Below are 55,163 nucleotides of genomic sequence, written 5' to 3' on the forward strand. Positions count from 1 at the left end.
CAGCAGGGCATTGGCTTCTCGCGTCACACGCCGACCGCTGTCCGGGTCGGCGAGGATCCGGGCTATGGCCACCTTCAGGTCGTCGGCGTCCGGCTCGTCCGCGGACGAGGACACCGCGGACCCGGGCACCGCGGCCGGTGCCGTCGTGGCGGCGAAGGACGGGGTGGCGAGCAGGAGGGCCGGGGCGAGGACGGCCGCGGCGATGGCGGGCGTTACCCGATGAAGTCGCAAGGGGGAATGCTCCTCTTGGTTCGCTGTGGAGGTCGGTCGAGGACGCCTCGGGGCGTCCACTCCGGTGATGCTGCCACCTGGGTCTGACAGTCGGAGGTGCCCCGCTGCGGTCGCGCGGCCACCTGCCAGGTCAGCGGCGGGCGAGGAGCACAGGACAGGTCCGGGGGCGGGCGTGCTCGGTGCCGCCGCCTGGAAGGATCGACTCTCGCCTCAGGCCGCGGGGGGCGTCTCGCCCACCGGCTCCCCCGCCTCCAGGTACAGCGCGGCGCCCCGTTCGCGGGCCCTCAGGGCCCAGCGCAGGCGGGCGTAGCGGACCGGAGGCAGCAGGGTCGCGGCCTCCTCCTCGGTGGCGAAGCGCCAGGCGCGCAGTTCGGCGCCGGGCAGCAGCAGGTCCTCGACGGCCGCCGGTTCGAGCCGGCCGCCGTCGAACAGGAGGCGCAGACCGCCGTAGCCGGGCGGCTTCGGCGGCTCCCAGTCGACCACCAGCAGCCGGGGCACCTCGGTGAGCCGTATCCCGGTCTCCTCCTCGACCTCGCGCATGCCCGCCCGCGCGGGCGCCTCACCGCGTTCGACGACACCGCCGGGGAACTCCCAGCCGGGCTTGTAGGTCGGGTCGACCAGCAGCACGCGGTCCTGCTCGTCGAAGAGCAGCACGCCCGCGGCCTGGGTCTCGGCGGTGGGCTCGGGGGTCTGCACGATGGCGCGGACGGGCGCCGCGCCGGTGCGGACGGCCTCCGCGACGCGGACGGCGGCCTCGTGCGCGGTGAGGGCACCGGTGTCGACCAGGTGCGCGTCGGCGGCCAGCCAGGAGGCGAGCGCCGCGCGGTACGGCTTGATGTGATCGTACGCCCATCTGCGCAGCCGCAGCTCGCCGTCGGGCAGGTCGTCCGGCACCTCCCGCTCGCCGATCCGCGTGCGCAGGATCGTTTCCGCCGGGGCGAGCAGCACATGCCGTACGGGGATGCGGCGGGCCGCGAGGCCCCCGAAGATCTCGTCGCGGTACTCCTGGCGCAGCAGGGTCATGGGGACGACGAGGGTGCCGCCCAGCTCAGCGAGGAGCGCCGCCGCCGTGTCGATCACCAGGCGCCGCCAGATGGGCAGGTCCTGGTAGTCGCCGACCTCGGCGAGGCGTTTGGCCGGCAGCAGGTGCGGGAGTCCGGCGCCGATGACCTCGGGGTCGAAGAGCGTGCTGTTCGGGATCAGTTCGATCAGCTCCCGTGCGGTGGACGTCTTCCCCGCACCGAACGCGCCGTTGATCCAGACGACGGTCACGTGTCCCCCTCTTCTGTTGGCCCCCTGTGGCTTGCCCGCTCCACCCTGCCACGGAAACCAGGCCCAGTTGAGGGCGCCCCGGACGACGGGACGGCGCCGGCGCCCCCTCGGGGGCACCGGCGCCGTGGTCCGGGGGAAGCGGCCCGTCTCAGTCGGTACGGCCCGCCGCGTCGTCGTCCAGGGCGAAGCTCTCGCTGGCGATGGTGTGGTCGAGGGAGCTGAGGGTGTCGCCCACGTTCAGGTTCCCGAGGGTCTCGGCGTCCTGCCCGTGGGACGGGGTGATGGCCGCGACGACGAACCCGGTGGCCAGGGAGGCGATGGCGAGCATGCTGCGCTTCTTCATGCCGGGATCAACTACCGGACCGGGCGGGAGGTCACGGTCCGGGGTGCCGGCCGGCCTCCGGGCGGCCCATCCACGGCCGGGCGCCACGGCCCACCCCCGGCCGGGTTCGACGGCCCGCCGCGGCCCGGGGGCTCCTCGGGCACGCGGGCGCCCGTGACGTTCCTGCGGGGCGCGCTCACACCCCCGCCGGCGCCGCCCCCGCTCGTCCCGCCAGCGCCGCCGCCGCGGCCCCCACCAGTCCCGCGTCGGTGCCCATCTGGGCCGGGACCACCGTCAGGCGTCGGACGAACGACAGGGTGGCGTACCGCGTGAGGGCCTGGCGCAGGGGGGCGAACAGCACCTCGCCCGCCTTGCCCACGCCGCCGCCGACGACGGCGATGTCGATCTCCACCAGCGTCGCCGTGGCCGCGATGCCCGCGGCGAGGGCCTGCGCGGCCCGCTCGAAGGAGGCGACGGCGACCGGGTCGCCGGCGCGGGCCGCGTCGGCCACCGCGGCCGCGGACGCGTCGCCGTCCGGGCCCGGCCGCCAGCCGTCGGCGAGCGCCCGGCGGGCGATGTTCGGCCCGCTCGCGATCCGCTCGACGCAGCCGCGCGCCCCGCACGGACACGGATCGCCGTCGAGGTCGACACTGATGTGGCCGATGTGGCCGGCGTTGCCCGTCGGCCCCGGGTGCAGGCGGCCGTTGAGGACCAGCCCGCCCCCGACGCCCGTGGAGACCACCATGCACAGCGCGTTGTCGTGGCCGCGCGCCGCTCCCTGCCAGTGCTCGGCCGCCGTGATGGCCACGCCGTCGCCGATCAGCTCGACGGGCAGGTCCCCGGTGACGGCGCGGACCCGGTCGACCAGCGGGTAGTCGCGCCAGCCGGGCACGTTGACCGGGCTGACGGTGCCCGCGGTCGCGTCCACCGGCCCCGCGCTGCCGATGCCGACGGCCCGCGCCCGCCCCCACAGCTCGGACGCGGTCAGCTCCCGCAGCACCTCCTCCACCGCCCGCATGACGGTGTCACCGTCCTCCCGGGCGGGCGTGGGGCGCTGTGCGCGGGCCAGGATCGTGCCGTCGCCGTCCACCAGCGCCCCGGCGATCTTGGTGCCGCCGATGTCGAGCGCGGCCACGAGGTCGGTGTGCATCAGTCTGGGATCTCCCGCTCACCACGAAAAAGGGCTGGCCGGTCCAGCGGTGGGGGACGCGGGCCGGAGATTGCGATGGACAGTCTCTCCCGCATCTGACAACGTTGTCCAGGCTCTATGCTCGACGCCACATCCTCATACACACCACGGGACTTCCGCATCCCCACGGACCCGTTCCGTGCGGACCGGTCCCGCCAGGCCCCCGCGAACCCGTGGACCACAGGACAAAGGACTCCGCATCGTGCCCGAGACGCCCCGCCGCGCCGACCGTCCGAGCGCCCCACGCTACGGCAACCGTCCCACCATGAAGGACGTCGCCGCCCGCGCGGGCGTGGGCCTGAAGACCGTGTCCCGGGTGGTCAACGGCGAGCCGGGCGTCACCCCGGAGACCGAGCGGCGCGTGCAGGAGGCCATCGAGGCGCTGGGCTTCCGCCGCAACGACAGCGCGCGCGTGCTGCGCAAGGGCCGCACCGCGAGCATCGGCCTGGTCCTGGAGGACCTCGCCGACCCGTTCTACGGTCCGCTCAGCCGCGCCGTCGAGGAGGTGGCCCGCGCGCACGGCGCCCTGCTGATCAACGGCTCCAGCGCCGAGGACCCCGACCGCGAGCAGGAGCTGGCGCTGGCGCTGTGCGCACGCCGCGTGGACGGCCTCGTGATCATCCCGGCGGGCGACGACCACCGTTACCTGGAGCCGGAGATCAAGGCGGGCGTGGCCACGGTGTTCGTGGACCGGCCCGCCGGCGGGATCGACGCCGACTGCGTCCTGTCGGACAACTTCGGGGGCGCGCGGCAGGGTGTCGCCCACCTCGTGGCGCACGGGCACCGCCGGATCGGCTTCATCGGCGACATGCCCCGCATCCACACCGCCTCCGAGCGCCTGCGCGGCTATCGGACCGCCATGGAGGACGCGGGGATAGCCGTCGAGGACGCCTGGATGTCCCTCGGCGCCACCGACCCGGCGCGGGTGCGCCGCGCGGCGGAGGAGATGCTGTCCGGACCCTCGCCGGTCACCGCGGTCTTCACCGGCAACAACCGGGTGACGGTCACCGTGATCAGGGTGCTCGCGGAGCAGTCCCGGCCGGTGGCCCTGGTGGCGTTCGACGACCTGGAACTGGCCGACCTGCTGCAGCCGGGCGTCACCGTCGTGGCGCAGGACGCGGCGGCCCTCGGGCGTACGGCGGCCGACCGGCTGTTCCGGCAGCTCGACGGGGCGCTCCTGCTGCCCGAGCGCATCGAGCTGCCCACGCGGCTGATCGCCCGCGGCTCGGGCGAGCTGCCCCCGGCGGACTGAGGCGCCGGTGGAAGCGGGAGCGACGCTGGAGGAGCTGGGGCTGGCCGACGTCCCGCGCGAGGTGCCGCTGGCCTACCCCGGCACCTGGCCCCGGGAGTCGGGGCTGCTGGCCGGCGACCGGATGCTGCCCCTGGACCGCCTGGTCCACCCGGAGCGCACCCCGGTCCTGTGCGTCGGCTCCAACGCCTGCCCCGGCCAACTGCGCCACAAGATGGCCACGTTCGGGATCACCGCGCCGGTCCCCATGGTGCGGTGCCGGGTCACGGGCCTCGGGGTCGGCGTCTCCGCCCACATCAGCCGCATGGGGTACGTCTCGGCGGCGCCGGTCCACTGCCCCTCAGCCGTGCGGGAGTTGGTCGTGATCTGGCTGGACGCCCGGCAACTGGCGGTGATCGACGCCAGCGAGGGCGCCACGCTGCCCGACGGCAACTTCGTCCGCGTACGGCTGCCCGTGCCGGACGTCCGCATCGAGCTGGCGGACGGCACGGTCCTGCCCGAGGCGTTCGCCTACGCCAACCGCCGGGGCGTCCTGCGCGACGGCGACGGGCTGCCGCGCGAGCACCCCGGCCAGCGCGCCCTGATCACCGAACTGCTGCTGGACTCAGCCGAGCTGAGGCGCCTCTTCGGGGACACCCCGGAGGAGTTCTGCGCCCGGGCACGGGCCGACGCGCACCTGTGCGTGCGGGGCACGCGGCTGTTCGCGCAGGAGGACCGGGTGACCCGGTCCGGGCTGGAGCACCTGTTCGCCCACTAGGATCGGAAGCACGGCATCGCGTGTCGGTCACCGGCCGGGTGAGGCATGGAGGTGCCCGTGAGATTGCCCGCGGAGGCATTCCACACATGTCCGTCGAGTTGAACCACACCATCGTCCACGCCGAGGACCACCACGAGTCCGCGCGCTTCCTGGCGCACATCCTGGGGCTCGAAGTCGGCGCCGAGTGGGGGCCGTTCGTCCCGGTCGCCACGAGCAACGGGGTCACCCTGGACTTCGCCTCGATCCCCGCCGAGTCCCTCGTCATGCAGCACTACGCGTTCCTCGTCTCCGACGACGAGTTCGACGCCGCCTTCGAGCGGATCCGGCAGGCCGGGATCACCTATTTCGCCGATCCGCACGGCCGGCAGCCCGGCGAGATCAACCACCACCACGGCGGCCGGGGCCTGTACTTCCACGACCCCGCCGGGCACGGGATGGAGATCATCACGCGCCCGTACGGCAGCCACCCGCGGTAGGGCGGCCGGGCCGGGCCGTCGTGCCGCTGCGCACGGCGGCCCGGCCTCCGCTCTGCGGACCCCGCCTCTACTTCGTCGACGCCGTGAGGTCGCCCCGGCGGGGCGCGGCGAAGCCCTCCAGTGCGGCGCGGGTGAGGCCGGTGGCCTCCGTGACCTCGGCGGTGTCCAGGGCGCCGCAGTCCAGGCCGCGCAGGAGGTAGGCGCTGAGGGCCTTGGCGGTGGCGGGCTCGTCCATGACGTCGCCGGCGGTGCGGTTGGCGTAGCGCGCGAGCCGGGCGGCCGCCTGCGCGAAGCCCTCGCGGTAGAAGGCGAACACGGCGGCGTAGCGGGTGGGCAGGTGGCCCGGGTGCATGTCCCAGCCCTGGTAGTAGGCGCGGGCGAGCGCGCGGCGGGTCAGCCCGTAGTGCAGCCGCCAGGCGTCGTGGACCTGCGCGGTCGGCCCGACGGGCAGCACGTTGGTGGAGCCGTCGGAGACCCGCACGCCGGTGCCGGCGGCGGCGACCTGCATGACCGCCTTGGCGTGGTCGGCGGCCGGGTGGTCGCTGGCCTGGTGGGCGGCGGAGACTCCGAGGCAGGCGCTGTAGTCGAAGGTGCCGTAGTGCAGGCCGGTGGCGCGGCCCTCGGCGGCCTGGATCATGCGGGCGACGGTCGCGGTGCCGTCGGCGGCCAGGATCGCCTGGCTGGTCTCGATCTGGATCTCGAAGCCGATCCGGCCGGGTTCCAGGCCGTGCGCCTTCTCGAAGGCCTCCAGCAGCCGGACCATCGCGGTGACCTGCTCGGGGTAGGTCACCTTCGGCAGGGTCAGGACCAGCCCGTCCGGCAGGCCGCCGTGCTCCGTCAGGCCGGTGAGGAACACGTCGAGCGTGCGGATGCCCCGGTCGCGCACGGGGGCCTCCATGCACTTCATGCGGATGCCCATGTAGGGGGCGGCGGTGCCGTCGGCGTACGCCGAGGCGATCAGGCGGGCGGCGCGGGCGGCCGCCTGGTCCTCCTCGGCGTCGGGGCGGGGGCCGTAGCCGTCCTCGAAGTCCACCCGCAGGTCCTCGACGGGCTCGCGCTCCAGCTTGGCGCGTACGCGCGTGTGCACCGGCCCGGCGAGGTCGTCCGGCAGGCCCAGGACGGCGGCGAGGGACGCGGCGTCGGGGGCGTGTTCGTCGAGGGCGGCGAGGGCCTGGTCGCCCCAGGTGCGCAGGGTGTCGGCGGCGAAGACGTCTCCGGGGACGTAGACCGTGTGGACGGGCTGCCGGGTGCCGGGGTCGCCGGGGTAGCGCCGCTCCAGTTCGGCGTCGACCGGCGCGAGGGAGGCGCTGATCTCCTCGCCGACGGCGCCCGCGAGGCTCGTCGCCACCGTCTCCTGCTGGCCCTGCCCCATGCCACATCCTCTCGTTTTCCGCTGTACGGAATCAACAATCCGTAGAACGAAGCTAACGGCGGATCTTCCCGCGGGTCAACACCCGGTCCACCAACTGGTCGTTCCGGAGCGCAAAGGCCGAGGCCCCCGCGACCGGGAGCGGTCACGGGGGCCTCGGGCAGCCGGGCGGGGATCAGCCCTTGCGGGTCTTGATCTCCTCGGTGAGCTGCGGGACGACGTCGAACAGGTCGCCGACGACGCCGTAGTCGACCAGGTCGAAGATCGGGGCCTCGGCGTCCTTGTTGATGGCCACGATCGTCTTCGAGGTCTGCATGCCGGCGCGGTGCTGGATCGCGCCGGAGATGCCGTTGGCGATGTAGAGCTGCGGCGAGACCGACTTGCCGGTCTGGCCGACCTGGTTGGTGTGCGGGTACCAGCCCGCGTCCACCGCGGCACGCGAGGCACCGACGGCCGCGCCGAGCGAGTCGGCGAGCGCCTCGATGAGCCCGAAGTTCTCCGCGCCGTTGACGCCACGGCCACCGGAGACCACGATCGCGGCCTCGGTCAGCTCCGGGCGGCCGGTCGACTCACGCGCCGTGCGGCCCGTGACCTTGGTGCCGGTGGCCTTCTCGGAGAAGGTCACGGACAGCGCCTCGACGGTGCCGGCGGCCGGGGCGGCCTCCACGGAGGCGCTGTTCGGCTTGACCGTGATGACCGGGGTGCCCTTGACGACACGGGACTTGGTGGTGAACGACGCGGCGAACACCGACTGGGTGGCCACCGGGCCCTCCTCGCCGGCCTCGACGTCGACGGCGTCGGTGATGATGCCGGAGCCGATGCGCAGCGCCAGGCGGGCGGCGACCTCCTTGGCCTCGGCGGAGGAGGGCACCAGCACGGCGGCCGGGGACACCTGCTCGACGGCGGCCTGCAGGGCGTCGACCTTCGGCACGACCAGGTACTCGGCGTACTCGGACGCCTCGTGGGTGAGGACCTTCACGGCGCCGTGCTCGGCGAGGACGGCGGCGGTGTCACCGGCGCCGTTGCCCAGCGCGACGGCGACGGGCTCGCCGATGCGGCGGGCCAGCGTCAGCAGCTCCAGGGTGGGCTTGCGGACGGCACCGTCCACGTGGTCGACGTAGACGAGGACTTCAGCCATGGGAATGCATCTCCTGCGAAACGAAGTTGAGGGGCGGTCAGCGGCTGCGGGGCTCAGATGAACTTCTGGCCCGCGAGGAACTCAGCGAGCTGCTTGCCGCCCTCGCCCTCGTCCTTGACGATGGTGCCGGCCGTGCGGGCCGGGCGCTCGTTCGCGGCGTCGACCTTGGTGTACGCGCCCTCCAGGCCGACCTCGTCCGCCTCGATCTCCAGGTCGGACAGGTCCCAGGACTCCACCGGCTTCTTCTTGGCGGCCATGATGCCCTTGAACGACGGGTAGCGGGCCTCGCCGGACTGGTCGGTGACCGACACGACGGCCGGCAGCGACGCCTCGAGCGTCTCGGAGGCGGCGTCGTTGTCGCGGCGGCCGGTGATGGTGCCGCCCTCGACGGAGACCTCGGACAGCAGCGTGATCTGCGGGACGCCCAGGCGCTCGGCGACCAGGGCGGGCACGATGCCCATGGTGCCGTCGGTGGAGGCCATGCCGGAGATGACCAGGTCGTAGCCGGCCTTCTCGATCGCCTTGGCGAGGACCAGGGAGGTGCCGATGGCGTCGGTGCCGTGCAGGTCGTCGTCCTCGACGTGGATCGCCTTGTCGGCGCCCATGGACAGCGCCTTGCGCAGCGCGTCCTTGGCGTCCTCGGGGCCGACCGTCAGCACGGTGACCTCGACGTCGTCGTCGGAGTTCTCGGAGATCTGCAGCGCCTGCTCGACCGCGTACTCGTCCAGCTCGGAGAGCAGGCCGTCCACGTCGTCCCGGTCGACGGTCAGGTCATCGGCGAAGTGCCGGTCGCCAGTGGCGTCGGGCACGTACTTCACAGTGACAACGATCCTCAAGCTCACGCCGGCTCTCCTACTGCATCGTCAGTTCATCGGCTGCCTACTTCCAGGCAGCATAGGCGCCCGAAGCGGCCGTTCCCGGTCCGGGGCGGCCCGCGCTCCGACCGAAATATTACTCGTCAGTACACCCAGTTCCTGCCCGCTAAGCAAGCGCTTTGAACTGTGACCTGTGCAACGCAGCGTAACCGGAATGCAGCGATCTCGCAGGGCGCGGGGGCGTGATCAATCACGCAGCGCGGTGAAACGGCCCTGGTGGTAGAGCAGCGGCCGGCCGGCGCCGGTGGGGTCGCCGAGCAGGACCTCGGCCAGCACGAGGCGGTGGTCGCCGGCCGGCACGCGCGCGTGGACGCGGCACACCAGCCAGGCCAGCACGTCGTCGAGCACGGGGACGCCGTGCGGTCCCTCGTGCCAGGAGGTCGGCGCGCCGAACCGGTCGGCACCGCTGCGCGCGAAGGTGGCGGCCAGCTCCCGCTGGTGCTCGCCGAGTATGTGGACGCCGATGTGCTCGGCCCGGGACACCGTGGGCCAGCTCGAGGCGCCGGTGCCGATGCCGAAGGAGACCAGCGGGGGCTCGGCGGAGACGGAGCTGAGGGAGGTGGCGGTGAAGCCGACCGGGCCGCCGTCACCGGACGCGGTGATCACGGCGACGCCCGCCGCGTGCCGCCGGAAGACGGAGCGGAACAGGTCGGGAGAGGCGAGCCGGGCGGTGCCGAGGCCCGCGGGGGCCGATGCGGTCGAGGCGGTCGACGCGGCTGACGTGGCGGACGTGGCTGTCATCGAGTGGTGGTCCTTCTGCGAGGAGGGGCGCGGGAATCCGTGGGTGCTCAACGGACCGGACAGCGCGCGCTCGCGTGACGGGCCAGGTCGACGTGGACCCGCCCGTGGAGAAGGAGTTCCTGGGGCATGGGGTCAGGCTGACGACGCAGGGCCCGACCGGTCAAGTTCACAGCGGTCCGCACGGAGCGGCCCGGGGCCGCGGCCGACCTCACACCGCCTCGCCCAGCGCGGCGATGACGTCGGCCTTGCGGGGCTGCCCGGTGGCGCGGCGCACGACCCGTCCGTCGGCGTCGAGCACCAGCACGGTCGGCGTCTTGAGGATGTCGAGCTCCCGGACCAGGTCGAGCCGGTCCTCGGCGTCGATCTCCAGGTGGGCGACGCCGGGGACCATGGCCGCCACCTCGCCGAGCACCCGCCGGGTGGCCCGGCAGGGGGCGCAGAAGGCGGTGGAGAACTGCACGAGCGTGGCACGCGTGCCCAGTTCGCCGCCCAGCCGGTCGGACCGCAGTCGCTTGCCCTCGTCCCGCCCGCGCACCCGGACCCTCCCGCTCCGCCGTCGTTGCACGACCCCGAAGGCGCTCGCCGCCGCGAGCACCGCCAGGCACACCACGATTCCCGTCATCGTCTGCTCAACCGTTCATGAGACTGAAAAGATTCCCGCCTCCCTTCCCGGTTTCCGCTGCGGAATGCTTGATTCATGGACATCGATGCACGAGGGCCGCGCTTCGGCGCGGCCGTGACGACCGTGGTCCTCGCGGTCGTGCTGATCACCGGCAGCGCCTGGCTGCTGGCCTGGCAGACGCTGGCGTTCGCGCTCGGCGCGGCGGGCGGGGTGGCGCGCTCACCCTACGGCCGGCTGTTCCGCGCGGTGGTACGGCCCCGGCTCGGGCCGCCGACCGCCTTCGAGTCGCCCGAACCGCCGCGGTTCGCGCAGGCCGTGGGGCTGGTGTTCGCCGGGGTGGGGCTCGTCGGCTTCTGGGCCGGACCCGCGTGGCTGGGACTCGCGGCCACGGGGGCGGCACTCGCGGCGGCGTTTCTCAACGCGGCCTTCGGGTACTGCCTCGGCTGCGAGGGGTACCTGCTCCTGCGCCGGGTGACGGTGCCCGCCGAGTGAGTCCGGCGGGCGGGGCGGGTCGCGCCACGCGGACGTGACGAGGATCTCGCGGTGGCCGGGCACCAGGACTGGAGGTCCGGCCGTTCTTCGGGCACGATCTGCGAGATGCCGCAAACCTACGGCAGCGTAACTTTCCCGCCGGGAGTCCCCTTCCCAGGCCGAGAAGAGAAGGAAGGGTCCGCCCCACCCATGGCAGAGCTTGTCTACCGTCCCGTCATCGGTTTCGCGAAGACGATGTTCAAGGTCTGGGACCTCAAGATCGACTGCAAGGGATCGGAGAACATCCCGCGGTCGGGTGGAGCCGTGCTGGTGAGCAATCACATCAGCTACCTGGACTTCATCTTCGACGGCCTGGCCGCGCTCCCGCAGAAGCGCCTCGTGCGGTTCATGGCCAAGGAGTCGGTCTTCCGGCACCGGATCTCCGGTCCGCTGATGCGCGGGATGAAGCACATCCCGGTCGACCGGGCCCAGGGCGAGTCCGCCTACCAGCACGCGCTGGACTCGCTGCGCTCCGGCGAGATCATCGGTGTCTTCCCCGAGGCCACCATCTCGCCGTCGTTCACGCTGAAGAGCTTCAAGTCGGGTGCCGCCCGCCTCGCCCAGGAGGCGGGCGTCCCGCTGATCCCGATGGCCGTGTGGGGCACGCAGCGGCTGTGGACCAAGGGACACCCGCGCAACTTCCGCCGCAGCCACACGCCGATCACCATCCGGGTGGGCGAGGCGCTCGAGGCCCCGCGCGACCAGTACGCGGGCGCCATCACGCGCCGTCTGCGCGAGCGCGTCCAGGAGTTGCTGGAGGCCGCCCAGCGCGCCTACCCGGTGCGCCCCAAGGGCCCGGACGACACCTGGTGGATGCCGGCCCACCTCGGCGGTACGGCGCCGACGCCGGAACAGGTCCGGGAGGCCGAGGCGCGCTGAGCTCCTCGCTTCTCCTGAGCACCCTCCCCCGGGCGGCGGTTCACGCCCCGAAGTAGTGGCCCTCGTCCAGGTCGGCCAGCAGGCCCGGCTGTTCGGGGTGCCAGTCCAGCAGCTCGCGGGTCAGGGCGCCGGAGGCCGGGCCGTCCACCGAGAGGAACGGCGCGAGCCAGCCGAAGTGCTGCTCCGCCTGGTCCGCCGGCAGCGACCGCACGGGGACGCCCAGGTGACGGCCGACGGTCTCGGCGATGGCGCGGACCGGCACGCCCTCCTCGTCGACGCCGTGCAGCCGGCTGCCCGCCGGGGCCTTCTCCAGGGCCAGCCGGAACAGGCGCGCCGCGTCCAGGCGGTGGACGGCCGACCAGCGCTGGGAGCCGTCGCCCGGGTACGCCGACACGCCCTTGGCGCGGGCCACCTCGATGACCTGCGGGACGAAGCCGTGGTCGCCGCGGCCGTGCACGGTCGGCGACAGCCGCACGACCGAGGCGCGCACGCCCCGCTCCACGAACGACAGGGCGGTCTCCTCGGACTTGCGCGGCAGGGCCCGGCCCTGGCCCGACGGGACGTCCCGTTCGGTGGCGAGCCGCCCCGGGGCGACGAGCAGCGTCCCCGAGGTGGCGACCAACGGCCGGTCGGAGCCCGCCAGTTCCGCGGCCATGGTCTCGATGGCGCGCCGGTCGGCCTCGGCGGCGGCCGGGTAGTTCTGGAAGTCGTGGATGAAGGCCAGGTGGACGACACCGTCCGCCTCCGCGGCGCCCCGGCGCAGGGCGTCGAGGTCGGCGAGATCGCCGCGCAGCGCCTCGGCTCCGGCCTCCTTGAGGGATGCCTCGCTCCGGTCGGAGCGGGCCAGGCCGACCACCCGGTGGCCGGCGTCGAGCAGTTCACGGACCACGGCGGAGCCGATGAAGCCGGTGGCACCGGTGACGAAGACACGCACAGTCGCTGCACTCCTCGAACGGGAATCAGACAGGGTCTGACGAAGGGGACCCGGCGGATGCACTGCCGGGCCGGTGCCTCCAGCCTGCGGGCGGACCGCCCCGCGGGTCCAAGACCCGTTCCGCACCGGGTGATGCACGTCGGGCATCACCGCAGCGCACGGCGGTCGCGGCGGGCCGGCCGGCGTTACCGTGGGGGGTATGCCGCCCACCCCGCCGCCGTCCGTGGACCTCGACCTGCGTCTGGTGCGGTACTTCGCCGCCGTCGCGGAGCACCGCCACTTCGGGCGGGCCGCCGACGCGCTGCGCATCGCCCAGCCGTCGCTGAGCCGGCAGATCCGCCGCCTGGAGCAGCAGGTGGGCGCCCGGCTGCTGGACCGGACCCCGCGCGGCACCCGGCTGACCGAGGCCGGCGAGGCGTTCCTGCCGCGCGCCCGGGCGCTGTTGCGGGCGGCCGCGGAGGCGGCGGCGTACGCGCGGTCCGCCGGGGAGTCGGACGTGCTGACCGTGGGCTACACGCTCGGCATCATCGTGACACCGGCGGTGCGCGAGCTGCGCCGGCGCCGGCCCGGCGCGGACGTGCGCGCGGTGCACCTGAAGTGGAACGAGTCCCGGGACGCGCTGCTCGACCACCGGGTCGACGCGGCGGTGACCCGGCAGCCGCTGCGCACCCACGGCCTGGAGGTCACGCCCCTGTACGACGAGCCGCGCGTGCTGGTCGTACCGCTGGACCACCGGCTGGCGGGCAAGGAGAGCGTGACCCTCGACGACCTCGCGGACGAGCCGATGCCGCTGGTGCAGGACGCGGCGTGGAACGCGTACTGGCGCATCGACCCGCGGCCCGACGGGCGTCCCGCGCCCGGCGGGCCGGTCGTGGAGGAGCTGGAGGACAAGTTCGAGGTGATCGCCGACGGGCGGGCGGTGGCCATCGTCCCGATGCCGCGGACCCGCACGCTGCGCCCCGACCTGACGACGGTGCCGCTGGAGGACGTCGGGCCCACCCCGGTGCTGCTGGTGACCCGGGAGGGAGACCGCCGCCGCTTGCTGACGGAGTTCCGCCGGACGGCGCAGGCCCTGCTCACGGGCCCCGCCTGACCGGCTCAGCGCGCGGTGGGCAGCTCGGTGGGGAGCGACCTCCACAGGTGTTCCCGGTCGGGTGCGGCGCGCAGCGCGGCGAGCACCAGCGGGTGGGGGGTGGCGTACAGCTCCGGGTGGTCGGCCTCGCCGGCTGCCGGGTCGGGGACCCAGGCCAGGCGCTCGCCGTCCAGGGAGAACCGGGCGTCGACGCCGGGTCTGTTGCCGCGGGGGTCCTGGCGGTGCCATGCGCCGTGGAAGCGGACGGCGACCAGTCCGTGGACGACGTGTCCGTCACTGTCGTCGTGGCGCAGGCGCTGGTAGCACAGCGCGGCGGGGATGTCCTCGGCGCGCAGCAGGGCGGCGAGCGCGTGCGCCTTGGCGTGGCAGATGCCGGTGCGCTGCTCCAGGACGTCCGAGGCACGCCAGGTCACGCGGGGGTCCCCGGCGTCCTGGGAGTGCGGGATGGTGTCCCGGACGAACGTGAAGGCGGCCCGTGCATAGTCATACGAGTCGACGGCTTCCCGGGCGAGGCCCGCGGCCGTCCGCCTGACCACCGGGTGGTCGTGGTCGATGACCTCGTCGGCGGCGAGGTACGCGGAGAGGTCGGGCGTCATCTGGATGAGCTGCATGCCCGCAGAGCATAGGAAAGCGATCACCCGAGCGTCAATGACTTTTCAGGTGATCGCATACCTATGCATTCAGTGAGCTGATCCGGCCGCTACCGGGCCATCTCCTCCTTGACCGCCGCGACGAACGCGTCGACGTCGTCCTCGGTCGTGTCGAAGGCGCACATCCAGCGCACGTCCCCGGCGGCCTCGTCCCAGAAGTAGAAGCGGAAGCGCTTCTGCAGGCGCAGGCTCACGTCGTGCGGGAGCCGGGCGAAGACGCCGTTGGCCTGGACCGGGTGCAGGATCTCCACCCCGTGCACCGCGCGCACGCCCTCCGCGAGGCGCTGGGCCATCTCGTTGGCGTGCCGGGCGTTGCGCAGCCACAGGTCCTTGGCGAGCAGGGCCTCCAACTGCACCGAGACGAACCGCATCTTGGAGGCGAGCTGCATCGACAGCTTGCGCAGGTGCTTCATCCGGCGGACCGCGTCCTGGTTGATGACGACGACCGCCTCGCCGAACATCGCGCCGTTCTTGGTCCCGCCCAGGGACAGGATGTCCACGCCGACCGCGTTGGTGAACGTCCGCATCGGGACGTCCAGCGCGGCGGCGGCGTTGGCTATCCGGGAGCCGTCGAGGTGGACCTTCATGCCGTGCGCGTGCGCGTGGTCGCAGATCGCGCGGATCTCCTCGGGCGTGTAGAGGGTGCCCAGCTCCGTGCTCTGGGTGATCGAGACGACCTGCGGCATCGCCCGGTGCTCGTCCTCCCAGCCCCACGCCTGCCGGTCGATCAGCTCGGGGGTGAGCTTGCCGTCCGGTGTCGGCACGGTGAGCAGCTTCAGGCCGCCCATGCGCTCGGGGGCGCCCCCCTCGTCGACGTTGATGTGGGCGCTCTCCGCGCAGATCACCGCGCCCCAGCGGTCGGTGACCGCCTGGAGCGCGACGACGTTGGCCCCGGTGCCGTTGAAGACCGGGAACGCCTCCGCCGTGGGACCGAAGTGGCCGCGGATGATCCGCTGGAGGTTCTCGGTGTACTCGTCCTCGCCGTACGCCACCTGGTGGCCGCCGTTGGCGAGGGCCAGGGCGGCCAGGACCTCGGGGTGGACCCCGGCGTAGTTGTCGCTGGCGAAACCGCGGACCTCCGGGTCGTGATGACGACGCGCGTCGGTCTTCGGGGGGTTCACGGCTTCTCGGTGAGCCACAGGCGCTGTCCGTTCACTTCCTTGGCGGACTTCTCCCACACCCCGACGATCGCCTCGGCGAGGTCCTTCACGTCGGTGAAGCCCGCGAACTTCGCGTTGGGCCGGTCCGCGCGCATCGCGTCGTGCACCAACGCCTTCACCACCAGGATGGCAGCCGCCGACGTCGGGCCCTGCTCGCCCCCGGCCTTGCGGAAGTAGTCCGCCATGGCGAGCGTCCACGCCTCGGCCGCGGCCTTGCCGGCGGCGTACGCGGCGTTGCCCGCGGTCGGCTTGGTCGCGCCCGCGGCGCTGATCAGCACGTACCGGCCGCGGTCGCTGCGCTGGAGCACCTCTGAGAAGGCCAGCGAGGTGTGCTGCACGGTGCGCACGAGCAGCAGCTCCAGGAAGTCCCAGTCGTCGAGGCTGGTCTTGATGAAGGTCTCGCTGCCGCGCCAGCCGCCGACGAGGTGGACCAGGCCGTCGACGCGGCCGAACTCCTTCTCGGTGCGGGCGGCCCAGTCACGGGTGGACTGCAGGTCGAGCAGGTCGACCGTCTCCCCGGTGACCGTGGCCCCGCCGGAGGCGTAGCGGGCCGCGTCCACGGCCTCGGCGAGCCGCTCCGGGTCGTTGTCCGCGCCGATGACCGTGGCGCCGGCCTCGGCCAGCCGCAGCAGTGCCGCCCGGCCGGCGGGTCCGCCCGCACCGGCCACCGCGATGACCGCACCGTCGAGAGCCCCGTTGCCCATGTTCTTCCCCTTCGCGGCAGTGTGCTGGAGTCGGTCGCTCACGCGGCGACCCGCTCGGCGCCGTCGGCCGTGATGCCCTTGGTGGAGGCGATCACGTTCTTCAGCTTCTTGGACAGTGCCTCATAGAACATGCTCAGGGGAAACTCGTCCGGAAGCACGTCGTCCACCAGCTTGCGCGGCGGCTGGGTCAGGTCCAGGGCGTCGGGGCCCTTGGCCCACATGGAGCCGGGGTGCGGGGCGAGGTAGGCGGCGACCAGCTCGTAGCCGGCGAACCAGTGGACGAGCTTCGGGCGGTCGATGCCGTCGCGGTACAGCTTCTCGATCTCGGCGCACAGCTCGTTGGTGACCTGCGGGGCGCGCTGCCAGTCGATGTGCAGCTTGTTGTCGGTCCAGCGGACGACGTCGTGCTTGTGCAGGTAGGCGAAGAGGAGCTGGCCGCCGAGGCCGTCGTAGTTGCGCACCCGCTCGCCCGTGACCGGGAAGCGGAACATGCGGTCGAAGAGGACCGCGTACTGCACGTCACGGGCCTGCGGGACGCCGTCGGCCTCCAGCTTCACGGCCTCCTTGAAGGCGGTCAGGTCGCAGCGCAGCTCCTCCAGGCCGTACATCCAGAACGGCTGGCGCTGCTTGATCATGAACGGGTCGAACGGCAGGTCGCCGTGGCTGTGAGTGCGGTCGTGGACCATGTCCCACAGGACGAAGGCGTCCTGGCAGCGCTTCTGGTCGTCGACCATCGCGGCGATGTCCTCGGGCAGGTCGAGGCCCAGGATGTCGACGGCGGCGGCGGTGACGCGGCGGAAGCGGGCGGCCTCGCGGTCGCAGAAGATGCCACCCCAGGTGAAACGTTCCGGCGCCTGGCGGACGGCGATGGTCTCGGGGAAGAGGACGGCGGAGTTGGTGTCGTAGCCGGCCGTGAAGTCCTCGAAGGTGATGCCGCAGAACAGCGGGTTGTCGTAGCGGGTGCGCTCCAGCTCGGCGAGCCAGTCCGGCCAGACCATGCGCAGCACGACCGCCTCGAGGTTGCGGTCGGGGTTGCCGTTCTGCGTGTACATCGGGAAGACGACCAGGTGCTGCAGGCCGTCGCGGCGGTCTGCGGCGGGCTGGAAGGCCAGCAGCGAGTCCAGGAAGTCCGGCACCGCGAAGCCGCCGTCGGCCCACGCGTGCAGGTCCGCGACCAGGGCCTCGTGGTAGGCGGCGTCGTGCGGGAGCAGCGGGGAGAGCTCGCGGACCGCCTCGGTCACGCGGCGCACCGCGGCCTCGGCGTCGGCCCGGCCCGGGGCGCCCTCGGCGCCGAAGTCGATCGAGCCGTCCTTGGACTGCCACGGCCGTATCTGCTCCACGGCATCCTTGAGCCGCGGCCAGGCCGGGTGCTCCACGACCCTGCCGGCCGGAGGAACCTGCTCCTCGGTCGCCGCCTGCACAAGAATTTCCGTCATGTCCCATCCTCCACTGGAGAACCTCGCGTAAGGACACCGTATGCGGACGAGGTTTCCCCCAGCAAGGGGATCATCGGGAAATCGTCCCGTATGACTTCATGACGACGGAAGTTTTTCCTGTCGCCCCCCGCCGGGACGGCGCCTTCCCCGGCCGTGTGACGGGGACGGAAACTCCGGCGTACGGGCGGGTACATCCCTGGCGAAGAGCACTAGGCTGCGGCTCCGGCTGCCGTCGACGGAAGCGAGGCGACGTTGAACTTCCTCACCATCGGTCACCGCGGGCTCATGGGCGTCGAGCCCGAGAACACCCTCCGTTCCTTCGTCGCCGCCGAGCAGGCCGGCCTCGACGTCATCGAACTGGACCTCCACCTGAGCAAGGACGGCGCGCTCGTCGTCATGCACGATGCGGACGTGGACCGCACGACCGACGGCACCGGCCCGATCGCCGAGCAGACCCTCGCCGAGCTGCGCGCGCTGGACGCGGGGCGCGGGGAGCGCGTCCCGGTGTTCGAGGAGGTCCTGGACGCGGTGCGCAGCCCGCTCCAGGCGGAGATCAAGGACGTGCAGGCGGCGCGGGCGCTCGCCGAGGTGCTGCACGCGCGCGCCCTGGTGGACCGGGTGGAGGTGTCGTCCTTCCACGACGAGGCGATCGCCGAGATCGCCCGGCTGGTGCCCGGCGTGCGCACCGCGCTGATCGGCAGCCGCTACGGCACCGACGTGGTCGAGCGGGCCGTGGCCGTGGGCGCCGCGACGGTCTGCCTGAACATCCGCCGGCTCACCCTGGAGATCGTCGAGCTGGCCCGCGCGAAGGACCTGCGCATCATCGGCTGGGTGGTGAACACCCAGGACCAGCTCCGGCTGGTGCGCGCCCTGGGGCTGGACGGGGCGACCACCGACCTCCCGGAGATCAAGCGCACCGGCCGCTTCACGGCCTGAGCGCCGGGCGGGCGAAACGTCACACCAGCGGCTTGACCAGCAGCTCGAAGGCCAGGTCGGCGCGGCGCGGGATGCCGAAGCGCTCGTCGCCGTACGGGAACGGCGACGTCCGGCCCGTACGGCGGTAGCCGCGCCGCTCGTACCAGGCGATGAGGTCCTCGCGCACCGAGATCACCGTCATGTGCATCTCGGTGGCGCCCCAGGTCTCGCGGGCCCGCCGCTCCGCCTCGGCGAGGACCGCCTTGCCGAGGCCGGCGCCCTGCAGCGCGGGGCTGACCGCGAACATCCCGAAGTAGGCGTGCTCGCCGCGGTGCTCGAGCTGGCAGCAGGCCACGATCCGGCCGTCGCGCTCCACCGTCAGCAGCCGGCTGTCGGGCGAGGTGACGATGTCCCGCACGCCCTCGGGGTCGGTGCGCTGCCCGTCGAGGATGTCCGCCTCCGTCGTCCAGCCCGCCCGGCTGGAGTCACCCCGGTACGCCGACTCCACCAGCGCGACCAGGGCGTCCACGTCCGCCTCGGTGGCGTCGCGGAAGCTCAGCGGGGTGGCTGCGGCGGTGTCCATACGGGGGATCTCCAGTCTCGGGGCGCGGCGGGGCCGGTACGAGGGTAACGGGCACCGGCCGGCCGGTCGGGACGGCCCGTGACCCAGGCGGCTCCGGGCCGGGCCGATCCGGACGACAGGCGCTAGTGTCCGGGTGCATGGTGCAGGTACTGAGCAGCCGGACGCTGATCCGGCCCACCGATCCGGACCGCTCCCGCGACTTCTACGGCGCACGGCTGGGGCTCGCCGTGGCACGGGAGTTCGGCACCGGGCCCGAACGCGGGACCGTCTACTTCCTCGGCGGCGGCTTCCTGGAGCTGTCCGGCCGCGCCGACACGCCGCCGGACCCCTCCCTGCGGCTCTGGCTCCAGGTGCCGGACGCCGCGGCGGCCCACGAGGAACTGCGGGCGAAGGGCGTGGAGATCGTCCGGCCGCCGGTCAAGGAACCGTGGGGCCTGGTCGAGATGTGGATCGCCGACCCGGACGGACTGCCGATCGTGCTGGTCGAGGTGCCCGCGGACCACCCGATCCGGTACCGGCCGGGGATCTGACCTTCGGATGGCCGGGGCGCGGGCCGGGGCTTAGCGTGCTGGAAGGGGCCTGTCCGCGCGGAAGGAACCTCATGAAGCTCGACAAGCCCGTCCCCGGCGGCCCGTGCTGGACGGAGCTGGGCACCACCGACGTCGACGGCGCCCGGCGCTTCTACGGCGAGCTGTTCGGCTGGCGGTCCGAGACGGACCCGCGGCAGGAGGCGGGCGGCTACACCATGGCCCACCTCGGCGACACGGCCGTGGCGGCACTCACCCCGCTGTACCAGCCGGAGCAGCCGGTGGCCTGGAACGTCTCCTTCGGGGTGTCCGACGCCGAGGTCACCTGCCGGCTGCTGACCGAGCTGGGCGGCCGGGTCCTCGTGGGGCCGATGGACGTCCTGGAGGCGGGCCGCTTCGTGGTGGCCGCCGACCCGACCGGCGCGGTCTTCCGGCTCTGGCAGGCCCGCGCGTTCCCCGGCGCGGGGCTGTTCAACGTGCCCGGTGCGCTCGGCTGGGTGGAGCTGCTGACCCGTGACGCCCGGCGGGCGGAGACCTTCTACACCACCGTGTTCGGCTGGACCGTGCGCACCTCGGAGAACTACACGCAGTGGGGCGTGGGCGGGGCGGACTTCGGCGGGATGGTGCCGATGGACGACAAGTTCCCGCCCGAGGTGCCGCCGCACTGGCTGCCCTACTTCGCGGTGGCCGACGTCGACGGGGCGACGGCCGTGGCCACGGGCGCCGGCGGCACCGCCCTGATGGAGCCGACGAGCGTGCCGGACGGCCCCCGCATCGCGGTGCTGCGCGACCCGCAGGGCGCGATGTTCGGCGTCTACCGGGCGGGGGACGAGGGGTGAGGAGCGCCGCCGGGAGCGGCGCGGTGCGCGGCCCCGCCGCTCAGCGCCGCAGCCCCTGCATGTGGCCCTCCAGGCGGCTCAGCAACTCGCCCAGCAGGCCCGCGAGTTCCCCCTGCCGGTCACCGTCCAGCGCGGACAGCACGGCCTTCTCGTAGGCGAGTTGCTCGGGCAGGATGCCGTCGACCAGGGCCCGTCCCGCCTCCGTGAGACGTACGTGGGCCACGCGCCGGTCACGGGTGTCGCCCCGGCGCTCCACCAGGCCGCGCTCGGTGAGCTGCTTGACGCGCTTGGTGACGGCGGCGCCCGAGGAGAAGGTCTCCCGGGCCAGTTCGCCGGGTGTCAGCTCGTGCCCGGTGCGGCGCAGCGCCCCGAGCAGGTCGAACTCGGCGCGGCTGAGCCCGGCCCGGCGCAGCGGGGCGTCCTCGGCCTGCTGCAGGAGGGCCGCGCAGCGGTTCACCCGGCCGATGACCTCCATGGGCCCGGTGTCCAGCTCGGGGTGCACCTCCCGCCACTGCCGCACGACGCCGGCGACGGTGTCCCGGGCGGCCGCGGGGGTACCGGTGCCTTCGCCGGCACCCGTGCCGGTGCCCGTCCGTGCCGTGTCCGCCCCGGCCGTGCTCCCCGCCCTGGCCACCTGGGGTGCCGTCATCGCCGTACGTCCTCCGCTCCGCCGTCCGTGTCCCGGGCCAGGAGCAGGCCCTGGCGCCGTACCGTAGCGGCGAGCGTACGGTGTCCGGACCGCTCGGCCGCCACCACCCTCTCCTGCGGCAGGGCGCGCTGCCACCACTCGCCGGAGGCGGCGTCGGCGGTGGTGCGCAGGTCGGCCAGCGCGGCGGTCAGCGACCGGCGGGCCCCCTCCAGCGCGGCGGGCGCCGGCCCGGGCTCGGCGAGCAGGCGGGCAGTGCGCTCGCGGGCGCGTTCGGCGGTGCTCAGGGCCTGCGTGAGGCGGTCGCCCGCGCTCCGGTCGGTGACGACGAGCGCCGCCACGAAGCCGACCAGGGCGCCGACGACGGTGTCCACGACCCGCTCGGTGATCAGCTCACCGGAGTCCTGCCGGCGGGCGAACTCCGTGATGAGCAGCGCCATCGGGGTCACGCAGACGCTGCCCAGCCAGTAGTTGCGGCTGATCAGGGCCTCCGCGCCGAAGTTGAGGGCGAGGCAGCACAGGACGAGCGCCGCCTGGTGGAGGTGGGCGAGCGGCACGAGTGCGGCGAAGGCGAGGACGCCGACCAGGTTGCCGACCACGCGCTGCACGGCCCGGCTCCAGGTGAGGGCGAGGTTGGCCTGGTAGAGGGACGCGGCGGTGACCAGGGCCCAGTACGGGCGGCCGACGCCGAGCGCCAGGGAGGCGTAGCCGGCCAGGGCGCAGCCGAGCGCGGTGCGGGCGGCGAGGGGCGCGAGGTGGCGGAGGCGGCCGGTCCAGGGGTGCCGGTCGGCGGCCAGTTCGGCCTCGACGCCGAGGATCTCGTCGTCGTCGGCCAGGTCGTCCGGGTGCGGTACGGCCGCGGTGCCGCGCAGATCGCGCGCCCAGGCGCGCAGCCGCTCCGGGGCGGTGTCGGCCGGGGCGGCGAGGGCGACCTCGGCGCGGACCACGAGGCGCTCCAGGGCACGGCGGGTGGCGTCGGTGCGGGCGCCGGGGGCGAGCAGCGTCTGCCAGGCGGCCTGCACGGCGGCGGCCGGGGCAGCGCGCAGCCGGGGGTCGTCCGCGCCGTCGGGGGCCTCCCGGTACCGCTCGACGTACCCCGCGGTCGCGGCGAGGGCCTGGGCGACGGCCCTCCGTTCGGGGCCGTGCGGCCGCAGCAGGCCGGGGGCCATGCCGACGAGCCACGCCCAGGCACCGGCGGCCAGGGCCAGTCCCAGGTGGCCGGGGATCTGACCGAGGGTCTGCGGGACGAAGAGGGCGGCGGAGCTGATGAAGGTGAGCACCACGTTCCCGGGCGGTCCCACCCGCGTCGCGTCGCACAGGGTCTTCTGCGCGGCGGCCAGCAGGGCGCCGACGGTGACGAGCACGACGGCGTTCGCGGTGAGCGAGGCGGTGACGAGCGACCCGGCCAGCCCGGCGACCATCCCGAGGACCACCCACACCAGGGCGCGCGCCCGGGCGGCGTACGGACGGTTGTGGGCGTACAGCGCGCACAGCGAGCCGGCCATCGTGTACATCGCCAGGTCGAGGCGGCCGAGCGCGAGCAGGGTGAGGTTCGGCGGGGCGACCGCGACCACGACGCTCAGGGCGGGCTTGAACCAGATCGGCGAGGGCCGGCCCAGCCGCAGTACGCCCGCGAGGGTGAGCCGACGGGGGGTGGCGGGGGAAGAGGAGCGGCGGGGAGACATCCCTCCAATTTAGCAGGTGTTTTACCCGTGAAATTACTGCGGGCGGGCCTCCTGCGGGCGACTCACCTGCTGCTCACCGCGCGTGCTCCGTCGAATGCTCCCCGTGTACACCTCTGCGCTTGCGTGCGCGCCGCGTGCCTCGGGCATCGCATCCCTGGAGCGGACCGACGAGCGACCGTCGAGCGGGGAGGTGCGCGTGCACGGACCGGCTTCGCCCGGCTGGCTCCTGGTGGCGCTGTGCGCGGTGACCGGGACCTACTGCCTGCTGCGGATGCGCAGCGGCGTCGAGGAGCAGCGCCGGGCCGCGGGCGGCGAGGCGCTGATGGGGTTCGGGATGGCCGTGATGGCCGTACCGACCGCGGTGTTCGCCCCACCGGGCTGGGCCTGGCCGGTCTACGCCGCGGTCTTCGGGGCGGCGGCGCTGCGCGCCCTGTGGGCGGCCCGCCGCAGCGCCCATCACGTGCACCACCTCGTGGGCACGGCGGCGATGATCTACATGGCGCTCACCATGGCCGCCTCCCCCGCCCGGGGCCACGGCCACGTGCACGGGGCTTCCGGCGTCCCGGCGCTGACCGGGGTGCTGCTGGTCTACTTCACGGGGTACGTCCTCGTCACCGGCGCGCGGCTGATACCGGTACCGGCGGGCGCGGCCGTGACCGGCCTGCCGTCGAGCACCGGGGGCCCTGCCGCCGTCGGCGCCCCGCGCTGGGGCGACCGGCCGGAGCTGGCACGCGCGTGCCGGCTGTCCATGGGGATCGGGATGCTGGCGATGCTGCTGACGATGTGAGGCGGGCCGTACGGGCCCGAGGACGGCCGGGCCCGAGGACGGCCGGCCCGCACGGCGAGGCGCACCGGACGCCGTGGAGTGCGTCACTTCGCCCTCGAAGGCCGTACCGCCGGGCGGTGGGCCGCTCATAGGGTGCTGCCCATGATGGTCCCCGCGGTCCTGCTGCTGCTCGCCGCCGTGACGGCCGTCGTGGCTCCCCGGCTGCTCGCCCGGGCCGACTGGCCGGACCGTGAACCGGTGGTGGCGCTGTGGGCGTGGCAGTGCGTGGTGGCGGCGGTGCTGCTGTGCTGCGCGCTGTCGATGACCCTCTGCGCGGCGGCCGCCTGGCAGGCGGTGCGCGGGCAGGTGTTCGCGCCCGCGCCGCCCGGGGTGGTGGAGGCGTACGCACTGGGCGCGCCCGGCCCGTGGGCCGCCCCGATCGCCGTGGCGCTGTTCTGCGCCGGGCTGTGGAGCGGCGCGATGCTCGTGCGCGAAGTGGCCCGCGCCCGGCGGGGTCTGCGCCTGCGCGAGGCCGAACTGCGGCTGCGGGCGCCGCTGTTGCCCGGTGAGGAGCCGCAGGCGGGCCGGCTGGTGGTGCTGGAGGGTGAGCGGCCCGACGCCTGGTGGCTGCCGGGACCGGCGCCCCGACTGGTGGTCACCACAGCCGCGTTGCGCCGGCTGAAGGGGCGGCGGCTGGACGCGGTGCTGGCGCACGAGCAGGGTCACGCGCAGGCCCGGCACCACTGGCTGCTGCACTGCTCGGTCGCGCTGGCGAGCGGGTTCCCGCAGGTGCCGGTGTTCGCGGCGTTCCGCGACGAGATGCACCGCCTGGTCGAACTGGCCGCCGACGACGTGGCCTCCCGGCGCCACGGCCGGCTGACCACGGCCCTCGCCCTGGTCGAACTCAACGAGGACCGGGGCGTGTTCGGCCCCTCCCCCACCTCCCAGACGCACGTCCCGCAGCGCGTCCGGCGCCTCCTGGCCCCCCAGGACCGGCTCCCCGCGACGCGCAGGCTCGGCCTCACCGCGACCGCCGCACTGGTCCCCGCGCTGCCCGTCCTCGTCACGCTGGTCCCAGCACTCAGGGTGCTGGGCCTGGGCCTGCCCTCGTGACCGGCGACGCGGCCGGCCCGGCCGGCTGGCCCGCCCCGACGACGGGCCTGATCGTGCACGTCGACCGGCGGGGCCTGTTCGGCGGGCACCGGTGGGAGGCCGACGTGCTGGCTGGCATCTTCGACGGTGAACGGACCCGGCTCCTCGTCCACGGCCCGACCTGACGGACCTCCGGTCGTCCTGCGGCGCGGCCTCGGCGCCCTGGACGACCGGGCCGGTCCGGCGTACCGCGGGTCGGCGCGCCGGCCCGGCCCCGCGGTGTCGCCTACGGACCGAGGCCGTCCCCGGCCGTCACTGACCGGCTGCGCCTTCGGTCAAGGGGGCGGCCGGCGTCTGCGTCGGGGGCGCGGCCTCGCGTGTGCGGGCGCCGCGGGTGATCCGTACGCCGATGACGGCCGTGGCGACGCTCAGCGCCGCCGCCACCACCCACGCGACACGGAAGTCCGGCTGCTGCGCCGGGCCGACGTGCGTACCGACGACGGCGACGAGGAGCGCGACGCCGACCGTGGCGGACATCTGGCGCACGGAGTTGACCAGGGCCGACCCGGTGGCCGCCCGGTGGCCCGGCAGGGAACTGACGCCGGCCGCCACCAGCGTGCCGAGGGTGAGGCCGACGCCCACACCGCCGAGGACCTGGCTGGGCAGCAGGTCGAGCCAGTAGTCGGCGTCGAGGGAGGCGAAGCAGGTGCGCCAGAGCATGGCGGCGGCGAAGAGCAGCCCACCCGCGGTGACCAGCGGCCCGTGGCCCAGGCGCTGTGCGGCGCGCGCGGTGAGCACGGTGACGACGGGGACCAGGGCGGGGCCGGGCACCATGGCGACGCCGGTGCGCAGGGCGCTCCAGTGCCAGATCTCCTGGCACCACAGGACGTTGGACAGCAGCATGATCGCGAAGGCGATGCCGAACGCGAAGGTGCCGGCGCTCGCGGCGCCGAACTGGGGAAGGCGCAGCAGGGGCAGTTCGAACAGCGGGTGACGGTGCCGCAGCGAGCGGCGGACGAAGGCGGCGGCGCCGGCCAGGGCGAGGACGAACAGCGTCAGGCTCCTGGCGTCCAGCCAGCCCCAGTCCGGTGCCTGCACCAGGGCGCCGGACAGTGCGGCGATCGCGAGGGTGATCAGCACGGCACCCGCCAGGTCGGGCAGGCGGCCCTCCTCCCTGCGTGCGGTCGAGGGCAGGACGCGCAGCCCCGCGGCCACGGTGGCGATGCCGATGGGCACGTTGATCACGAAGACCCAGCGCCAGTCGACCTGGACCAGCAGTCCGCCGGCGACCGGGCCCGCGGCGGCGGCGAGCCCGCCCACGGCGGCCCAGTTGCGGGTGGCGCGGGTGCGGTGCTCGGCCGGCACGGAGGCCAGCAGGAGTGCCAGGGAGGTGGGCAACTGGGCGGCGGCGCCGACCGCCTGGAGGGCCCGGGCGGCCACGAGGGTGCCGAGGTCCGGCGCCACGGCACAGGCGAGGGAGGCGAGGGTGAAGAGGGTGACGCCCGCGAGGAACACCGGCCGCTGTCCTATCCGGTCGCCCAGGCGCCCCGCCACGACGAGGAGGGCCGCGAGGGCGATGGCGTAGGCGTTGAGCACCCACGACAGGGAGCTGAGGGTGGCCGCGCCGCCGGCGGAGGAGGCGAAGGACGAGCCGATGGCGGGCAGCGCCACGTTGACGATCCACAGATCGAGGTTCGTCATGAAGACGGCCAGGAGGATGACGATCGACGCCACACGCTGATTTGAAATCCAAACCGATGAGGTCATGGGGTCAGCGAAGCACGATGTGGTTTGAGATTCAAACCGTATGCGAGAGCCGGCGTCCCGCTCTTGCCCGAGCTTTGACATCCAAAGCCCACGCGCGATACTCGGAGCGTGACCACACACCGCACCGATCCGTACGAGGTCCCCGGCCGCCCCTGCTCGATCGCCGCCGCCCTGCAGGTCGTCGGCGACCGCTGGTCGCTGCTGGCCGTCCGCGAGGTCACCTTCGGCAACCACCGGTTCCGCCAGATCGCCAGGAACACCGGCGCCCCCACGGACCGCCTGTCCGCCCGGCTGAAGAGCCTGGTCGCCGACGGCGTCCTGGAGCGGCGCCCGCTGCCCGACGACCCGCGCCACGACGGCTACTACCTGACCGAGGCCGGCCGCGACCTGCTCGGCGTCATCCGCGAACTGCTGCGCTGGGGCGACCGCTGGCTGACCACCTCCCCGCCGATGAGGCTGCGCCACCACGACCACGACCTCAGCGTGCGTCCGGTCTGCGCGCACTGCGGCGAGCCGGTGACCCGGGGCGAGGTGCACGCGGAGGTGGCCGCGGCGGGCTGGACGCTGGCGGGGCCGGCCCTGGAGCCGGCCGGCCAGGAGGCCCGGGACGCGTGACGGCGCGGATCGCCGCCCCGGGGTTGGCCTCCCGCCCCGTGGTTCGGCGAGGATCGCTCCATGAGCACCCCGTCCGTCGACGCCCCGCCCCGTCCGCCCGTGCCCCGTACGGCCGTCCGCGCCACGCTGCTGCTGACGCTGTGCTCGCTGGTGCTGCTGGTGCTGGTGGCCGTCAGATGGGAGCCGCTGATGTCCGTCGACGGAGCCGTTTCCCGCACCGCGCACCGCTGGGCGGTCGACGAGCCGGGCGTCACCCACGCCTTCCGGATCCTGTCGGACTGGGTGTGGGACCCGACGACGATGCGGCTGCTGGGCGCGACGGTGGCGGTGTGGCTGGTGTGGCGGCGCGGGGCCTGGTGGACGGCCTGCTGGCTGGTGGCCGTGTCGGCGCTCGGCACCGTGGTGCAGCAGGGCCTGAAGGCCGCGGTCGGCCGCCCGCGGCCGCGGTGGCCGGACCCGGTCGACTCCGCCCACTTCCAGGCGTACCCGTCGGGGCACGCCCTGACCGCGGCGGTGGTCTGCGGCCTGCTCCTGTGGCTCCTGCACCGCGCCGACCCGCCGAGGGCCCTGTGGCGTACGGCGGTGGCGCTGGCGGCCGTCTCGGTGGCCGGCGTCGGCCTGACCCGTGTGTGGCTCGGCGTCCACTGGCCCTCGGACGTGCTCGGCGGCTGGCTGCTGGGCGCGGCCCTGGTGGCGGCGGCGATCACCGCGCACCACCGGTGGCAGCCGGTGCGACCGCCCCGGGCGTGACATCCGCGGGCGCCGGACAGCGGACCCCGCGCGCGATCTAGGATCGGCGCCATGGCGACCGTCCTGTTCGACTTCTCCGGCACGCTGTTCCGCATCGAGTCCGCCGACTCCTGGCTGCGGGCCACCCTGGACGAGGCCGGCGCGGCCCTCCCGGACGCGGAACTGCAGGAGACTGCACGGGCGTTGGAGGCGGCCGGGGCGCTGCCCGGGGGCGCGGCCCCGCAGGGGGTGCCGCAGGAACTGGCCGAGCTGTGGCGCCGGCGCGACGAGAGCGCGGCGCTGCACCGGGCGGCGTACACCGGGCTCGCCCGCCGGGTGCCGCTGTCCGACCCGGCGCTCTACGACGCCCTGTACGAGCGGCACATGAGCCCGGCCGCCTGGGAGCCGTACCCGGACGCCGCCGAGGTGCTGCGGACGCTCGTGGACCGCGGCGTCCGCGTCGGCGTGGTGAGCAACATCGGCTGGGACCTGCGTCCCGTGTTCCGCGCGCACGGCCTGGACGCGTGCGTGGACGCCTACGTGCTGTCGTACGAGCACGGCGTGCAGAAGCCGGATCCGCGGCTGTTCCAGGTGGCCTGTGACGCGCTGGGCGCGGACCCGCGGCGCACGCTGATGGTGGGCGACAACCGGCGGGCGGACGGCGGCGCGGCGGCGCTGGGCTGTGCGGTGCACTTCGTGGACCACCTGCCCGCCCGGCTGCGGCCGGACGCCCTGCGCCCCGTGCCGGACCTGGCGGCGGCGCTCGGCTGAGTCCGGGCGGCCGTCCGCCCACGGCGCGCCGCCGGGCGCGCGGCGGTCCCCGGTCGGGCGCCGCTCAGGCCCGGTAGCCCTCCACCTGCGACGAGGGGCGCACCTGGGCGTCGTCGGGGTTCTCCCCGTACTCGCTCTTGGCGCGCCGCTGGCGCAGCAGGTCCCAGCACTGGTCGAGCGCGCGCTCCAGCTCGGCCAGCCGCTGCCGCTCGGTGTCGCCGTCGATGCGCCCGGCGGCGAGGTCCGACCGGAGCCGATGCTCGTCCTCGACCATCTCCGAGATCCTCGACAGGATCCGGCGGTCCTGCTCCTGCTCCATGTCCGCTCACCTTCTCCGCGCTCGGCGTCGAGCCCAGCCTAGGGAGATCACGGCGGCGCGGCGACCCTTCGACCGCCGGATCCGGGACGAAAGTAGCCTGAGCGAACCTTCGGGGTGGAAGGTGTCCGCCTCGGACGATCCCCCGTGTCGCCCGAGGCGGAACGCGGTCGTGCACCCCAGGGGGCCGACCGGCCTGCGATGAGTATATTGGCTGGCAGCCAATCAACGCAGGAGTCCAGCATGTCCCCGCGCAGCGCATCGGTCAATGAAGAATTGCGACGGCGCTCCCGGGAGCGGCTGCTGCAGGCGTCGTTGGAGCTGGTCGGCGAACGCGGCTACGAGGCCACGACGCTGGCCGACATCGCCGACCGGGCCGGGTCGGCGCGCGGTCTGGTGTCCTACTACTTCCCGGGCAAGCGCCAGTTGGTGCAGTCGGCCGTGCACCGGCTGATGCACCGCACGCTGGAGGAAGCCCTGGAGCGCGAGCCGCGCACCGAGGACGGCCGGGAGCGGATGGCCCGGGCCATCGACGCGGTGCTGGGACTGGCCCGGGACCGCACGGTCCTGATGCGCCAGCACATGGCGGGGCTGCTGGACACGGAGGGGTTCGTGCAGTGCCCGGAGCAGCGGCGGCTGGCGGAGCTGCTGCGCGAGACGGTGGCGCGGCACGGCTCGCGGGACGTCGACGCCGACTACCCGATGATGCGCTCGCTGCTGATGGGCGCGGTGTTCGCGATGGTCCTGCCCAATGTGCCGATGTCGTTCGCGACGATGCGCGCGGAGCTGTTCCGGCGCTACGGGCTGGACTGGGAGTTGGGCGCCCCGCCGGACGGTGGGGCGCCCGGCGGGACGTGCGAGACGGACATGTCGCGGTACTTCTCGACCGGCACGCGGCCCGAGGAGCAGCCGCGGCCGGGGGCTCAGTCGAAGTAGTCGGGCTGCGTCTGGACGTTGAGCTCGGGCAGCCGGACGCGCTGGGCCGGGTCGGTGCGGCGGTCGGTGAGCTTCAGGACGTCGAAGCCCTTGGCGATGTCGTTCGAGTAGATGTAGCCGTTGTAGTAGTACGCCGACCAGGAGCCGCCGACGGTGAGCGCGTCGGTGCTCAGCGGGCCGCGCTCGAAGTAGGCGATCTCCTTCGGGTGCGCGGAGTCGGTGAACTCCCAGACGGAGACGCCGCCCTGGTACCAGGCCTGGACCATGATGTCGCGGCCCTTCACCGGGATCAGCGAGCCGTTGTGGGCCACGCAGTTCTCCGTGTCGGCCTGGTGGCGCGGGATCTTGTAGTAGCCGCGGAAGACCAGCTTGCGCTTGTCGCCCTTGCCGACGATGTCGTAGATGCCGTCGGCGCCGCGGTCCGGGCCGATGGCGGCGTTGCAGGTGGCGGCTCCGCCGCCGCCCAGCTCGTCGGTGAAGACGACCTTGTTCGCCTTCTGGTTGAAGGTCGCCGAGTGCCAGAAGGCGAAGTTGACGTTGTCCTGCACCCGGTCGATCACCTTGGGGTGTTCCGGGTCCTTGACGGAGAACAGGATGCCGTCGCCCATGCAGGCGCCCGCCGCGAGATCCTGCTCCGGCAGCACGGTGATGTCGTGGCAGCCGGTCGTCTTGGAGACACCGGGGTTGGTGGGCGCGCCGGGGTTGCCGCCGCCGTCCGGGCCCTCACCGGGGAACAGGACGGGGAAGTTCACCACGGCCGCCTGCTCGGGCGCCTTGCGCGGCACCTTGATGACGGAGATGCCGTCGTGCGGCGGCTGGCAGTCGGGGTAGCTGGCGCTGGGCGAGTAGGAGGAGACGTAGATGTACACGTTCTTCCGCTCGGGCACCAGGGTGTGGGTGTGCGAGCCGCACGCGGTCTCGACGGCGGCGACGTACTTCGGGTTGCGCACGTCGCTGATGTCGAAGACCTTCATGCCCTCCCAGGAGGACTTCTCCGTCGCGGGCTGTGTGGTGCTGTTGCAACTGCTGTCGCTGCGCGAGGAGTCGGTGGACAGGAAGAGGAGGTCGCCGGAGACGGAGACGTCGTTCTGCGAGCCAGGACACAGCACCTGCGCGACCGTCCTGGGCGCCTTCGGGTTGCTGATGTCGAAGACGCGGAAGCCGTCGTAGTTGCCGGCGAACGCGTACCGGCCCTGGAAGGCGAGGTCGGAGTTGGTGCCGGCGAGGGCGTCCTTGGGGATGTTGACGAGGTGCTGGAGGTTGGCGGAGTGGACGATCTCGTCCTGGCCGGGTATCTCGCCGGCCGCGATCGCCTCGGCCGCGTCGGCCTGCGCCCGGGCGGACACCGCCTTGTCGGCGGTGGGCGCGTCCCCCGGGTCGGGGGTGGCGCCCGCCGGGGTGGCGGTGAGCAGGGCGGCCACGAGGCCCGCGGCGGCCGCCCCGACTCCCAGTCGTCTGTGCCGCGTTCGGGATGCGTTCAACAGGGTCACTGCTTCCTCCCTCGTTGCCGTTCACGGGGAACGGATCACGGTCCCCCGAAGTATGGTCTTAGTCATGCTCAAGCCAACAGATGGCAACGCGTTCATGCCACAACTTTTCGACAGGTGACACACAGGACAACTACGGGTCCTGACGGATCACCAAGTCGGTCGTTCCAGGAGGTCGTTGTGCTCTTCCGCCGTGCGTCGCTGGTCGTCACCGCCACCCTGACCCTGGCCCTCGCGGGCTGCGACTCCGGGTCGGACGCCGGTCCGGAGCCGGCCGGCGGGAGCGGCCCCTCAGTGATCGTCCCGGGCGCGCCCGGTGAGGGGAACCGCACGCTCTCCGCCCAGGACGCGGCGCGGCAGCGCGCCGAGGACGACTCCCCCAACGCGGCCGACGTGGCGTACGCGCGGATGATGATCGTCCACCACCAGCAGGCGCTGGACATGGCCGCGCTCGTCCCCGACCGCGCCGCGTCGGGCGACGTCAAGCGGCTGGCCTCCCGGATCGCCGCCGCGCAGGGGCCGGAGATCACGTCGATGCGCGGCTGGCTGACGTCCTACCGCAAGGACGGGACGGCCGGACGGCACGACCACGCGGCGATGCCGGGGATGGCGACCGAGGCGCAGCTGGCGCAGTTGCGGGCGGCGCGGGGTGCGGCGTTCGACCGGCTGTTCCTGACCCTGATGATCACCCACCACCAGGGCGCGATCTCGATGGCCACGGACGTCAAGGCGCAGGGCAACAACCTGCGGATCGAGGAGATGGCGGACGACGTGGTCGCCCAGCAGACGACCGAGATCCAGCGGATGCTGGCGATGCGCTGAGGCCCGGGACCGGGATCGGCGCGTGCGAAGCGGGCGGTGCGGCGCCGCTCAGCCCGCCTGCGCCGACCGGGTGACGCGTGCGAGCGGTGCCTGCGGCCCCCTGTCGGCGGGGCGCCCGCGGTGCGATGCTGGGGGCATGCGAGTCGCCGTGGTCGGCTCCGGGCCGAGCGGGGTCTACACCGCCCAGAGTCTGCTCCAGCAGGACCCCGAGGTGCGCGTCGACGTCCTGGACCGGCTGCCGTGCCCCTACGGGCTGGTGCGCTACGGCGTCGCCCCGGACCACGAGAAGATCAAGTCCCTCCAGCACACGCTGCGCACGGTGCTGGAGGAGGAGCGGGTGCGCTTCCTCGGCGGGGTCGAGGTGGGCGCGGGCGGGGTGCCCGTGGCCCGGCTGCGCGAGCTGTACCACGCGGTGGTGTACTGCGTGGGCGCGGCGGCCGACCGGCGGCTGGGGGTCCCCGGTGAGGACCTGCCGGGAAGCTGGTCGGCGACCGAGTTCGTGTCCTGGTACAGCGCCCACCCGGACGCGGTCGCGGGCGGCTTCCTGCGGGACGCCCGGTCGGCGGTGGTCGTCGGGGTGGGAAACGTCGCGGTGGACGTCACCCGGATCCTGGCCCGGGGCACGGCCGAGCTGAGCGCCACCGACATGCCGCAGGCCGCGCTGGCCGCGCTCGGCGCGAGCCGGGTCGACACGGTGCACATGGTGGGGCGGCGCGGCCCGTCGCAGGCCCGCTTCACCACGAAGGAGCTGCGTGAGCTGGGGTCCCTGCCGGACACCGAACCCACGGTGGACGCGGCCGAGTTGGCGCTCGACCCCGATGCCGCCGACCCCTCGGGGCTGCCCGCGGCGCAGCGGCGCAACGTCGAGGTGCTGCGGGACTGGGCCGCACGGCCGCCGGGAGCGGTGCGGCGGCACATCCGGCTGCGGTTCTTCCTGCGGCCGGTCGAACTCCTCGCCCGGGGCGGGCGGGTGGGCGCCGTGCGGTTCGAGCGGACGGCGCCGGACGGGCACGGCGGGGTGACCGGCACGGGCCGGTTCGAGGAGATCGAGGCCCAGTTGGTGCTCCGGTCGGTGGGCTACCGCGGAGTGGCGCTGGAGGGGTTGCCGTTCGACCCGGCCCGCGGCACCGTGCCGCACCGGGCGGGACGCGTGCTGCGCGGGGTGGCGGTGGCGCCGGGCGAGTACGTGGCCGGCTGGATCAAGCGCGGGCCCACCGGCGTCATCGGCACCAACCGGCCGTGCGCCAAGGAGACGATCGCCTCGCTGCTCGCGGACGCCCCGGCGCTCGCCCGCCGGGAGGTGCCGGCCGATCCCCTGCCGTTGCTGCGGGCGGCGGGGGCCGAGCCGGTGGAGTGGAGCGGCTGGCTGGCCATCGAGCGCGCCGAGGCGGCGCTCGGGGCCGCGCTGGGGCGGGGCGGCCCCGTGAAGCTGCCGGACCGGGCGGCACTGCGCGAGGCGGCAGCGGCGGCGGACCGGCTTCGTCGGCACGACTGAGGTCCCGGGCCGTCATGGCCGCCGCCGACGTGCCGCGTCCCGTTCGGCCGACGGCCTGCAGGAGCGTTCAGCCGTCCCCGAGGCGCAGGGCCTGACGGTCGGCGGCGGCGAGGACGCCGTCGAGCAGGCCGGGGAAGAGGTCGTCCAGGTCGTCCTTGCGCAGTCCGTTCATCTTCGCCGTGCCCCGGTAGACCTGGCGGATCACGCCCGCCTCGCGCAGGACCCGGAAGTGGTGCGTGGTCGTCGACTTGGTCACCGGCAGGCCGAACTGCGAACAGGACAGCTCGTCGCCCTCGGCGGCGAGCTCCCGCACGATCCGCAGCCGCATCGGGTCCGAGAGGGCGTGCAGCACCGACTCCAGCCGGATCTCCCCGGTCGCCGGGTGCGGGAGGTCACGGCCGCCTGAGGCGGGGACGGGTGCGGGCGCTGCGGTGGTCACGGTGGCTCCACTTTCTTCGGGGGTCCCCATGGTACGAGGTCCGTCGTAGTTTGACATCTCCCGTAGTACGACGAGTACCGTACGACCTGACACCGGCACCCTGACGAACGGAGTTGGCCGTGAGTGCGCTCTTCGAGCCCTGGACGCTGCGCGACGTGACGATCCCGAACCGCGTGTGGATGCCTCCCATGTGCCAGTACTCGGCCGCACCCGAGGGCCCAGCGGCGGGCGTCCCCACCGACTGGCACTTCACGCACTACGGAGCCCGGGCGACCGGCGGCACCGGCCTGATCGTGGTCGAGGCCACCGCCGTCAGCCCCGAGGGGCGCATCTCGCCGTACGACCTCGGCCTGTGGAACGACGCCCAGGCCGAGGGCCTCCGCCGGATCACCCGGTTCCTGACGGAACAGGGCACCGTACCGGCCGTTCAGCTCGCCCACGCCGGCCGCAAGGCATCGACCGAGCGGCCGTGGAAGGGCGGGGCCCCGCTGACGCCGGCGGAGGGCGGGTGGCAGCCGGTCGCGCCGAGCGCGGTCGCCTTCGACGAACGCCACCCGGTGCCCGCTGAGCTGACGACGGCTCAGATCGCCGAGGTGGTCCAGCAGTTCGCGGACGCGGCCCGGCGGGCGCTCGCCGCCGGGTTCGAGGCGGTGGAGCTCCACGGCGCCCACGGCTACCTCATCCACGAGTTCCTCTCGCCGCACAGCAACCACCGCACCGACGCCTACGGCGGCTCCTTCGAGAACCGCGCCCGCTTCGCCCTGGAGGTCGTCGACGCCGTGCGCGCCGTCTGGCCCGAGGACAAGCCCCTGTTCTTCCGGGTCTCCGCCACCGACTGGCTGGAGGAGAACGGCTGGACGGCGGACGACACCGTGCGCCTGGCGCGGGACCTGCACGCCCACGGCGTCGACCTCGTGGACGTCTCCACCGGCGGCAACGCCTCCGGGGTCCACATCCCCACGGGACCCGGCTACCAGGTCCCCTTCGCCGCCCGGGTCAAGGCCGAGACACCGATGCCGGTCGCGGCCGTCGGCCTGATCACCGACCCCGAGCAGGCCGAGAAGATCGTCGCCAACGGTGAGGCCGACGCGGTCCTCCTCGGCCGCGAGCTGCTGCGCGACCCGTCCTGGGCCCGGCACGCCGCCCGGGCGCTCGGCGGGGAGGTCCGGGTGCCGGACCAGTACCACCGGTCGGTGTGACACGGGCCGGGGGCCGCCGCAGCGAGTCGCGCGGCGGCCCTCGCGCCTGTCGTCAGTGCCGGCGCGCGTACGGCTCCTGGCCGTGCCACCAGCTCTGTCACGCCCCTCACCGCTTCAGCCGCAGCACCGCCTCCTCCAGGCGGGGCAGGGTCCGCTGGCCCACGAGGGCGAGGGCGATGGAGCCGCACACCCCGGCCCAGGCGAGCGGCCCGAGCGGGGTGCACCCGAAGAGCCGGCTCGCGCCGGGCGTCTGCACCAGCAGCACCAGGGCGACCGCCGAGCCCAGCACGGTCACCCGCACCAGCCCGCTCTCGCGGCGGTCGGCCAGGGTCTGCGCCAACTGCGTGCCGACCACCGCGCACAGCGCCATCGTGGTCGACCGGCGCTCCGTGCCCGGGGTGAAGCGGCCGAACAGCCAGGCGGCGACGGCGCCCAGACAGGTCGTCAGCGCCCGGTGCCGGATCTGCTCGATAAGCGGCGCGCCCAGCAGCGACGTGCCCAGCGGGCCGTCCGTCTCCTCGGTCGCCCGCGGCACCGGGGTGACCGCCACGGCCATCGCCGGGAACAGGTCCGTGAACAGGTTCACCAGCAGCATCTGCCGCGTGGACAGCGGCGCCCTGCGCCCCAGCAGCGTGCCGACGATGCCGAAGCCCACCTCACCGGCGTTGCCGCCGATCAGGATGGCGATGGCGTCGGCGACGCTGTGCCACAGGGCGCGGCCCTCGTGGACGGCCTCGACGAGCACCCGCATGTCGTCGTCGGTCAGCACGATGTCGGCGGCGTTGCGGGCGGCCGCCGAGCCGCGCGCGTTGAGGCCGACGCCGACGTCGGCGGCCCGGATCGCGGCCGCGTCGTTGGCGCCGTCGCCCACCATGCCGACCACCCGGCCGGCGTCCCGCAGGGCCTCGACGACCTGGAGCTTCTGCTCCGGCGCGACCCGGGCGACCACCCCGGCGTCGCGCAGGATGCCGGCGCGCTCCGAGCGGTCGGCCGACGCCAGCTCGTCGCCGGTGACCACGACGGTGTCCTCGGGCCAGCCCAGTTCCACGGCGATCGCCCGCGCGGTCTGCGGGTGGTCGCCGGTGAGCATCACCGGCCGCACGCCCGCCTCTTCGAGGGACCGCACCAGCTCGGGGGAGGTCTCGCGGGCCACGTCGGCGAGCGCCACTAGCCCGGTGAACTCCAGCTCCGCCAGCGGTCCTTCGAGGACACCGGCGTCCGTCTCGCCGTCGCGCAGGCGGCGTTCGGCGACCGCCAGCACCCGCAGCCCGTTCCCGGCGAGCCGGTGCGCGGTGTCGTCCGCCTCGTCGGCGCCGGTCGTGCAGGCCGGCAGGACGTTCTCCGGGGCGCCCTTGACCACCAGGGTGCGCGCGCCGTCGGCGGCGTGGCCCACGGCAGCCGCGTAGCCCCGGGCCGCCTCGAAGGGCAGGCCCTCCGTCTGGGTCCACTCCGGGTCGTCCGGGGCCGCCTCCAGCACCGCCTCGTCGGTGGCGTGCACCGGGCGGTCGGAGCCGCCGTTCGTGCGGGGGCAGGCCCGCGCCGCGACGGTGAGGGTGTGGCTGTCCGCCGCCCGGTCCCGGTCGTGGACCGTGCCGTCGGCCTCGGTGACACGGACCAGCCGCAGCCGGTTCTCGGTGAGGGTGCCGGTCTTGTCGAAGCACACGGTGTCCATGCGGCCCAGCGCCTCCAGGGTGCGCGGCGCGCGCACCAGCACCCCGCGCCGGCTGAGCCGGCGGGCCGCCGCGAGCTGGGCGACCGTCGCCACCAGCGGCAGCCCCTCGGGCACCGCGGCCACGGCCACCGCGACGCCGCCGCTCACCGCCTGGCGCAGGGGCGTGCCGCGCAGCAGCGCCAGACCGGTCACGGCGGCGCCCCCGGCGAGCGTCAACGGCAGGGCTTTGCGGGTGAGTTCCTGCAGCCGGGCCTGGACACCGGCGGCCGGGGGTCTGCGCGCCGCCAGGTGGACGGCGCGCGACGCCTCGGTGCGGTCGCCGGTCTCCACGACCACCGCGCGCGCGTGGCCCGCCACCACCGTGGTGCCCTCGAACACCATGCAGCGGCGGTCGGCGACGGAGGCCCGCGGCGTCGGCTCGGTCTGCTTGTCCACGGGCAGCGACTCGCCGGTGAGCGCCGACTCGTCGACCTCCAGCCCGTCCGCCCACAACAGGCGCGCGTCGGCGGGCACCACGTCGTCCGCCTGCAGCTCGATCACGTCACCCGGGTGCAGCTTGGCCGCGTCGACGGTCCGCGGTCCGTCGCCGTCCGTGTCCTCGGCGGCGATCCGGGCCTTCTGCCGGTGCTCCTGGAGCAGCGCGGCCACCGCGCGTTCGGCCCGCAGCCGCTGGACGCCGCCCACCAGGGCGTTCAGGTCGAGCGCGCCGACGACCAGCAGGGCGTCCGCGGCCGAGCCGAGGACCGCCTCGGCGGCCGAGCCCACCGCCAGCACCGGCGTGAGCGGATCGTCCAGCTCGTGGCGCACCGCCCGGGCCAACTGGACCGTCCAGCCCAGCGGCTTCAGCGCGGGGACGCGTCCGGCGCGCCCGGCGGCGGCCTGGACGCGGGAGGCGGCCTGCTCGGACAGACCGGGCTGCTCCTGCGGACGCCGCGCCAGCTTTTCGCGTACGTCGTCGGGGTGCAGGTCGTGCCAGGCGACGCGCTCCCGGGGGTGCGGGGAGCGGGCCAGCGCCACACCGAGGGCGCTCCGCGCACCGCCCAGCAGGGCAGCCGCGGTGGCCACGTCCACGGGCGCGTGGCGCAGACCGGGGAGCGGGGTGCGGCGTCCGCCGCGGCCGGCATCGCCCACGGCCACCAGCAGTCCCGACAGCGCGGCGCCGGACTTGGCCAGCGTCTGGGCCCGGCCGCTCACGGCCTTCGCGGCGGGTACGGCCCGCAGCAGCCGCCAGACGTCGGGGAGCCCGCCGGGGGCGATCACGTCGGCGGCCCAGGCGACCGCGGCGTCGCCGTTCGCCGTCGCCACGGCCACGTCACCGGCCAGCAGGCCGGCCAGGACGTCGTCCGGGGCGTCCTCCGGGGCGGTCGCGGCGTCCGCGCCACCGACGCCGTCGGTGTCCTGGGCGGGACCGTCGTGGGCGGAACCGCCGTCGCCGGGTGTCTGCGCACCGGTGGTGTCCGGGGGCCCTTCGTCGCCGTGCGCGGGACTGCCGGGGTCGCGCGCCGTCCCGGCGTCGTGGGCCGAGCCGGGGTCGGACGCCGCGCCGTCGTGCGCGGGCGCCGGGAGGGGGCGGGCCACGGTGAGGACACCGCCGCGGCGGCGCAGCGAGGCGACCTCCTCGGTCAGGGGCCGGTCCGCGGGCACCACGTGGTCCGCGAGGACGGTGAAGTCGGCGAGGGCCGGGTCGTCCACCATGACCACCCGCAGCCCGGCGCCGCGCGCCGCGTCCAGCACGGCCTCGGCCCAGGCGTCGACACCGCCGCCCGGTGCGCGCAGCGCACTGGGGTGGAGCAGCACCGACTCCACCGTCTCGAGCTGGCGCAGCCGCTCGCTGTCACGCACCACCACGCCCGCGCGGGCCAGCGCACAGCACAGGACCGCGTTGAACGCGGCCGGGCCGTAGCGGGCCGCCTTGGGGGAACCGGCGAGCACGGCCTCGGCCGCCTCGTTCGCGTCGTGCTTGATCAGCAGGGTCGCCGCGGCGCCCAGCACGCTGCCGGTGCCCGCGTTGGTGGCGTACTCCTGGGCCGGGGCGGGCCGCAACGGCGGCCGCGGCACGGCCCCGGTGGCGGCGCGGCCGCGATCCGGCGCGCACAGCCGGTCGTGGGCCGCGTCGAAGGCCGCGGCGCGGGCGACGGTCTCGGCGAGCTGGAGGCCCCGCAGCGCGCCGTCCAGGACGAGGGCCGTCGGCGTCTGCCCCGCCGCGTGCGCGGTGGCGTTGGCCGCGGCGAGCAGCAGGTCGGTGCGGGAGCGGCCGAGGCGCCGGTTCAGCAGCCCGCGGAAGCGGGGGTTCTCACGCAGCAGCGTGACCGCCGCCGTGACCAGGCGCGGTGAGGGCGGCAGGCGCAGGGCGTAGGCGCCCATCCCGGCCGCGGTGCCCGCCAGGTCGGTCAGCAGGGCGGCGGTGGCGTTGCGCACCCCGGCCGGGTCGCCTGGGTGGGGGAACTCCTCCACCGCGTCGTCGCTCGGTCCGAGCCCGTGCCGTTCGGCGAGTTCGGTCGCCCGGTCGAGCACCCGGTCGGCGACGGCGTCCTCGGTCGCGGCCAGCACCAGCCGGCCCAGCCCGCCGTCCCAGTAGGCGTAGGCGACGTCCGGCCGCTCGGCCAGGAGGCGTGCCACCCGGCGCGCCGCGTGCTCCAGGCCGCCCAGCCGGTCGACCTGTTCGCCCGAGGTAGGCCGCAGGGCGAGGTGCGCGCGGCGGCCGGAACGCCAGGCGCCGCGGGCGCCCGTCACCGCGTGGCGGGTCACCCGGCCGACCCGCGCCGCGGTGTCCACCCCGCGCGCGCCGGCCCGTACGGCGCCGGCCGCCGCGCCCGCGGCGACGCCCACGGCGCCCGCGGCCAGGTCGGCGACGGGCGAGCCGCCGCGCTCCAGCAGCCGCGGACCGGCCGGCAGCAGCCCGGCGGCCACCGCGGCCGGGACCTTCCACACTCCCAGCGCCATCGCCGTCCCTCACTTCCCGCCGTCGTCCGAACCGGGCCCGTCCGCGCGGGCCGCCGTCCCGTCGCGCGATCCGGTGCCCGGTGTGTCCTGCGGTGCGGTGCGGTCACCGGTCCCACCGGGGTCCGTCGCGGCGCCGGCCGTGGGACCGATGTCCGTGTCCTCGGCCGTGCCCGCCGTCTCCCCCGTGCCGGTCGCCGCGCCGCTGCCGGATGCCGGACCGCTCCCGGGCGCCCGCGTGGTCCCGGTCGTCGAGCCGCGGCGCTGTCCGGCCCGTGCCGCCCGGCCGGCCGTCGTCGTCTTCGCGGCGGTGTGCGCCGCGCTCCTGGCGACGCCGCGTGCCGCGCCCGTCCCCTGCGGGCCGGCGTCCGGCCGGTCCTGGGGCCGGGGCCGGGTCAGCCACGCCACCGCGGCCCCGGTGACGGCGACCGGCCACTCCACGACCCCGGCGACACCGAGCACCCCGGCGCCCGCGTAGACCGCCATGCGCCGTCCGCGCGGGGACAGCGCGCCCGCCCTGTGCCAGGCGCCGTCGGCCATCCGGCCCACCAGACCCGCGCCCGGCACCTTCCCCAGCGCCGACGCCGCGGTGCGCACCGGCCCCGGGAGCGACGTGGACGACTGCTGCACCGTCATGGCCCTCACCTCGCGAGACTCGGCCGTCGGCCTCTCCGGGTGCCCTCGACGCGCCGGTCATCACGCGGTTCCGCTGTCGGTTTTCTCCATTTTGTCCCCGGCGCCTTTGGGCGAAAGCTCCGCATCCGTCCGGGAACGTTCCGCGTCCTTCCTGAGAAGTACGGTGCGCGCCGCATCTCCTCCCCCCGGAGGGGGTAGATCGACTCCCCGGGCACGATGTGCCGGGCGCCGTCCTCGACGAGGCTGGGCGCATCGGACGTGAGGAGGGCGCCATGAACCGCCAGACCCGTATCCGCGTGAGCCACCGCCCCCGTCCGACGTCCCGCGAGACGGAGATCGACCGTCGGACGCCGTCGGGCCGTCTCCTGCCCTACTGACCCGCATCGGTCGGCATCAGCGGCCGGCCGCTCTCGTACGACGGTGCCCGGGGACCTGACCCCCGGGCACCGTCGTGACGTCGGACACCGATGCCGGCGGCGTGCCCCTCAGCCGGTCGTGCAGGCCGTGCCGTTGAGGGTGAAGGCGGCGGGGGCCGCGCTGTTGCCGGAGTGGCCGGCCTGGTAGCCGATGGTCACGCTCGCGCCCGGCGCGACGGTGGCGTCGTACGACACGTTCGTGGCCGTGACGGCCCCGGAGGCCGGCGCGTACGTGGCGCCCCATCCGTTGGTGATCGTCTGCCCCGCGGGCAGGGTGAAGGCGAGCCGCCAGCCGTTGATCGCCGCGGTGCCGGTGTTGGTGATCGTGACGGAGTCGGTCAGGCCCGTGTTCCACGCGCTGACCGCGGTCCTGACCGCGCAGCCGCCGGGCGTGGGCGGCGGGGGCGTGGTGCCGGAGCCGTCCAGGCCGAAGAAGGTCAGCACACGGGCACCCATGCCCCTGGCGTAGACGCCGTGCCCCACGCCCTGGAGGCTGATGGCCTCGACGGGGGCGCGGTCACCGGTGCTGCCGTAGCGGGTGCGGGTCCACCCGGCGGCCGGGCTGTCGGTCGCCGCGGGCGTCCGGCTCACGCCCTGTACGTCGGTCCACTGGTCGATCTCCTCGCCGAAGTTCGGGTAGCGCAGCGTGTCGTCCTCGGTGCCGTGCCAGAGCTGCATGCGCGGCCGGGGTCCGGTGTAGCCGGGGTAGGCGGCGCGGACGAGGTCGCCCCACTCGCGCGGGGTGCGGTTGACCGTGCCGCCGGCGCAGGCGCTGTTCCACTCGGAGCCGTCGGTGGTGGCGAAGCAGCCGAAGGGGACACCGGCGAACGCGGCGCCCGCGGCGAACACGTCCGGGTAGTCGCCGAGCAGGACGTTGGTCATCATCGCGCCGGAGGAGATGCCGGTGACGAAGACGCGGCCGGTGTCGGCGGCGTAGGTGCGGGTGACCCAGTCGACCATGGAGCGGATGCCGACCGGGTCGCTGCCCCCGTCACGGCGCAGGGCCTGCGGCGAGGAGACGTCGAAGCACTTGCTCGCCCGGGTGACCGACGGGTACACCACGACGAAGCCCAACCGGTCGGCGAGCGAGGCGTATTCGGTGCCGTTGTACATGTCCGGGCCGGAGCCCGTGCACCAGTGGACGGCGACGAGGACCGCCGGGTGCGCGGTGACGCTCGCCGGGACGTAGACGTACATGCGCAGGTTGCTGGGGTTGGCGCCGAAGCCGGTGACCTCGGTGAGGGCGGCCGCCGGGACGGCCGCGGCGGCCCGGTCACCGGCGTGCGCGGAGGCGGCGGGGGCCGCGGCGCCGAGCACGGCCGCGCACAGCAGGAGCAGGGCGGCGAGGGCGGAGCGCAGGGGGCCGCGGGAACGCGGGCGTCCGGCGGGAGCGGTGCGGGGCGGAGTGATCACGGGCATGTCGGACATGGGGGGTCCCTCTCGGGCGGGCGTCCGGGCTGAGTTCGCCTCGCATGGTGGCATGCACACGCCCTATGTGGAAGCGCTCCCACACCCCTGGCCGGAAAGCCCTCTCTCCCTACCTGCGGTTACCCGGAGAGGGATGCACGGGACGTTGACTAGAAAGCGCTTGCACCCTACGGTCCGTTCAGCGATGTGACCGAGCCGCTCCGTCGAATCCCGGAGAGGTCGCATCGCGCGTGAACGGCGTTCATCAACGAGGCCGTCGTTCACGTCCATGACCCCACACGCTCCGTCGAAGGGACGTACCCCATGCGCACACGCCCCCCACGTACACCGGCGCACAGCTCCGTCCGCAAGGCCACGACCGGCCTGACCGCCGTCGCCGCGGCCCTGGCGGCGGCCGTCGTGGTCGCCCTCCCCCAGCCCGCCGCCGCGGCCGAGTCGGCACCGGTCGGGTTCGGCGCGGGAACCACCGGTGGCGGCAGCGCCTCCGCGGTGACCGTCTCGACGCTGGCCGCCTTCAAGTCCGCCGTGTCGGGCAGCACCGCCAAGGTCGTGAAGGTCAACGGCCTGATCTCGCTGAGCGGTCAGGTGGACGTCGGCTCCAACACCACCGTCCTCGGCGTCGGTCCGTCGTCCGGGTTCACCGGCGGCGGTCTGCGGCTGAAGAAGGTCTCCAACGTCGTCCTGCGCAACCTGAACCTCAGCAAGCCCGTCTCCACCGACGCGGTCACCGTGCAGGCGTCGACGAAGGTGTGGATCGACCACAACTCCCTGTCCTCGGACCGCACCCACGGCAAGGACCACTACGACGGCCTGGTGGACATCACCCACGGGTCCGACTACGTCACCGTGTCCTGGAACACCTTCAAGGACCACTACAAGGGCTCCCTCGTCGGCCACAGCGACAGCAACGCGAGCGAGGACACCGGGCACCTGCGGGTGACGTACCACCACAACTGGTTCGACAACGTCAACTCCCGCATCCCCAGCCTGCGGTTCGGCACCGGACACTTCTACGACAACTACGTCGTGGGCGCCGAGACGGCGGTGCACTCGCGGATGGGCGCCCAGATGCTCGTCGAGAACAACGTGTTCCGCTCCACGGCGGTCGCGGTCACCACGAGCCGCGACAGCGACGAGGACGGCTACGCCAACCTGACCGGCAACGACCTCGGCGGAGCCGCGACCGAGATCTCCCGGGTCGGCACGTTCACGAAGGCGCCCTACGGCTACACCGCCGAGCCCGCCTCGTCGGTGGTCGCCTCGGTGACGGCCGGCGCGGGCGCCGGGAAGATCTGACCGCCGCCCCCTCCACCTCACCCCCAACGAAAGGCAACGGCACATGAGCTCAGCAGTACTCCCCCGCGGGCACGCCCTGACCGGCGCCCTCGCCACACTGGGACTTTCGCTTGGCATGATCATGACGAGCGGCGGTCTCACTCCGGCGAGCGCGGCCACCTGGCCCACGGCCAACGGCAGCCAGGCGGTCTCCTCGACCATCTCCGTGTCCGGCACCAAGGACTACGGCATGAAGCGGCTCTACGGCAGCGGCGACCTCGGCTCGGGCAGCCAGGACGAGGACCAGGGGCCGATCCTGGAGCTGGCCGCCGGCGCCGTCCTGAAGAACGTCATCATCGGCTCCCCCGCCGCCGACGGCATCCACTGCCTGGGCAGTTGCACGCTGCAGAACGTCTGGTGGGAGGACGTCGGCGAGGACGCGGCGACCTTCCTCGGCTCCTCGTCGTCGAACGTCTACACCGTCTCCGGCGGCGGTGCGAAGGAGGCCAGCGACAAGGTCTTCCAGTTCAACGGCGCCGGGACGCTCAACGTGTCGAACTTCGCCGTGAAGAACTTCGGCACGTTCGTCCGCTCCTGCGGCAACTGCAAGACGCAGTACAAGCGGACGATCAACCTCAACACGATCGAGGCGACCTACAAGGGCAACAAGCTCGTCGGCATCAACACCAACTACGGCGACAGCGCGACCCTGAAGGCCGTCACGATCGTCGGGGACAGCAGCAAGAAGATCGTCCCGTGCCAGAAGTACCTCGGGAACAACACGGGCAAGGAGCCGACCACCAACGGTTCCGGCCCCGACGGGACCTACTGCAAGTACTCCTCGTCGGACATCACCTACCAGTAGTCCGCCCCACGGGCGAAGGCCGCCGACCCGTCCGCCGCGGGCCGGCGGCCTCTCCGTGCCCCGGGCCGCGTGGAGTGGTCGCCGTGCGCGCGCGAGGCCCGGCGGGCGATCGGTCAGGTGGCGCGCCCGGCCGACACACCGCGCACCGAGTCGGTCAGCTCCCGGCGGTAGCGGTCGTAGGCGGCGCGCAGCGGGATGCCGGGCCAGTCGGCGGGCAGCAGCGCGGCGGGCAGGACGGGGTCGGCGCGCAGGTGCCGCACCACGGCGGCGTAGGTGGTGAAGCGGTCGGCGGGGTCCTCGGGGCGGTCGGCACGGCCGAGCAGGGTACGGGCGGTGGCGGCCCACTCGTCCAACGGCCAGAGGGCTGCGGCCAGTTCCGCGGCGGGCTCCTCGGGCCGCGCGGTGAAGCACCGTACGGCTCCCGCCAGGGCGGCGGGGAGCTCCGCGGCGAGACGGCGGTCGAGGTTGGCGGGGCGCAGCCACACGCCCTCGCGGAGTTCGGCCAGGCGCAGGTCGGTCAGCCGGGCGCGCAGGTCGGCGCGTTCGGCGGGGCCGCGCCCGGTCGCGGTGATCACGACGGTCTCCCAGTCGCCGTGCCACGCGTGCGTGAGGGGGTGCACGGCCTCGTCCTGGCGGCGCCGGCGCTCCAGCAGCCGGTCGCTCAGGCCGTGGACACCGTCCGTACGCCGCAGGTCACCGGCGGCCACCATGCGGCTCAGCGCGGCCCGCAGGGTGGAGCCGCCGATGCCGAAGGGCTCGACCAGCCGCACGAGGTCCTTCACCGGCAGTTCGGGCGGATCGGCGCCGAGCAGCAGGCTGAGCACGACCGACCGCGCCGACAGGGGCCGCAGACCGGCCTCGCCGGGGTCCTCCGCCACGTTCCTCCGCATGGCCAGGTACCTTACGCGCGGCTCCCCGTATTGCAGTATTGCTGCGCTCGCAGCGAAGGTGCAACATGGCCGCATGGTCCAGACACCCGCGCCGCCGCAGCCGTACGCCACCCACGCCGTCACCAACCAGCCGCCGCCCCTCGCGCCGTACGACGCCTCCGAGGACGCCGCCCTGTTGGAGGGGCTGCGCCGGGAGGGCGCGGGCTGGGCCGAGGAGGCCGTCCGCCGGCTGGGCCGCCGGGCCGGCAGCGCCGAGGCGCAGGAGTGGGGCGGGCTGGCCAACCGGCACGCGCCCGTGCTGCGCACGCACGACCGGTACGGCCACCGCGTCGACGAGGTCGACTTCCACCCGAGCTGGCACCGCCTGATGCGGGTAGCGGTGGAGGAGGGGCTCGCGGGAGCGCCCTGGGCGGACGCACGGCCCGGTGCCCACGTCGCCCGGACCGCGGGCGGCCTGGTGTGGGGGCACACGGAGGCCGGGCACGGCTGTCCGACGTCGATGACGTACGCGGCGGTCCCCGCGCTGCGCCGGCAGCCCGACCTCGCCAAGGTGTACGAGCCGCTGCTCACCTCGCGCGCGTACGACCCCGGGCTGCGCGTGCCCGCCGACAAGCGCGGGCTGCTCGCCGGGATGGGCATGACGGAGAAGCAGGGCGGCTCCGACGTGCGCACCAACACCACGACGGCCACCCCGACCGCCGAGGCCGGCGTGTACACCCTGCGCGGGCACAAGTGGTTCACCTCGGCGCCGATGTGCGACGTCTTCCTGGTGCTCGCCCAGGCCCCGGAGGGGCTGTCCTGCTTCCTGGTGCCGCGGGTGCTGCCGGACGGCACGCGCAACCCGTTCCGCATCCAGCGCCTGAAGGACAAGCTCGGCAACCACTCCAACGCGTCCTCCGAGCCCGAGTTCGACGGGACCGTGGCGTGGCTGGTGGGGCCCGAGGGCCAAGGCGTGAAGACCATCATCGAGATGGTCAACTGCACGCGCCTGGACTGCGTGATGTCGTCGGCGACGCTGATGCGCAAGACGCTGGTGGAGGCCGGTCACCACGTGCGGCACCGCAGCGCCTTCGGGGCGCGGCTGGTCGACCAGCCGCTGATGCGCAACGTCCTGGCCGACCTTGCGCTGGAGTCCGAGGCGGCCACGACCCTCGCGCTGCGGCTGGCCGGGGCGGCCGACCGCGCGGTGCGCGGGGACGAGGGCGAGCGGGCGTTCCGGCGCCTCGCCACGGCCGTCGGCAAGTACTGGGTGACCAAGCGCGGTCCGGCGTTCACCGCGGAGGCCCTGGAGTGCCTGGGCGGCAACGGCTACGTCGAGGACTCCGGCATGCCCCGCCACTACCGCGAGGCGCCCCTGCTGTCGATCTGGGAGGGCTCCGGCAACGTCAACGCCCTCGACGTGCTGCGCGCGCTGGGCCGCGACCCGGCGACGGTGGACGCCCTGTTCGCCGAACTCGCCCCCGCGCGTGGGGCGGACGCCCGCCTGGACGCCTCCGTCGCCCGCCTCAAGGACACCCTGGCCACGGCGACACCGTCCGGTGCGCGCCGGCTGGTGGAGCTCATGGCGCTGACGCTCCAGGCGTCCCTGCTGGTCCGGCACGCCCCCGCAGCGGTGGCCGACGTCTTCTGCGCCACCCGGCTGGGCGGCGACTGGGGACACTCCTTCGGCACGCTGCCCGACGGCGCCGACGTGGACGCGGTCCTGGAGAGGGCGTTGCCCGCGGGGGACTGAGCGGCCGGGGCCCCCGCCCCTGGGGGTTCCTGTGAGTCACGGCTCGATTCCGCTTCGTTGTCAGTGGCGTGGTGCAGACTCGTGATCAGCCGGTCCGACCGCCGGCGCGTCCGACACTTCGTCCGGGGGAGGACAACGTGTTCACGGGGATCGACGAGGTCGACTGGGCCTCGCTGCGGCATGCGGACGGCAGCGCGGAGGACGTGCCCGGAGTGCTCAGGGGGCTGATCTCCGCGGACCCGGCCGAGCGCGGCACGGCGCTCGACGAGCTGTACGGCTCGCTGCACCACCAGGGCCGGGTCTACGACGCGACCCTCGCGTGCGTGCCGTTCCTGCTCCGGCTGGTCGCCCACGAAGGGGTGCCGGAGCGGGCCGGCCTCGTGGACCTGCTGGTGAGCATCGGCGACGGCGAGCGGGACGGCGGCGTCGGGGCCGTGCGCGCCGGTGCGGAGGTGTTCGTCCGGCTGACCGCCGACCCGGACCCGGAGGTGCGCCGGGCGGCGGCAGGCGCGGTCGTGCGCTTCCTCGCCGAACCGGCGCGCGCCCTCGCGGTGGTGCGGGAGCGGCTCACGGCCGAGCGCGAGGACGGCGTCCTGATCGGCCTCGTCGAGGCCCTGGGCCTCCTCGCCCGGCGCCGCCCGTCGGTGGCGGGCCAGGCGCTGGACCTGCTCGCGGCCTGGAGCGCCCCGCCCTCCGGGCCCGCCGTGCGGCTCGCCGCGCTCGCCGCGCTGACCGCCTGCGCACCCGAGCGCGTACCGCCGGACCTGGTGACGACGGTCCTGTGGCTGCTGCGGGAGCGGTCCGCGCGGCGCACGCGGGTGCCCCTCGGACCCGGCCGGCCGGACGGGGACTCCCTGGTGCACCGGCTGCACGGTCCGCACTCGTCGGACGAGGAGGGCGCCCGGCTGCTGCGCACGCTGCACGCGGCCCTGGACGACCGTCTGACCGAGCGGGCCGCGCTGCTGGAGGGCCAGCTGACCTGCCCCGACCCGGCCGACCGGTGCAACGCCGTGTGGATGGCGGGGGCGCTGGTCCGCGAGTGGCGCGGGGACCACACGGTCACCGTGACGCTTCTAGGAGAGCAACTCGTCGAGGAGGAGGGGCGGTTGCGGCACGCCGCCGTCTCCGTGCTGCGCACCCTGTTCGCCTTGGCCGCTCCGGCCGCCGATCACCTGTACGCGCTCGTGAGCGCCCGCCCCGATGACTGGGTGCGGCCCCGGCGCGGCCCCGGCCCGGTGCTGGGGGCTCCCCTGGACGCGCTGGCCCGCACCGGGGACGCCCGGGCGGTGCCGGCGCTCTCGGAGGTGCTGTCGGCCCCGGAGCCCCCGCGCGACGTGGGCTCCGCCGTGCTGTGCCTCGGCCGGGCCGGGGCTCCGCTGGTGCCGGCGTTGCGGCGGGCGCTCGGCCGGGTCCCGCTCGACCGGCCGGGCGCGGTGCAGCGCGCCGCTCCCCTGGTCCGGGCGCTCGGGGCACTGGGCGCGGCGGACGCGGTGCCGGAGCTGGTGCGGCTGCTGGAGGGCGTAGCGGGCCCGGGTGCCGGGCTCACGGAGGTCGCGCTGGAGGCCCTGGAGGGCATCGGGCCCCCCGCGCGCGACGACGCCCTCCCCGCCATACGGTCGGCACTGGGCGGAGAGCACGCGGGTGCGGCGGCGGCCGCGCTCTGGGCCGTCGAGCCGGACGCCTCGGCCGTCCTCCCCGTGCTGTGCGGGGAGTTGGGGGCGGACGACGCGCGGCGCCGGACCCTCGCAGCGCGCCGGCTCGCCCGGCTGGGCGCGGCGGCCGGGGCGGCACTGCCCTCCCTGCGCCGCCGCGCGGCCGACGGGTACGCGGCGCGGGGTGGACGGTTCGTGCGGGACGAACGGGACGCCGAGGAGTGCACGGCGCTCGCGTGTGCGGTGTGCGCGATCAGCGGCGGGACGGAGGAGGTCGCCCGGCCCCTGCGGGACCTGTGGACGGCTCACCCTCCCGTCCGGCGGGCCGTCGCCGCCTGCCTGGCGGGCCTCGGCCCGGCGGCGGCACCGCTGCGGGACCTGGCCGTGACGGAGCTGACCCGGCTCCGCCGGCACACGGCCCGGCCGCCCGGACACGGCAGCCACGACGTACCCCGGGACGAGGAGCTGCTGCGGCTGTGCCGGGAGGTGGTGACCGCGGCATGACGGCCGGGGCCGGTCGGCACGGTCCCGGCCGGCCGGGGCCGGTCGGCGGTTTCGGCTGGCCGGGATCGGTCGGCCCGGCCCGGCTAGCCGGGCTGTCGTCGGCCCCACAGCGGGTCGAAGCGTGCCCAGTCGGCGTCCCACTGGTCCACGCGGCGGCGCTCCAGCCGGCCGCGCAGGACGCGGCCGCCGACGAAGGGGACGGCGGCGGACGCGCAGCCCGCGAGGACACCGACCAGGGCGGCGCGCACCCGGGCCTGGCCGGGGTCGGCGGGCTCGGTGACCAGGTGGCCGCGCGGGTCCGTCCACACCGTGACCACGCTGTAGGCCGCGCTGCCGGGCTCCACGCGGACCTGGCCCGTGTGGGACGAGCCGTCCGGCGCGGTCCAGCGGACCTTCGCCCAGACCCGGTCACCGGCGGCGCCGGGCTGCGCGGACGCCTTGCCGGGAGCCTGTTCGGTCAGCAGACCCTGGGTCGGACGCCAGGCGGCACGCTCCCGGGCCAGCTCGTGTTCCACGGCACCGGCGGCCGCCCAGCCGGTGACGACGCCGACGAGGAGCGTGAGCGCCCAGGCGCCGAGCAGCACCCAGGCCTCCAGCGTGTCGGCACGGCGCTTGAGCGGGTTGCGCCGCCAGCGCCACAGCCACACCTTCCGACCACGGAACGCCATCGAAGGCTTCCTCCTCGTCAGCGCGCGAACCTCGCGGACCTGCTGTCGCCCTTCCATACGGCGGCGGCCGCCCGGATGCTCAGGACGACTCCCTCGTCCCGACGGTCGCACGGGTCCCCCACCTCGCGCACGCCGACGGCCGAAGATGGCCGACCCGCCGCTCCCGTCCGGCCGCCGTCGCCGTCGTGACCTGCGGCGACACCATCCCGAGGGGTGACTGTCAGTGGCTGGGTGCAGACTGGCCGGTGTCTGGGACAAAGACGTCGCGGAGGTGGCCGGAGATGACCGAGGTACTGCTCGCCGTGGGCACGCGCAAGGGCCTGTTCCTGGGGCGCAGGCGCGGGGACACATGGGAGTTCGACGACGCGCCCGCTTTCAACGCGCAGGCGATCTACTCGGTCGCCATCGACACCCGCGGCGGCCGTCCGCGGCTGCTGGCGGGCGGGGACAGCGCGCACTGGGGCCCGTCCGTGTTCCACTCCGACGACCTCGGCCGCACCTGGACCGAGCCGTCCAAGCCGGCCGTGAAGTTCCCCCAAGACACCGGTGCCTCGCTGGAGCGGGTGTGGCAGCTGCACCCGGCGGCGGCCGAGCCGGACGTGGTCTACGCCGGCACCGAGCCCGCCGCGCTGTACCGCTCGGAGGACCGCGGGGAGAGCTTCGAGCTGGTGCGTCCGCTGTGGGAGCACCCCACCCGCTCGAAGTGGGTGCCGGGCGGCGGCGGTGAGGGCCTGCACACGGTGCTCACCGACCAGCGCGACCCGCACGCGGTGACGGTCGCCGTCTCGACGGCCGGGGTGTTCCGCACGACGGACGGCGGGCGGAGCTGGACCCCGTCCAACTCCGGGGTGGCCGCGGTGTTCCTGCCGGATCCGAACCCGGAGTTCGGCCAGTGCGTGCACAAGGTCGCCCGGGACGCGGCCCGTCCGGACCGGCTGTACCTGCAGAACCACTGGGGTGTCTACCGCAGCGACGACGCGGGCGCGCAGTGGACCGACATCGGCGAGGGCCTGCCGTCCACCTTCGGCTTCGCGGTCGCCGCGCACCCGCACCGCGGGGACACCGCCTATGTGTTCCCGATCAACGCCGACGCCGACCGGGTGCCCGCCGGGCACCGCTGCCGGGTCTTCCGCACGTCGGACGCGGGCAGCTCCTGGGAGCCGCTGACGGAGGGCCTGCCGCAGGAGGACCACTACGGCACGGTGCTGCGCGACGCCCTGTGCACGGACGACGCGGATCCGGCGGGCATCTACTTCGGCAACCGCAACGGCGAGGTGTACGCGTCGGCCGACGACGGCGACACCTGGCGGCAGTTGGCGTCCCACCTGCCCGACGTCCTGTGCGTGCGGGCCGGCGTGGTGGGCTGAGCGAGAGAGAAGCAAGGAAGAGAAAAACCAGGGGGGCACGCCTGTGCGCACATTGTTCCGGCCGGGTCTGGGCCATCGGTTGATCGTCACCTCGTTTACGGCAGTAGGGTGACGCCCGTGGCACCACGACCCTTGCATGAAATCGTCGAACCGGGCTGGGCGAAGGCCCTGGAACCCGTCGCCGGACGGATCGCCGCGATGGGCGAGTTCCTGCGCGCGGAGATCGCCGCGGGACGCACCTACCTGCCGGCCGGGGCCAACGTCCTGCGGGCCTTCCAGCAGCCCTTCGACGAGGTCCGTGTCCTCATCGTCGGGCAGGACCCCTACCCCACGCCGGGGCACGCGGTCGGCCTGTCCTTCTCGGTCGCGCCGGAGGTGCGCCCGCTGCCGGGCAGCCTGATCAACATCTTCCGGGAGCTCAGTGCCGACCTGGGGGTGCCCCAGCCGTCCAACGGCGACCTGACACCGTGGACGCGGCAGGGCGTGCTGCTGCTCAACAGGGCGCTCACGACGGCGCCGCGCAGCCCGGGCGCGCACCGCGGCAAGGGCTGGGAGGAGGTCACCGAGCAGGCGATCCGCGCCCTGGCCGCGCGCGGCAAGCCGCTGGTGTCCGTCCTGTGGGGCCGTGACGCCCGCAACCTCCGCCCGCTGCTGGGCGACCTGCCCTCGGTGGAGTCCGCACACCCGTCGCCGATGTCGGCCGACCGCGGCTTCTTCGGGTCGCGTCCGTTCAGCCGGGCCAACGACCTGCTGATCCGTCAGGGCGGGCAGCCCGTGGACTGGCGCCTGCCGTGACCGGCGGCCCGCCCGGGCGGTCCGGAGTCCTCGCCGTCGACTCGGGCGGCTCGGGGCTGCGCGTCGCGGTGCGGGTGGTCACAGGGGAGGCGGGAGCACCCGGCACCGCACCGCGGGACGCCGTGCCGCAGGGGGCGACGGCCGAGGAGGTCACGAAGGAGCCGGTACGCACCGGGCCCCGGGGCATCGACCCCGGGCACCTGATGGAACAACTGGTCCCGGCCGTACGGTCGTTGACGGCCAGGACCGGGGTGTCCCGCCTGGCGGCGGCCACGGTGGGCGCGGCCGGCTTCGGGACCTTGGGGGACGCCCTGCGCGCCGAGCTGCCCGGCGCGCTGGCCCGGGAGTTCGGCGTGCGCAGGGTCGCGCTCGCCGCCGACGCCGTCACCGCCTACGTCGGCGCCCTCGGGGTGCGTCCGGGCGCCGTGGTCGCCGCCGGTACGGGGCTGATCGCGCTCGGCACGGACCTTTCCCGCTGGCGCCGGGCGGACGGCTGGGGCCATCTGCTCGGCGACTGCGGCGGCGGCGCCTGGATCGGCCGGGCCGGCCTCGAGGCCGCCGTACGCGCGCACGACGGGCGGCCCCGTGGGTCGGCGGCGCTGCTGGCGTGCGCGCAGGAGGAGTTCGGGCCGGTCACCGGGTTGCCGGGGGTGCTGTACCCGCGTGCGGACCGGCCGGCGGTGCTGGCGTCGTTCGCGCCGCGGGTGGCGGACTGCGCGGCGGCGGACCCGGTGGCCGCGGAGATCCTGCGGGCGGCGGCCCGGCACATGGCCGACTCGGCGGCGGCGGTGTGCCCGGCCGGGGAAGAGGCCCGCGTGGCCCTCACCGGCGGGGTGTTCAGGATGGGCGAGGTCCTGATGGCGCCGGTGCGCGAGGAGTTGGCCCGCCGGCTGCCGCACGCCCGCACGGTGCCGGCCGAGGGGGACCCGCTGCACGGTGCGACCGCCCTCGCCACCGCACTGGCCGGGAACAGTCTCGCGCTGCCGCTGGACGCCTCCCTGTTGCACGTGGTGACGTCGGCTCCGGGCGAGGCGTAGGGCACCGTCCGGGACAAGTCGTACGGAAAACACGCTGATCACTTCTGATCCGTACGTAACTCATCAGACAAAAGCGGACGGATACCGCTCACCTGCACCCTCCCCGAACAGGGGAGCCACGGAAACAAGTAACATGCGGCGCCATGAGCTCCCCCACTGGGCCCGCGTCCGGCCTGCCAGTACGAATGCCGCGCCCCCGCCAGCCCGGGCGGCACCGCCGACCCGAGCCAGTGGCGGCTCCCGAGGGCGCGCCCGCGCTCGTCCTCGCGGTGCCGGGCACGCCGGGCGAGGCCACCCGCGGCCTCGCCGAGGAGGTCGTGAGCATCGCCCGCTCCGAGCTCCCCGGCCTGGACGCGCGCATCGGTTACCTGGACGGGGACGACTCGGAGTACCCCACGCTCCAGTCCGTGCTCGCCCGGGTCGCCGAGGAGCGCACCGCGCGGTACGAGCTGGCCGTCGCGGCCGGCGCGGACGTGAAGGAGCCGGACGGCCCGGTCGCGGTCGTCGTGCCGCTGCTCGCCGGGCCGGACAGCGCCCTGCTGCGCCAGGTCCGCCAGGCCGTCATGGAGAGCCGCGTGGCGGCCGACCTCGCCGACGTGCTGGGCCCGCACCCGCTGCTCGCCGAGGCGCTGCACGTGCGGCTGTCCGAGGCGGGCCTGGCCCGCGCGGACCGCGCCCGCCTGTTCACCGTGGCGACGGCCGCCGACGGCATCATCCTCGCGTCGGTGGGCGGCGAGGAGGCCGTGCAGGCCGCCGGGATCACCGGCATGCTGCTCGCCGCGCGCCTCGCCGTGCCGGTGATGGCCGCCGCGCTCGACCAGGAGGGTTCCATCGCCTCCGTCGCCGAGCAGCTCCGCTCGTCGGGCTCCCAGCAGCTCGCCCTGGCGCCGTACCTGATCGGCCCGGAGATCGACGGCTCGCTGCTCGCCGCGGCGGCCGAGGAAGCCGGCTGCCCGGCGTCCGAGGCGCTCGGCCCGTACCCGGCGATCGGCAAGCTGGCGCTCGCCAAGTACACGACCGCCCTGGGCATCGCCCCGCAGCCGCAGGGCGCGCCGGTGCGCTGACCCGGCGTCGCCACGGCCGTACCACGCGAAGGGCCCGCTCCCCCGGAGGAGGCGGGCCCTTCGTCGTGTCCGGAGCAGTGCCCGGGGTGCGGAGAGGTGCGCGGGACGCTCAGCGCGTCGCCGGTGCGGGGGCGTCGTCGAACACCACGCACGACGCCGCCGGTACGGCGATCGAGCCGCCCCGGGCCGGCCACCCGGTCGCCGGGTCGACGTCGAACCAGGTCACGTCGCCGGAGCGCTCGTTGGCGGCGTACAGGCGGCCGTCGGACAGGGTGAGCGCGCGCGGCCAGTGGCCGCCGCAGGGCACCGTGCCGACGAGCCGCAGGGCGTCGCCGCCGTCCTCGACGGCGAGCACCGACAGCACGTCCTCGCCGCGCGTCGCGGTCCACACGAACCGCCCGTCGGGCGCCACGACGATCCCCGACGGGTAGGCGTCGCCGGCCGGGACCGCCGGCAGCACCGGCACCTCGCCCAGCGGCTTCAGCGCCCCGTCGGAGGCGTCCCAGCGGCACACCGTGACGGACGGCGTGAGCTCGTTGACGACGTACGCGTGCGTGCCGTCGGGGTGGAAGGCCAGGTGGCGCGGCCCGGAGCCGGGACGCAGCGCGCTCTCACGGTGCACGGTGAGGGCGCCGTCGCGCAGCGTGCAGACCCGCACCGAGTCGGTGCCGAGGTCGACGCTGACCGCCCACCGCCCACTCGGGTCGGGCTGCACCTGGTGGGCGTGCGGGCCCTGCTGGCGGGGCGTGTACGGGCCCGAGCCGGTGTGGGCCAGGACGGCGGACGCGGCCCGGGCGAGCGTCCCGTCCGGGCGGACCGGGAGCGCGCTGACGCTGCCGGAGCCGTAGTTGGCGGTCAGGACGTGGCCGTCGTGCACGCTGAGGTGCGTGGGACCGCTCCCGCCGACCGGCACCGGAGGTCCGGTCCGCTCGGGCGTGTCGCCGGCCACCCGGTACGCGGCGACC

At 74.6% G+C, this 55,163-nt stretch carries 53 protein-coding genes and 1 pseudogene (1 of these 54 only partly in view); 27 read left to right on the forward strand and 27 right to left on the reverse strand.

Features of this window, described 5'->3' with window-relative positions; genetic code table 11:
* From E4U92_RS09675 to E4U92_RS09695, 4 genes and pseudogenes are all read right to left on the reverse strand, one after another.
* Nucleotides 1–231 (reverse strand): annotated as a pseudogene (locus tag E4U92_RS09675) (ALF repeat-containing protein); the annotation flags it as partial.
* Nucleotides 232–441: 210 nt separating this feature from the next.
* Complete coding sequence (locus E4U92_RS09680; protein ID WP_137299888.1) at nt 442–1,503, reverse strand: NUDIX hydrolase; 1,062 nt, start codon at nt 1,501–1,503, stop codon at nt 442–444.
* A gap of 148 nt (nt 1,504–1,651) precedes the next feature.
* The gene (locus E4U92_RS09685) at nt 1,652–1,846 is read right to left on the reverse strand and encodes a hypothetical protein (RefSeq protein WP_137299889.1); all 195 of its coding nucleotides are present in this window, start codon (nt 1,844–1,846) and stop codon (nt 1,652–1,654) included.
* A gap of 175 nt (nt 1,847–2,021) precedes the next feature.
* Nucleotides 2,022–2,975 carry an ROK family protein gene (locus tag E4U92_RS09695; RefSeq protein WP_137299890.1) on the reverse strand — a complete coding sequence of 318 codons (954 nt, stop codon included), beginning with the start codon at nt 2,973–2,975 and terminating at the stop codon, nt 2,022–2,024.
* Between the two features lie 241 nt (nt 2,976–3,216).
* Between E4U92_RS09695 and E4U92_RS09700 the strand changes: the two genes are divergently transcribed.
* The 3 genes from E4U92_RS09700 (at nt 3,217) to E4U92_RS09710 (ending at nt 5,496) form a co-directional block, all read left to right on the forward strand.
* Nucleotides 3,217–4,266 (forward strand): LacI family DNA-binding transcriptional regulator, encoded by a 1,050-nt coding sequence (locus tag E4U92_RS09700; protein ID WP_137299891.1) that lies wholly within the window; start codon nt 3,217–3,219, stop codon nt 4,264–4,266.
* Between the two features lie 7 nt (nt 4,267–4,273).
* Nucleotides 4,274–5,020 (forward strand): hypothetical protein, encoded by a 747-nt coding sequence (locus tag E4U92_RS09705; protein ID WP_137299892.1) that lies wholly within the window; start codon nt 4,274–4,276, stop codon nt 5,018–5,020.
* An 86-nt stretch (nt 5,021–5,106) separates the two neighbouring features.
* Nucleotides 5,107–5,496, forward strand: coding sequence for a VOC family protein (locus E4U92_RS09710; RefSeq protein ID WP_137299893.1), 390 nt, complete (start codon nt 5,107–5,109; stop codon nt 5,494–5,496).
* Between the two features lie 67 nt (nt 5,497–5,563).
* Here the strand turns inward: E4U92_RS09710 and E4U92_RS09715 are convergent, their stop codons facing one another.
* The 5 genes from E4U92_RS09715 to E4U92_RS09735 form a co-directional block, all read right to left on the reverse strand.
* Nucleotides 5,564–6,868 (reverse strand): DUF6986 family protein, encoded by a 1,305-nt coding sequence (locus tag E4U92_RS09715; protein ID WP_137299894.1) that lies wholly within the window; start codon nt 6,866–6,868, stop codon nt 5,564–5,566.
* 172 nt (nt 6,869–7,040) lie between these two features.
* Entirely contained in the window at nt 7,041–8,003 is a 963-nt protein-coding gene (locus E4U92_RS09720) for an electron transfer flavoprotein subunit alpha/FixB family protein (RefSeq protein ID WP_137299895.1), read from the reverse strand.
* A gap of 53 nt (nt 8,004–8,056) precedes the next feature.
* The gene (locus E4U92_RS09725; RefSeq protein ID WP_137299896.1) at nt 8,057–8,845 is read right to left on the reverse strand and encodes an electron transfer flavoprotein subunit beta/FixA family protein; all 789 of its coding nucleotides are present in this window, start codon (nt 8,843–8,845) and stop codon (nt 8,057–8,059) included.
* Nucleotides 8,846–9,064: 219 nt separating this feature from the next.
* The gene (locus tag E4U92_RS09730; RefSeq protein WP_137299897.1) at nt 9,065–9,619 is read right to left on the reverse strand and encodes a flavin reductase family protein; all 555 of its coding nucleotides are present in this window, start codon (nt 9,617–9,619) and stop codon (nt 9,065–9,067) included.
* Between the two features lie 208 nt (nt 9,620–9,827).
* Complete coding sequence (locus E4U92_RS09735) at nt 9,828–10,241, reverse strand: TlpA family protein disulfide reductase (protein ID WP_137299898.1); 414 nt, start codon at nt 10,239–10,241, stop codon at nt 9,828–9,830.
* A gap of 75 nt (nt 10,242–10,316) precedes the next feature.
* Here E4U92_RS09735 and E4U92_RS09740 point away from each other — a divergent pair, with 75 nt between their 5' ends.
* Nucleotides 10,317–10,733 carry a DUF4395 domain-containing protein gene (locus tag E4U92_RS09740; RefSeq protein WP_137299899.1) on the forward strand — a complete coding sequence of 139 codons (417 nt, stop codon included), beginning with the start codon at nt 10,317–10,319 and terminating at the stop codon, nt 10,731–10,733.
* Between the two features lie 189 nt (nt 10,734–10,922).
* A complete protein-coding gene (locus E4U92_RS09745) occupies nt 10,923–11,651 on the forward strand; it encodes a lysophospholipid acyltransferase family protein (protein WP_137299900.1) in 729 nt (242 codons plus the stop codon).
* Between the two features lie 40 nt (nt 11,652–11,691).
* Here E4U92_RS09745 and E4U92_RS09750 read toward each other — a convergent pair whose 3' ends face one another.
* Nucleotides 11,692–12,585 carry an SDR family oxidoreductase gene (locus E4U92_RS09750; RefSeq protein ID WP_137299901.1) on the reverse strand — a complete coding sequence of 298 codons (894 nt, stop codon included), beginning with the start codon at nt 12,583–12,585 and terminating at the stop codon, nt 11,692–11,694.
* A 199-nt stretch (nt 12,586–12,784) separates the two neighbouring features.
* Between E4U92_RS09750 and E4U92_RS09755 the strand changes: the two genes are divergently transcribed.
* Nucleotides 12,785–13,678, forward strand: a complete 894-nt coding sequence (locus E4U92_RS09755; RefSeq protein ID WP_137299902.1) for a LysR family transcriptional regulator — start codon at nt 12,785–12,787, stop codon at nt 13,676–13,678.
* Between the two features lie 5 nt (nt 13,679–13,683).
* On the opposite strand, the gene E4U92_RS09760 is transcribed toward E4U92_RS09755, so the two are convergent.
* From E4U92_RS09760 to E4U92_RS09775, 4 genes are all read right to left on the reverse strand, one after another.
* Nucleotides 13,684–14,289: a transglutaminase domain-containing protein gene (locus tag E4U92_RS09760; RefSeq protein ID WP_168725079.1), complete on the reverse strand. Its 606-nt coding sequence runs from the start codon at nt 14,287–14,289 to the stop codon at nt 13,684–13,686.
* A gap of 89 nt (nt 14,290–14,378) precedes the next feature.
* Nucleotides 14,379–15,449: a threonine aldolase family protein gene (locus E4U92_RS09765; protein WP_137299904.1), complete on the reverse strand. Its 1,071-nt coding sequence runs from the start codon at nt 15,447–15,449 to the stop codon at nt 14,379–14,381.
* On the reverse strand, nt 15,446–16,192 hold the full coding sequence (locus E4U92_RS09770) for an SDR family oxidoreductase (protein WP_137299905.1): 747 nt from the start codon (nt 16,190–16,192) through the stop codon (nt 15,446–15,448). The genes E4U92_RS09765 and E4U92_RS09770 overlap by 4 nt, the downstream gene beginning before the upstream one ends.
* A gap of 38 nt (nt 16,193–16,230) precedes the next feature.
* Nucleotides 16,231–17,628, reverse strand: coding sequence for a DUF6421 family protein (locus E4U92_RS09775; RefSeq protein ID WP_137299906.1), 1,398 nt, complete (start codon nt 17,626–17,628; stop codon nt 16,231–16,233).
* A gap of 252 nt (nt 17,629–17,880) precedes the next feature.
* On the opposite strand from E4U92_RS09775, the gene E4U92_RS09780 reads away from it, so the two are divergent.
* Nucleotides 17,881–18,564 (forward strand): glycerophosphodiester phosphodiesterase, encoded by a 684-nt coding sequence (locus E4U92_RS09780; protein ID WP_137299907.1) that lies wholly within the window; start codon nt 17,881–17,883, stop codon nt 18,562–18,564.
* 19 nt (nt 18,565–18,583) lie between these two features.
* Here E4U92_RS09780 and E4U92_RS09785 read toward each other — a convergent pair whose 3' ends face one another.
* On the reverse strand, nt 18,584–19,126 hold the full coding sequence (locus E4U92_RS09785) for a GNAT family N-acetyltransferase (protein WP_137299908.1): 543 nt from the start codon (nt 19,124–19,126) through the stop codon (nt 18,584–18,586).
* Nucleotides 19,127–19,263: 137 nt separating this feature from the next.
* On the opposite strand from E4U92_RS09785, the gene E4U92_RS09790 reads away from it, so the two are divergent.
* Nucleotides 19,264–19,656 (forward strand): VOC family protein, encoded by a 393-nt coding sequence (locus E4U92_RS09790; protein ID WP_137299909.1) that lies wholly within the window; start codon nt 19,264–19,266, stop codon nt 19,654–19,656.
* A gap of 71 nt (nt 19,657–19,727) precedes the next feature.
* Complete coding sequence (locus E4U92_RS09795; RefSeq protein ID WP_137299910.1) at nt 19,728–20,492, forward strand: VOC family protein; 765 nt, start codon at nt 19,728–19,730, stop codon at nt 20,490–20,492.
* A gap of 40 nt (nt 20,493–20,532) precedes the next feature.
* Here the strand turns inward: E4U92_RS09795 and E4U92_RS09800 are convergent, their stop codons facing one another.
* Both E4U92_RS09800 and E4U92_RS09805 read right to left on the reverse strand, forming a co-directional pair.
* Nucleotides 20,533–21,141 carry a MarR family winged helix-turn-helix transcriptional regulator gene (locus E4U92_RS09800; RefSeq protein WP_137299911.1) on the reverse strand — a complete coding sequence of 203 codons (609 nt, stop codon included), beginning with the start codon at nt 21,139–21,141 and terminating at the stop codon, nt 20,533–20,535.
* Nucleotides 21,138–22,823 (reverse strand): FUSC family protein, encoded by a 1,686-nt coding sequence (locus tag E4U92_RS09805; RefSeq protein ID WP_137299912.1) that lies wholly within the window; start codon nt 22,821–22,823, stop codon nt 21,138–21,140. Before E4U92_RS09805 ends, E4U92_RS09800 begins: the two co-directional genes overlap by 4 nt.
* A 196-nt stretch (nt 22,824–23,019) precedes the next feature.
* Here E4U92_RS09805 and E4U92_RS09810 point away from each other — a divergent pair, with 196 nt between their 5' ends.
* The 3 genes from E4U92_RS09810 to E4U92_RS35860 all read left to right on the forward strand — a co-directional run bounded on the left by E4U92_RS09810 (nt 23,020) and on the right by E4U92_RS35860 (nt 24,866).
* Entirely contained in the window at nt 23,020–23,610 is a 591-nt protein-coding gene (locus E4U92_RS09810; protein WP_137299913.1) for a DUF5134 domain-containing protein, read from the forward strand.
* 141 nt (nt 23,611–23,751) lie between these two features.
* Nucleotides 23,752–24,702 carry a M56 family metallopeptidase gene (locus E4U92_RS09815; protein WP_137299914.1) on the forward strand — a complete coding sequence of 317 codons (951 nt, stop codon included), beginning with the start codon at nt 23,752–23,754 and terminating at the stop codon, nt 24,700–24,702.
* Nucleotides 24,699–24,866, forward strand: coding sequence for a hypothetical protein (locus E4U92_RS35860; RefSeq protein WP_168725069.1), 168 nt, complete (start codon nt 24,699–24,701; stop codon nt 24,864–24,866). The genes E4U92_RS09815 and E4U92_RS35860 overlap by 4 nt, the downstream gene beginning before the upstream one ends.
* 127 nt (nt 24,867–24,993) lie before the next feature.
* Here E4U92_RS35860 and E4U92_RS09820 read toward each other — a convergent pair whose 3' ends face one another.
* Nucleotides 24,994–26,529, reverse strand: coding sequence for a DHA2 family efflux MFS transporter permease subunit (locus E4U92_RS09820; protein ID WP_137299915.1), 1,536 nt, complete (start codon nt 26,527–26,529; stop codon nt 24,994–24,996).
* A gap of 27 nt (nt 26,530–26,556) precedes the next feature.
* On the opposite strand from E4U92_RS09820, the gene E4U92_RS09825 reads away from it, so the two are divergent.
* The 3 genes from E4U92_RS09825 to E4U92_RS09835 are packed head-to-tail and all read left to right on the forward strand — an operon-like array spanning nt 26,557 to nt 28,563.
* Nucleotides 26,557–27,063 carry a winged helix-turn-helix transcriptional regulator gene (locus tag E4U92_RS09825; protein WP_137299916.1) on the forward strand — a complete coding sequence of 169 codons (507 nt, stop codon included), beginning with the start codon at nt 26,557–26,559 and terminating at the stop codon, nt 27,061–27,063.
* Nucleotides 27,064–27,123: 60 nt separating this feature from the next.
* Entirely contained in the window at nt 27,124–27,813 is a 690-nt protein-coding gene (locus E4U92_RS09830) for a phosphatase PAP2 family protein (RefSeq protein ID WP_137299917.1), read from the forward strand.
* A gap of 51 nt (nt 27,814–27,864) precedes the next feature.
* Nucleotides 27,865–28,563 (forward strand): HAD family hydrolase, encoded by a 699-nt coding sequence (locus E4U92_RS09835; RefSeq protein WP_137299918.1) that lies wholly within the window; start codon nt 27,865–27,867, stop codon nt 28,561–28,563.
* 64 nt (nt 28,564–28,627) lie between these two features.
* Here E4U92_RS09835 and E4U92_RS09840 read toward each other — a convergent pair whose 3' ends face one another.
* The gene (locus E4U92_RS09840) at nt 28,628–28,882 is read right to left on the reverse strand and encodes a DUF2630 family protein (protein ID WP_137299919.1); all 255 of its coding nucleotides are present in this window, start codon (nt 28,880–28,882) and stop codon (nt 28,628–28,630) included.
* A 240-nt stretch (nt 28,883–29,122) separates the two neighbouring features.
* Here E4U92_RS09840 and E4U92_RS09845 point away from each other — a divergent pair, with 240 nt between their 5' ends.
* Entirely contained in the window at nt 29,123–29,815 is a 693-nt protein-coding gene (locus E4U92_RS09845; RefSeq protein WP_137299920.1) for a TetR/AcrR family transcriptional regulator, read from the forward strand.
* Here E4U92_RS09845 and E4U92_RS09850 read toward each other — a convergent pair.
* The gene (locus E4U92_RS09850) at nt 29,803–31,305 is read right to left on the reverse strand and encodes an LVIVD repeat-containing protein (RefSeq protein WP_137299921.1); all 1,503 of its coding nucleotides are present in this window, start codon (nt 31,303–31,305) and stop codon (nt 29,803–29,805) included. The genes E4U92_RS09845 and E4U92_RS09850 overlap by 13 nt on opposite strands.
* A gap of 177 nt (nt 31,306–31,482) precedes the next feature.
* Between E4U92_RS09850 and E4U92_RS09855 the strand changes: the two genes are divergently transcribed.
* Together E4U92_RS09855 and E4U92_RS09860 are read left to right on the forward strand one after the other, a co-directional pair.
* Nucleotides 31,483–32,124 carry a DUF305 domain-containing protein gene (locus E4U92_RS09855; protein ID WP_137299922.1) on the forward strand — a complete coding sequence of 214 codons (642 nt, stop codon included), beginning with the start codon at nt 31,483–31,485 and terminating at the stop codon, nt 32,122–32,124.
* Nucleotides 32,125–32,260: 136 nt separating this feature from the next.
* Nucleotides 32,261–33,619, forward strand: coding sequence for an FAD-dependent oxidoreductase (locus E4U92_RS09860; protein WP_137299923.1), 1,359 nt, complete (start codon nt 32,261–32,263; stop codon nt 33,617–33,619).
* A gap of 67 nt (nt 33,620–33,686) precedes the next feature.
* On the opposite strand, the gene E4U92_RS09865 is transcribed toward E4U92_RS09860, so the two are convergent.
* Nucleotides 33,687–34,058: an ArsR/SmtB family transcription factor gene (locus tag E4U92_RS09865; RefSeq protein WP_168372801.1), complete on the reverse strand. Its 372-nt coding sequence runs from the start codon at nt 34,056–34,058 to the stop codon at nt 33,687–33,689.
* Between the two features lie 119 nt (nt 34,059–34,177).
* Between E4U92_RS09865 and E4U92_RS09870 the strand changes: the two genes are divergently transcribed.
* Complete coding sequence (locus E4U92_RS09870) at nt 34,178–35,257, forward strand: NADH:flavin oxidoreductase/NADH oxidase (protein ID WP_137299925.1); 1,080 nt, start codon at nt 34,178–34,180, stop codon at nt 35,255–35,257.
* A gap of 106 nt (nt 35,258–35,363) precedes the next feature.
* Here the strand turns inward: E4U92_RS09870 and E4U92_RS09875 are convergent, their stop codons facing one another.
* From E4U92_RS09875 to E4U92_RS09885, 3 genes are all read right to left on the reverse strand, one after another.
* Nucleotides 35,364–39,872 carry a cation-translocating P-type ATPase gene (locus E4U92_RS09875; protein WP_137299926.1) on the reverse strand — a complete coding sequence of 1,503 codons (4,509 nt, stop codon included), beginning with the start codon at nt 39,870–39,872 and terminating at the stop codon, nt 35,364–35,366.
* Nucleotides 39,873–39,881: 9 nt separating this feature from the next.
* Complete coding sequence (locus tag E4U92_RS36240) at nt 39,882–40,505, reverse strand: hypothetical protein (RefSeq protein ID WP_174863773.1); 624 nt, start codon at nt 40,503–40,505, stop codon at nt 39,882–39,884.
* Between the two features lie 485 nt (nt 40,506–40,990).
* A complete protein-coding gene (locus E4U92_RS09885; RefSeq protein WP_137300144.1) occupies nt 40,991–42,340 on the reverse strand; it encodes an extracellular catalytic domain type 1 short-chain-length polyhydroxyalkanoate depolymerase in 1,350 nt (449 codons plus the stop codon).
* A 312-nt stretch (nt 42,341–42,652) separates the two neighbouring features.
* Between E4U92_RS09885 and E4U92_RS09890 the strand changes: the two genes are divergently transcribed.
* Together E4U92_RS09890 and E4U92_RS09895 are read left to right on the forward strand one after the other, a co-directional pair.
* Nucleotides 42,653–43,645: a pectate lyase family protein gene (locus E4U92_RS09890; RefSeq protein ID WP_137299927.1), complete on the forward strand. Its 993-nt coding sequence runs from the start codon at nt 42,653–42,655 to the stop codon at nt 43,643–43,645.
* Between the two features lie 43 nt (nt 43,646–43,688).
* A complete protein-coding gene (locus tag E4U92_RS09895) occupies nt 43,689–44,489 on the forward strand; it encodes a pectate lyase (RefSeq protein ID WP_137299928.1) in 801 nt (266 codons plus the stop codon).
* Between the two features lie 113 nt (nt 44,490–44,602).
* Here the strand turns inward: E4U92_RS09895 and E4U92_RS09900 are convergent, their stop codons facing one another.
* Nucleotides 44,603–45,379, reverse strand: coding sequence for a PaaX family transcriptional regulator C-terminal domain-containing protein (locus tag E4U92_RS09900; protein ID WP_137299929.1), 777 nt, complete (start codon nt 45,377–45,379; stop codon nt 44,603–44,605).
* A gap of 73 nt (nt 45,380–45,452) precedes the next feature.
* Between E4U92_RS09900 and E4U92_RS09905 the strand changes: the two genes are divergently transcribed.
* A complete protein-coding gene (locus E4U92_RS09905) occupies nt 45,453–47,111 on the forward strand; it encodes an acyl-CoA dehydrogenase family protein (RefSeq protein ID WP_137299930.1) in 1,659 nt (552 codons plus the stop codon).
* Between the two features lie 137 nt (nt 47,112–47,248).
* Complete coding sequence (locus E4U92_RS09910) at nt 47,249–49,267, forward strand: HEAT repeat domain-containing protein (protein ID WP_137299931.1); 2,019 nt, start codon at nt 47,249–47,251, stop codon at nt 49,265–49,267.
* Nucleotides 49,268–49,350: 83 nt separating this feature from the next.
* Here the strand turns inward: E4U92_RS09910 and E4U92_RS09915 are convergent, their stop codons facing one another.
* A complete protein-coding gene (locus tag E4U92_RS09915) occupies nt 49,351–49,935 on the reverse strand; it encodes an Rv1733c family protein (RefSeq protein WP_137299932.1) in 585 nt (194 codons plus the stop codon).
* 281 nt (nt 49,936–50,216) lie between these two features.
* Here E4U92_RS09915 and E4U92_RS09920 point away from each other — a divergent pair, with 281 nt between their 5' ends.
* The 4 genes from E4U92_RS09920 (at nt 50,217) to E4U92_RS09935 (ending at nt 54,198) form a co-directional block, all read left to right on the forward strand.
* Nucleotides 50,217–51,302: a WD40/YVTN/BNR-like repeat-containing protein gene (locus E4U92_RS09920; RefSeq protein WP_137299933.1), complete on the forward strand. Its 1,086-nt coding sequence runs from the start codon at nt 50,217–50,219 to the stop codon at nt 51,300–51,302.
* A 117-nt stretch (nt 51,303–51,419) separates the two neighbouring features.
* Nucleotides 51,420–52,097, forward strand: a complete 678-nt coding sequence (locus E4U92_RS09925; RefSeq protein WP_137299934.1) for a uracil-DNA glycosylase — start codon at nt 51,420–51,422, stop codon at nt 52,095–52,097.
* On the forward strand, nt 52,094–53,134 hold the full coding sequence (locus E4U92_RS09930) for an N-acetylglucosamine kinase (protein WP_137299935.1): 1,041 nt from the start codon (nt 52,094–52,096) through the stop codon (nt 53,132–53,134). Before E4U92_RS09925 ends, E4U92_RS09930 begins: the two co-directional genes overlap by 4 nt.
* Before the next feature lie 143 nt (nt 53,135–53,277).
* On the forward strand, nt 53,278–54,198 hold the full coding sequence (locus E4U92_RS09935) for a sirohydrochlorin chelatase (RefSeq protein ID WP_137299936.1): 921 nt from the start codon (nt 53,278–53,280) through the stop codon (nt 54,196–54,198).
* A 109-nt stretch (nt 54,199–54,307) separates the two neighbouring features.
* On the opposite strand, the gene E4U92_RS09940 is transcribed toward E4U92_RS09935, so the two are convergent.
* A protein-coding gene (locus tag E4U92_RS09940; RefSeq protein WP_137299937.1) for a lactonase family protein crosses the window boundary here: on the reverse strand, nt 54,308–55,163 show its 3' portion. It continues 206 nt past the right edge of the window; 856 of the gene's 1,062 nt are visible here — the last part of the coding sequence; the start codon falls outside the window, past its right edge; the stop codon is at nt 54,308–54,310.

Origin of the sequence: Streptomyces galbus, from assembly GCF_005280195.1 — a bacterium.
In the GTDB taxonomy this organism is placed as follows: Bacteria; Actinomycetota; Actinomycetes; order Streptomycetales; family Streptomycetaceae; genus Streptomyces; species Streptomyces galbus.

What these genes read in the sequence shown, in the direction of transcription:
- E4U92_RS09685 (WP_137299889.1), bottom strand. Translation starts at nt 1,846, where the DNA reads ATGAAGAAGCGCAGCATGCTCGCCATCGCCTCCCTGGCCACCGGGTTC.
- E4U92_RS09695 (WP_137299890.1), bottom strand. Translation starts at nt 2,975, where the DNA reads ATGCACACCGACCTCGTGGCCGCGCTCGACATCGGCGGCACCAAGATC.
- E4U92_RS09710 (WP_137299893.1), top strand. Translation starts at nt 5,107, where the DNA reads ATGTCCGTCGAGTTGAACCACACCATCGTCCACGCCGAGGACCACCAC.
- E4U92_RS09715 (WP_137299894.1), bottom strand. Translation starts at nt 6,868, where the DNA reads ATGGGGCAGGGCCAGCAGGAGACGGTGGCGACGAGCCTCGCGGGCGCC.
- E4U92_RS09720 (WP_137299895.1), bottom strand. Translation starts at nt 8,003, where the DNA reads ATGGCTGAAGTCCTCGTCTACGTCGACCACGTGGACGGTGCCGTCCGC.
- E4U92_RS09730 (WP_137299897.1), bottom strand. Translation starts at nt 9,619, where the DNA reads ATGACAGCCACGTCCGCCACGTCAGCCGCGTCGACCGCCTCGACCGCA.
- E4U92_RS09735 (WP_137299898.1), bottom strand. Translation starts at nt 10,241, where the DNA reads ATGACGGGAATCGTGGTGTGCCTGGCGGTGCTCGCGGCGGCGAGCGCC.
- E4U92_RS09740 (WP_137299899.1), top strand. Translation starts at nt 10,317, where the DNA reads ATGGACATCGATGCACGAGGGCCGCGCTTCGGCGCGGCCGTGACGACC.
- E4U92_RS09745 (WP_137299900.1), top strand. Translation starts at nt 10,923, where the DNA reads ATGGCAGAGCTTGTCTACCGTCCCGTCATCGGTTTCGCGAAGACGATG.
- E4U92_RS09755 (WP_137299902.1), top strand. Translation starts at nt 12,785, where the DNA reads ATGCCGCCCACCCCGCCGCCGTCCGTGGACCTCGACCTGCGTCTGGTG.
- E4U92_RS09760 (WP_168725079.1), bottom strand. Translation starts at nt 14,289, where the DNA reads ATGCAGCTCATCCAGATGACGCCCGACCTCTCCGCGTACCTCGCCGCC.
- E4U92_RS09770 (WP_137299905.1), bottom strand. Translation starts at nt 16,192, where the DNA reads ATGGGCAACGGGGCTCTCGACGGTGCGGTCATCGCGGTGGCCGGTGCG.
- E4U92_RS09775 (WP_137299906.1), bottom strand. Translation starts at nt 17,628, where the DNA reads ATGACGGAAATTCTTGTGCAGGCGGCGACCGAGGAGCAGGTTCCTCCG.
- E4U92_RS09785 (WP_137299908.1), bottom strand. Translation starts at nt 19,126, where the DNA reads ATGGACACCGCCGCAGCCACCCCGCTGAGCTTCCGCGACGCCACCGAG.
- E4U92_RS09790 (WP_137299909.1), top strand. Translation starts at nt 19,264, where the DNA reads ATGGTGCAGGTACTGAGCAGCCGGACGCTGATCCGGCCCACCGATCCG.
- E4U92_RS09795 (WP_137299910.1), top strand. Translation starts at nt 19,728, where the DNA reads ATGAAGCTCGACAAGCCCGTCCCCGGCGGCCCGTGCTGGACGGAGCTG.
- E4U92_RS09800 (WP_137299911.1), bottom strand. Translation starts at nt 21,141, where the DNA reads ATGACGGCACCCCAGGTGGCCAGGGCGGGGAGCACGGCCGGGGCGGAC.
- E4U92_RS09805 (WP_137299912.1), bottom strand. Translation starts at nt 22,823, where the DNA reads ATGTCTCCCCGCCGCTCCTCTTCCCCCGCCACCCCCCGTCGGCTCACC.
- E4U92_RS09815 (WP_137299914.1), top strand. Translation starts at nt 23,752, where the DNA reads ATGATGGTCCCCGCGGTCCTGCTGCTGCTCGCCGCCGTGACGGCCGTC.
- E4U92_RS09820 (WP_137299915.1), bottom strand. Translation starts at nt 26,529, where the DNA reads ATGTCAAAGCTCGGGCAAGAGCGGGACGCCGGCTCTCGCATACGGTTT.
- E4U92_RS09830 (WP_137299917.1), top strand. Translation starts at nt 27,124, where the DNA reads ATGAGCACCCCGTCCGTCGACGCCCCGCCCCGTCCGCCCGTGCCCCGT.
- E4U92_RS09835 (WP_137299918.1), top strand. Translation starts at nt 27,865, where the DNA reads ATGGCGACCGTCCTGTTCGACTTCTCCGGCACGCTGTTCCGCATCGAG.
- E4U92_RS09840 (WP_137299919.1), bottom strand. Translation starts at nt 28,882, where the DNA reads ATGGAGCAGGAGCAGGACCGCCGGATCCTGTCGAGGATCTCGGAGATG.
- E4U92_RS09845 (WP_137299920.1), top strand. Translation starts at nt 29,123, where the DNA reads ATGTCCCCGCGCAGCGCATCGGTCAATGAAGAATTGCGACGGCGCTCC.
- E4U92_RS09860 (WP_137299923.1), top strand. Translation starts at nt 32,261, where the DNA reads ATGCGAGTCGCCGTGGTCGGCTCCGGGCCGAGCGGGGTCTACACCGCC.
- E4U92_RS09875 (WP_137299926.1), bottom strand. Translation starts at nt 39,872, where the DNA reads ATGGCGCTGGGAGTGTGGAAGGTCCCGGCCGCGGTGGCCGCCGGGCTG.
- E4U92_RS36240 (WP_174863773.1), bottom strand. Translation starts at nt 40,505, where the DNA reads ATGACGGTGCAGCAGTCGTCCACGTCGCTCCCGGGGCCGGTGCGCACC.
- E4U92_RS09885 (WP_137300144.1), bottom strand. Translation starts at nt 42,340, where the DNA reads ATGCCCGTGATCACTCCGCCCCGCACCGCTCCCGCCGGACGCCCGCGT.
- E4U92_RS09890 (WP_137299927.1), top strand. Translation starts at nt 42,653, where the DNA reads ATGCGCACACGCCCCCCACGTACACCGGCGCACAGCTCCGTCCGCAAG.
- E4U92_RS09895 (WP_137299928.1), top strand. Translation starts at nt 43,689, where the DNA reads ATGAGCTCAGCAGTACTCCCCCGCGGGCACGCCCTGACCGGCGCCCTC.
- E4U92_RS09900 (WP_137299929.1), bottom strand. Translation starts at nt 45,379, where the DNA reads ATGCGGAGGAACGTGGCGGAGGACCCCGGCGAGGCCGGTCTGCGGCCC.
- E4U92_RS09905 (WP_137299930.1), top strand. Translation starts at nt 45,453, where the DNA reads ATGGTCCAGACACCCGCGCCGCCGCAGCCGTACGCCACCCACGCCGTC.
- E4U92_RS09915 (WP_137299932.1), bottom strand. Translation starts at nt 49,935, where the DNA reads ATGGCGTTCCGTGGTCGGAAGGTGTGGCTGTGGCGCTGGCGGCGCAAC.
- E4U92_RS09920 (WP_137299933.1), top strand. Translation starts at nt 50,217, where the DNA reads ATGACCGAGGTACTGCTCGCCGTGGGCACGCGCAAGGGCCTGTTCCTG.
- E4U92_RS09935 (WP_137299936.1), top strand. Translation starts at nt 53,278, where the DNA reads ATGAGCTCCCCCACTGGGCCCGCGTCCGGCCTGCCAGTACGAATGCCG.